Below are 56,960 nucleotides of genomic sequence, written 5' to 3'. Positions count from 1 at the left end.
GATGAAGCTCGGGGTGAGATAGCCGTATCCCAGCACCTTCGGCGCCGGCAGCCGCATCGAGGCGAATTGCAGCAGCAGGAATGTGATCGCGGTGGTGACGACGGCGAGATAGGCGACCGCCACATAGACGGACAGCGGCAATGCGGTGAAATCGGTCGCCGCAAGCTCGCGTGCGCCGATCGGGAGCAGGCAGAGTGCCGAAGCGACGGTAACCCAGAAGCCGAAGGCCACCGGGTTCTCGCCGCGGTCGAACTTGCGGATCAGCGGTACGTAGGCTGCGTGCGCGGTAACGCCGGTGAAGAAGATGATTTCGCCCCGTCCGATGTCGAAGGACAGGATCGCCTCGACATTGCCGCGGAAGATCACCCAGATGGCGCCGACGGCGGCAATCATCAGCGCAGTCAGCACGCCCGAGCGCGTGCGCTGGCCGACGAACAGGAGTGCGAAGCCGGCGCTCAGGAGCGGCATCAGCGTGAAGACGGCGCCGGTGGAGACCGGATCGGTGAATTCGAGCGCCGTGAACATCGTCAGCATGTAGAAGGCGATCAGCCCGCCAAGGATCAGGAATCGCCATGGCTGGACGGGGCGGACGAGCGGCGCCCGAAACATGCCGAGGGCAAGCACCGCCATCACCAGCACGGTCAGCAGGTAGCGCCACAGCGTCAGCGGGGCGGCATCCATATGCTGGGCCGCAAGCCCGCCGAACGAAAAGGAGCCGGCGATCAGGGCGGAAAACAGCAACATGGCCAGATGGCCGAGCAGCCGCTCCCTGCGCATGACGGTCGGGCTTGCGGTGGCGGCTGCGCCGATGCGATGCGTCTTCTGATTCACAAATATGCTTCCGGTTGATGCGGTCCATCCGCTTTAGCATGGCGCAGCACCGGCGTCAGGTGTGCGCCGGGATTGCCGAGGAGAGGATAGCTGGCCTGATGGCAAGCAGCCGAAGGGCCGGGTGCGACGCGAGGCGATCGCCGAGGTCGGTCTATCTCCGTGAATGGCGGCCCGGCGCCGTAGGCACCGATGCGTTTCGCGCCTGGAGACAGTTCATCGCAGTGTGGGCGGGAAGGCGGGCGCGCGTCGAGCGCAAATCCAGGCATTCCCAAAGCAGATCGCGTGAAAACGCATTCCGCGGCGTATTTTCACGCGATCTGCTTTAGCGTTTCTTCGGAAAGGAAGAGCACGGCGCCGACCGCTCCGAGGCGGACACGTCGTCACCGTGAAACCAGTCCAGCGCCAGTTGCACGCCGCGCACGAGATGTTCGACGTCCTCGTCCCGCTCGAACTCGAGTTGCGTCTTGACGACGTCCTCGATCGGCAGGCCGGGGCTGGCTTCGAAAACCTGCCGTATCTGCGCGGCCGCCTTCGTACGCATTCCCAACATCGCATAGCAGGCGGCAAGCCGTACGTCGTGCAAGACGCCGCAACCGGGGATGCAGGCCAGTTCTTCAGCCGCCCTGCGATATTCGCCGGCGGCGTAGAACAGGATCGAGCGATCGTAATGATACCATTGCGGGTGAATCGGGTTCAGGCGGACGGCACGATCCATCCACTCCAGCGCTTCCTCGCCCCGCCCGCGCATTGTCAGCAGGTAGCCCATCTGCATCAGCGTGTCGGCGTCGTAGGGGTTGAGGTCCAGCGATCGGCGCAGATGCTGCTCGGCTGCCGCATGCTCTCGATAGCAAAGAAGGACCATCCCCATGATGCGATGGCATCGGGCCTCCTCCGGAGCCAGCGTCAGCGCCGTTTGTGCCCGGTCCCGGCAGGCCGCCAAAGCCTCGCGTGGCGCCCCGCCGTAACCGGTGATGATGAGATCGGTCAGTGCGAGATAAGCATGAGCAAGCCCGTATCGTTCGTCGAGCGCGATGGCGCGCAGGAAATGCGCACGCGCCCGTTCGTTCACGCCGTCGCCATAGCTGCGCAGCAGCGCGATGCCGCGGGTCAGGTGCTCGAACGCGTCGATGCTCTCAGGTGCCGATGCGGCCGGGCGGTGCAGGACAGCGCCCTCGATATTCGCCACCAGCCGCGAAATGATACGGTAGGCGATGGTCTCGCTCAGCGCGAAAAGGTCGCTGCCGTCGCCGGAAAACGTCTCCCCCCAGAGGCGAAGGCCGTCGCGCGCGTCGCTCAAGGACGCTGCGATGCTCAGGCGCGGACCTAGCCTGCGAACCGATCCTTCCACCACGAATTCGACGCCAAGCGCCTTGCCGATCGTTGCGCCGGCCGTACCCGGCTCGCCGCGATAGGCGAAGGCGGAATTGCGGGCGATCACCGCAACGGTCTTGAAGCGCGCCAGGCCGTTGGTGATCTCTTCGACGATGCCGTCGATGAACAACCCGTCGTTCGAATTGTCGCCCGTATTCTTGAAGGGAAGCACGGCGACCGTCGGCTCCGGCGGGCGATGCAGGGCCGCATCTTGCGCGGTCGCCTGAAGCGAAGCGGCAGGCAACGGCGCCGACGCATCGGGTAAGGCCAGGACATAGCCGCGCCGCGGCACCGTCCGAAGCAGTTGCTGCGCCTCGTTGCCCAGCACCCTCCGGGCGTCGCGAACGCACTGCGTCAGCGAATCCTCTGTCACCGTCACGTCCGGCCAGACGGCGTCGAGCAGCGCATCCTTGGAAAGGACCGTACCGCGATGGCGCGCGAGATGGGAAAGCAGCAGAAAGGTCTTGGGACGGATGGCGACGGGCGTGCCCGAGCGGACCAGCGTGCCGCGGGCGAGGTCGAGCACGCAGTCGCCGAGGTGGAACAGCCGCTGATCGCCACTCTGGTGCGCCGATGGAGATCCTGCCGAATGCCGTCTCCATCGGAACGCCGCAGCGGCGTCAAGTCAAGCGCGCGACCGCGCCAAGGCTGAAGATCGCGCGCCACGACCAGACGCACCGTGCCTTGCTCGGCCTCGCCTCTGCGGCATCGTACGAAAGCATGTCGATGAGATAGCCCATCTCTGTGCCGGGATAGGCGGTGATGCCGGAGGCGATCAGCTCGATCAGTTCGTCGCGGCGCTCGCGATAGGCGGTCCTTTCGTGGCAGTGCGTCATCATGGCGATCACCTCCGATTGAATGAAGGAGAGTCTGCCGCCGTCGAACGCTGAAGTCCGGAACGGAATCTGAAATTTCGCTGAAATCAGCTGCCGGTTCCGCAGCGGGAAGAACGTGGCCTGCGAGGGTGCGCAAGGCGAGCGCCAGAGCCTTTCCGACAAGCCCGCTTCACCTCGCAATGCCTGTCACTTCTGCGGCCGGGGAGAGATGTCTGGGCAGGCGACAGCCCGGCGCCGCCGCGAAGGTGAAACCGGGACTATCGACTGGGGCAGGAACTTTGGAGATCGCATGAAAGGATTTCACGCGATCTCCTCGGGTTTGTGTCGTCTGCCGATACCGAGCACGGTTCGGGAGGCTTACTCCGCGGCCTGGCGGGACATCGGGTTGTTCGGGTGCGTCGTCCAGTTGGCGTAGTTCGGATCGACGGGCTGTCCGGTGCGCTGGTCGAGCACGCCGGCGGCGAGCGGCACCATGGTGATGCAGTTGTCGACCGGGCAGACGTTGACGCAGAGATTGCAGCCGACACATTCGTCTTCCATCACCTCGAAGTGGCGAACGCCGTTCACCATGGCGGTGATCGCCTGGTGCGAGGTGTCCTCGCAGGCGATGTGGCAGCGGCCGCACTTGATGCAGGCGTCCTGGTCGATACGCGCCTTGGCGACGTAGTTGAGGTTGAGGTACTGCCAGTCGGAAACGTTCGGCACGGCACGGCCGGTGATGTCGTCGAGGGTCTTGTGGCCCTTGGCGTCCATCCAGTCGGAAAGCCCGGTGATCATCTCCTCGACGATCTTGAAGCCATAGGTCATGGCGGCGGTGCAGACCTGCACGTTGCCGGCGCCGAGCGCCAAAAACTCGGCCGCGTCGCGCCAGGTGGTCACCCCGCCGATGCCGGAGATCGGCAGTCCATAGGTTTCCGGATCGCGGGCGATCTCGGCCACCATGTTCAGCGCGATCGGCTTGACCGCCGGGCCGCAATAGCCGCCGTGGCTGCCCTTGCCGTCGATCGACGGCTCGGGGGAGAAGGTGTCGAGGTTGACCGAGGTGATCGAGTTGATGGTATTGATCAGCGACACGGCGTCGGTGCCGCCGGCCTTGGCGGCGCGGGCGGGCTTGCGGATGTCGGTGATGTTCGGCGTCAACTTGGTGATGACAGGCATGCGGGTGTACTGCTTGCACCAGCGCACCACCATCTCGATGTATTCCGGCACCTGGCCGACGGCGGAGCCCATGCCGCGCTCGGACATGCCATGCGGACAGCCGAAGTTGAGCTCGATGCCGTCGGCGCCGGTCTCCTCGACGAGCGGCAGGATCGCCTTCCAGGCGTCCTCCTGGCAGGGCACCATGATCGAGGCGATCAGGGCCCGGTCCGGCCAGCTCATCTTCACCTGCTTCATCTCCTGCAGGTTGACCTGCAGCGGACGGTCGGTGATGAGCTCGATGTTGTTGAGGCCGAGGAGCCGGCGGTCAGCGCCCCAGATGGCCCCGTAGCGCGGACCGTTGACGTTGACGACCGGCGGGCCTTCCTCGCCGAGCGTCTTCCAGACCACGCCGCCCCAGCCCGCCTTGAAGGCGCGCTCGACATTGTAGGCCTTGTCGGTCGGCGGGGCGGACGCCAGCCAGAAGGGGTTTGGGGACTTGATGCCGACGAAGGTGTTGCGGAGATCAGCCATGTCTCATTCTCCCTTCAAGCGACGGCAATGGAAGGACGCGCGCTCGACGCGAGCATCCGATTGATGGAATCGGCGGCGTCGCGGCCCTGCGCGACCGAGGTGACCGTCAGGTCCTCGCCGGCCTTGACGCAGTCGCCGCCCGCCCAGACGCGCGGCATCGACGTCCTGCCCTCGGCGTCGATGGCAATGCGCCCGCCCTCGAGCAGCAGGTTGCCGACGGCATCCGGAACAAAGGTCTGGCCGATCGCCTTGAAGACCTGGTCGGCGGCGAGGATGCCGGTCTCGCCGGTGCCGACGAGCCGGCCGTCGCGCATCTCGGTATACTCGACCTCGATGCCGGCGACCCGGTCGTCCCGGTCGATCACGCGCCTCGGCTGCAGCCAGTGGCGGATCATCACGCCCTTGGAGGTGGCGAGGTCTTGCTCGAACTCCGAAGCGTTCATGTGCTCCTTGCCCCTGCGATAGCAGATCGTCACCTCCTCGGCGCCAAGCAGCTTCGCCTGCACGGCGGCGTCGATCGCCGTCATGCCGCCGCCGATCACGACGACGCGACGGCCGATGGCGATGTCGGCCTTGTCCTCGGCCTGGCGGAGGGCTGCGATGAAATCGACGGCGTCCTCGACGCCGGGCAGTTGCTCGCCCTCGACGTTCAGCGCATTGACGCCGGCAAGGCCCATGCCCAGGAATACCGCATCGAAATTGTCGGTAAGTTCGCCGAGCGTAAAGTCGCGGCCGAGCATCTGGCCGTTGCGAACCTCGATGCCGCCGATCGAAAGCACGTAGTCCACCTCGCGCTGGGCGAAGTCGTCGGTCGTCTTGTAGGTGGCGATGCCGTATTCGTTGAGGCCGCCCGGCTTGACGCGCGCGTCGAAGACGACGACGGCATGGCCGTTCATGGCAAGGCGGTGGGCGCAGGCAAGGCCGGCCGGGCCGGCGCCGACCACGGCAACGCGGGCGCCGCTGCGGGCGGCGCGTGCATAAAACTGGATGTTCCGGTCCATTGCGGTATCGGTGGCGTAGCGCTGCAGCCGGCCGATCTCGACCGGGCGCTCCTCGGCGGTGTTGCGCACGCAGGCCTGTTCGCACAGCGTCTCGGTCGGGCAGACGCGGGCGCACATGCCGCCGAGAATGTTCTGGTCGAAGATCGTCTTGGCCGAGCCGACCGGATTGCCCGTCGAGATCTGCCGGATGAACATCGGAATGTCGATGGAGGTCGGACAGGCCGTCATGCACGGCGCGTCGTAGCAGAAGTAGCAGCGGTCCGCGGCGACCAGCGCTTCATGGTGATCCAGCGGCGGATGCAGGTCGGCAAAATTCCTGTCATAGTCGGTCGGCGACAGCCTGCCGGCATGGATCCCGGATGCGTTTGTTCCCATTGTTATCTCCCATTCGCGTGGGCTTTGATTGGTGGAACGGTAACACGCTTTATTTTTTTATCAAACGGTAAAATTTGCACGGGAATGCCGGATTCTCAGGCGTTTGCGCGCGTGAAATCATGAGCGCTTTTGTCATGATTCCGGTGGCGGAGCTTGTTGCGACGCAACGTCATGGTTGCGGCGCAGCGTAGCCGGGCGCGTTTGACAGCGCCGGCGAAATGGTGTCAGCAAATCGATATTCGGGGTATGAGGCGGGCATGGCAAGGCGATCTGAAACAGGCGGCAGGCTGGACGATGCGGCAAGGGCCGGATGGCTCTACTATGTCGCCGGTCGCACCCAGGACGAGATCGCGACGGCCATGGGCATCTCCCGGCAGTCGGCGCAGCGCCTCGTCTCGCTCGCGGTGGCCGAGCGCCTGATCAAGGTGCGGCTCGACCACCCGATCGCCGAATGCCTCGAGCTTGGCCAGATGTTGAAACAGCGCTTCGACCTGCGCCATGTGGACGTGGTGCCGACCGACCCTGCCTCGACCTCGACCACTGTCGGGATCGCGGAAGCGGGGGCTGCGGAAATCGAGCGCTGGCTGAAGCGACCCGAGCCGATCGTGCTCGCGGTCGGCACCGGCCGCACCCTCAAGGCGGCGATCGACCAGCTCCCGAAGATGGAATGTCCGCAGCATCGCATCATGTCGCTGACCGGCAATATCGGGCCGGACGGCTCGGCGGCCTATTACAACGTCATCTTCAGCATGGCCGATGCCGTCAAGGCGCGGCACTTTCCGATGCCGCTGCCGGTTCTCGTCTCGTCGGCCGAGGAGCGCGACCTGCTGCACAGACAGAGCCTGGTGCAGACGACCCTGCAACTGGGGCGGCAAGCGGACGTGGCCTTCGTGGGCATTGGCGAGCTTGGCCCCGATGCGCCGCTCTGCGAGGACGGTTTTCTGGCGCGTGATGAAATGGAACGTCTGATGGGGGAGGGCGCTGCGGGCGAGATCTGCGGCTGGATGTTCGATCGCGCCGGCACCCTGCTTGCCGGCAGCATCAACGAGCGCGTCGCCTCGGCGCCGCTGCCCTCCCGCGACAAGGCGACCGTCATCGGCCTGGCCAAGGGACCGCGCAAGCATCTTGCGATACTCGCCGCGCTGAAGGGACGGCTGATCAACGGCCTGATCACCGACGAGGCGACGGCGCGTTACCTGCTGTCGGCGTAGGCGGCCACGCGGCGGCAGCCCTCGCCGATGCGCGGACTCATCTGTGCGATGCCGCGACTTCCGGGCTCATTCCCACGGGAAGATCGTCTTCCAGTCCGCCTTCATGTCGACGACTGTCCAGCCGTTGTCCGGGGCGATCTCGAGCGCCTGGTCCAGCCGGCCGAACTCGGTCTGGCGATCATAGGCGTATTCGCGCTCGGCGTCGGTATGGTGAACGAGCATGCCGAAGCGCGGCCCGGAGGCCCCCAGCGTGGTCCACTCCAGCATCTGGAGGTCGCCGTCGGAATTGCCGAAGGCTGCGATGGGGCGACGGCCGATCGCCTCGTTGATCCCGACGGGCTTGCCGGCCTTGTCGTCGACGAAGTTCACGTCCGGCAGGCGCAGCAGAATGGGTACGCCATCGCGCATCGAGAATTTGGTCTTGATGGAGGAACCGATCACCTGCTCTGGCGGCACGCCGTAGACCTGTTCCGTCCATGGCCGGAGGAACTCGACACCGCCGCCGGATACGATGAAGGTCTTGAAGCCGTTCGCCCTGAGATAGGCGAGCAGTTCCAGCATCGGCTGGTAGACAAGGTCCGTGTAGGGGCGCTTGAAGCGCGGGTCGCGTGCCGTGGCCAGCCAGTTGGTGACGATCTTCTGGAACTGCTCGACCGTCATTCCGGCGTGCGTCGTCATGATCAGCTCCGCCAGACCTTTCTGGCCGGCGGCCGCCAAGGCCTTCATGTCGCCGTCCAGAGCCGCCTTGAAAGGCTGCTGGTCCTTCCATTCGGGATGCTGCCGGGCCATGAGCTTCACCCGGTCGAGCGCGAAAGCGAGCTGTGTGTACATCGGCTGCTCGACCCACAGCGTGCCGTCATTGTCAAAAACGGCAATGCGTTCGGATTCCGGGACGAAGTCGGCGGTGTTCTGCGTCGTGACCCGTTCGACGAAGGCGACAATGGCCTTCTTTGGCGCGGTGTCGTTCCATGACGGCAGCGGGTCGGATTGGGCAAGCGCGGACGCAGCGAGAACCACCAGCCCCGCCACCGCCAGAGATACGCATCGAAAGACAGAAGCCGCAACGCTCATCCGAAGCCTCCCTTGAGAAGGCCCGCCGCCAGGGTGTTTAAGCGACGGGCCTGTTCAGTTCCCGATCGGCATAAGAATGTTCCCGGACAGACTGCCCGATTGTCTCGCTCGTTCTCCGCCGGTCTCCTGTGTTGACGGGAGGGGCGCGCATCTGCAGCACTCGACCCGCTTGGCTGATGCTGCAATGGATTTCGAGAAGGTGACTGTCGGTTCGGGTTGGTGGAACCGGGCGAATGCCGGCGCCGCGAAACCGGGACCGCTTGTTCCAGGCAAATATCTCACAAAACCCGATACGCTTCCAGATTGAGGCGCGGAGACTTGCACTTATTGCCCCAAGTCCGCCCGGCATGGCCGATGTCCGGCCGCGAGTGAGGCTACAGCCTTGCGCCTTGCGGCGGCGCAGCAACGAACAGCCATTGACATGTCGCTCCATTTCATGGGTAATTGCCCATGAGCGAAGCAAATGCTCATTTCGCTTCTGGGAGGAAGAGATGAATTTCAAGCCACTTCTGCTGGGCGCCTGCTCGGCCGTCGTCCTGTGCGGAATTGCCAGTGCGGAGACGCTGACGATCGCCACCGTGAACAATGGCGACATGATCCGCATGCAGAAACTCACCGACGACTTCACCTCCAAAAACCCCGACATCAAGCTCGACTGGGTCACGCTCGAGGAGAACGTGCTGCGCCAGCGGGTGACGACCGACATCGCCACCAAGGGCGGCCAGTACGACGTGCTGACGATCGGCACCTACGAAGTGCCGATCTGGGCCAAGCAGGGCTGGCTGTTGCCGCTCGACAATCTCGGGCCCGACTACGACGTCAACGACATATTGCCGGCGATCCGGGCCGGCCTGACCGGCGAGGACGGCAAGCTTTATGCCGCGCCCTTCTACGGCGAAAGCTCGATGGTGATGTATCGCAAGGACCTGTTCGAGAAGGCCGGCCTGACCATGCCGGACGCGCCGACCTGGGACTTCATCGCCGATGCCGCCCGCAAGATCACCGACAAGGACAAGGAGATCTACGGCATCTGCCTGCGCGGCAAGGCCGGCTGGGGTGAGAACATGGCCTTCCTGACGGCGACCGCGAACGCGTTCGGCGCGCGCTGGTTCGACGAGAACTGGAAGCCGCAGTTCGACCAGCCGGAATGGAAGAAGACGCTCGACTTCTACGTCAAGCTGATGAAGGACGCCGGACCTCCGGGCGCCTCCTCGAACGGCTTCAACGAGAACCTGGCGCTGTTCCAGACCGGGAAGTGCGGCATGTGGATCGACGCCACGGTCGCCGCGTCCTTCGTGACCAACCCGAAGGAATCGACGGTCGCCGACAAGGTCGGCTTCGCGCTCGCCCCCGACACCGGGCTCGGCAAGCGCGGCAACTGGCTGTGGGCCTGGAACCTCGCGATCCCGGCCGGCACGCAGAAGCAGCAGGCGGCCGAGAAGTTCATCGCCTGGGCGACCGGCAAGGACTATCTCAAGCTGGTGGCCGAGAAGGACGGCTGGGCGAACGTGCCTCCGGGCACCCGCACCTCGCTGTACGAGAACCCCGAGTATCTGAAGGCTGCCCCGTTCGCGAAGATGACGCTCGACAGCATCAACGCGGCCGATCCGAAGCACCCGGCGGTGAAGCCCGTGCCCTATGTGGGCGTGCAGTTCGTGGCGATCCCGGAATTCCAGGGTCTCGGCACGGCGGTCGGCCAGCAGTTCTCGGCAGCGCTTGCCGGGCAGACGAGCGTGGATCAGGCGCTGCAGAATGCCCAGCAGCTGACGACGCGCGAAATGACCAAGGCCGGCTACATCAAGTAGGGGCTCCCAAGACCCGGCGCTAAACGGGGACCGCGCCGGGACGGGGCTCCCGCTCCTCTTCTCCGGGAGAGGGAGCCTCCTTGCCGGCGCCGCAGGGCCGATTTCCGAGCCCAAGCGGAACGCGGCCCAGGCGCGGCGCCGGTCTTTTCGCCAACCGTGCACGCCTGCCTTCCTGCCAAGAGGCGCGGAAGGCGGCGGCCAACCAACCGGGAACTGCCATGGCCACCCTCCACACCCGATCGGCCGCCCGTGCCATGATGGCGCCCTCCGTCGTGCTGCTGCTGGCCTGGATGGTCGTGCCGCTGGCGATGACCATCTATTTCTCGTTCCTTCGCTACAACCTCTTGATGCCCGGCATGGAGGAGTGGGTCGGCTTCGACAACTACAGGTACTTCCTCACCGATCCGGCCTTTTTCCAGGCGATCTTCAACACGCTCGCGATCGTGCTCGGGGTGCTCCTCATCACGGTGCTGGGCGGCATCGGGCTTGCCCTGCTGCTCGATCAGCCGATGTTCGGCCAGGGGATCGTCCGCATCCTGGTGATCGCGCCGTTTTTGATCATGCCGACGGTGGCCGCGCTGGTCTGGAAGAACATGTTCATGAACCCGGTGAACGGGCTGTTTGCCTATCTTGCGCGGTCGGTCGGGCTGCCGCCCTTCGACTTCCTCAACAATGCGCCGCTGCTGTCGATCATCCTGATCGTCGCCTGGCAATGGCTGCCGTTCGCGACGCTGATCCTCTTGACCGCGCTGCAGTCGCTGGACGAGGAGCAGAAGGAGGCGGCGCAGATGGACGGCGCCGGCGCCTGGTCGCGCTTCACCTACCTGACGCTGCCGCACCTGTCGCGCGCGATCACCGTGGTCATCCTGATCCACACGATCTTCCTGCTGTCGGTCTTCGCCGAAATCCTCGTCACCACCAATGGCGGGCCGGGAACGCAGAGCACGAACCTGACCTTCCTCGTCTATGCGCAGGCGCTGTTGCAGTTCGACGTGGGCGGTGCATCCGCCGGCGGCATCATCGCCGTCATCCTCGCCAACATCGTCGCATTCTTCCTGATGCGGATGATCGGCAAGACCTTGGAGGCGTGAGACATGGCCCGCAACGTTTCCAGCCAACGCAAGATCGTCAACACGGTCGTCGCATGGACGATCGGCATCCTGATCTTCTTCCCGATCCTGTGGACCTTCCTGACGAGCTTCAAGACCGAGGCACAGGCGATCGCCTCTCCGCCGTCGCTCCTTTTCTTCGACTGGACCTTCGAGAACTATTTCGAGGTTCAGGCGCGATCGGACTACTTCAAGCACTTCATGAACTCGGTGGCGATTTCGTTCGGCTCGACGCTTCTGGGGCTGATCATCGCCATTCCCGCCGCCTGGGCCATGGCCTTTGCGCCGACGCCGAAGACCAAGGACGTGCTGATGTGGATGCTCTCCACCAAGATGATGCCGCCGGTCGGCGTGCTGGTGCCGATGTACCTGCTGTTCCGCAACACCGGCCTGCTCGACACCCGCATCGGCCTGGTGATGATCCTGACGCTGATCAACCTGCCGATCATCGTCTGGATGCTCTACACCTATTTCAAGGAGATCCCGGGCGAGATCCTCGAGGCGGCCCGCATGGACGGGGCCTCGCTTGCCAAGGAGATCATCTACGTGCTGACGCCGATGGCGGTGCCGGGGATCGCCTCGACGCTGCTGCTCAACATCATTCTCGCCTGGAACGAGGCCTTCTGGACGCTCAACCTGACGGCCTCCAAGGCGGCGCCGCTGACCGCTTTCATTGCCTCATACTCCAGTCCCGAGGGCCTCTTCTACGCCAAGCTGTCGGCCGCCTCGACGATGGCGATCGCGCCGATCCTCATTCTGGGCTGGTTCTCGCAGAAGCAACTGGTTCGTGGCCTGACCTTCGGCGCCGTCAAATAGGGAACAACAGCGATGGGAAGCATAGCGCTCAGAAACGTGTCGAAGGTGTTCGGGGCACACACGGTCATCCCGGCGATCGACCTCGACATCAGCGACGGCGAGTTCGTCGTCTTCGTCGGCCCGTCCGGATGCGGCAAGTCCACCCTGCTCAGGCTGATCGCCGGGCTGGAGGACGTTTCCGGCGGGAAGATCCTCATCGACGGCAAGGATGCCACCGAGCTGGCACCGGCGAAGCGGCGGCTGTCGATGGTGTTCCAGTCCTACGCGCTCTACCCGCACATGAGCGTGCGCTCCAACATCGCTTTTCCGCTGAAAATGGCCGGCGAGGACCAGGCGTCGATCGACCGGAAGGTCGCCGATGCAGCGCGCGTCCTCAACCTGACCGACTATCTCGACCGCAAGCCCCGCCAGCTGTCTGGTGGGCAGCGGCAGCGGGTGGCGATCGGCCGGGCTATTGTCCGCCAGCCGGTGGCGTTCCTGTTCGACGAGCCGCTGTCGAACCTCGACGCGGCGCTGCGCGTCAACATGCGCCTGGAGATCAGCCAGCTTCACCAGCAACTGAAGACGACGATGGTCTATGTCACGCACGACCAGGTCGAGGCGATGACCATGGCCGACAAGATCGTCGTGCTCAACAAGGGCAATGTCGAGCAGGTCGGCACCCCGCTTGAGCTCTATAGGCGGCCCGACAACCTCTTCGTCGCCGGCTTTATCGGCTCGCCCAAGATGAACTTCATCACCGGCGAGATCGCGAGGGGGCACGGCGCCCACACGATCGGCGTGCGGCCGGAGCACATCGATCTGTCCACCTCCGCGGGCGCGTGGCGGGGAACCGTCGGGGTTGCCGAGCATCTCGGCTCCGACACCTTCCTGCACGTGGCCGTCGACGGGGTCGGCACGCTGACGGCGCGCGTCGGTGGCGACTTTCCGGTGCGGCACGGCGACCAGGTCTATCTCAGCCCGCAGGAGGGCCGCGTCCACCGTTTCAACGATGAAGGATCGGCAATCCGATGAAGAGACTGGACGGAAAGCGGGCGCTCGTCACCGGCGCGGCGCGAGGGATCGGACGTGCGTTCGCCGAGGCCTATGTGCGCGAGGGGGCGCGCGTCGCGATCGCCGACATCGACATCGGGCGGGCCCGGCAAACGGCCGCCGACATCGGCCCGGCTGCCTTTGCCGTCGAGCTCGACGTGACGAAGCAGCAATCGATCGACGACGCGATCGGGGCCTGCGTCGCCGAACTCGGCGGCATCGACATCCTCGTCAACAACGCAGCTCTGTTCGACCTCGCCCCGATCGTCGAGATTACCCGGGAAAGCTACGACAAACTGTTCTCGATCAACGTCGCCGGCACGCTCTTCACCCTGCAGGCGGTCGCAAGGCAGATGATCGCCCAGGGGAGCGGCGGCAAGATCATCAACATGGCAAGCCAGGCAGGGCGACGCGGCGAACCGCTCGTGGCCGTCTACTGCGCCACCAAGGCGGCGGTGATCAGCCTCACCCAGTCGGCCGGCCTCGATCTCATCAAGCACCGCATCAACGTCAACGCGATCGCGCCGGGCGTGGTCGACGGCGAGCACTGGGACGGGGTCGACGCACTCTTTGCCAAATACGAGAACCGCCCGCTCGGCGAGAAGAAGCGGCTGGTCGGGCAGGAGGTGCCATACGGCCGGATGGGCACGGCCGAGGACCTCACCGGCATGGCGATCTTCCTTGCCTCGTCCGAGAGCGACTACGTCGTCGCCCAGACCTACAACGTCGACGGCGGCAACTGGATGAGCTGACGCGGCATCGCGGCGGCATGACCCGGCAGGCGCTGAACGCTTCCGAAGCTTCAGGGCCCGCTGCCGCAACGCAAACTGAATGACCGGAAGCGGCCCCGCCGCTCATGCCCGGAAGGAAAGAACGATGACCACCAAACTGTCGCTTATCAACCTGGAGCAGGTGAAGAACACGGCGGGTGTTCCCTCCTATCCCCGCTCCGCGCTCAAGGCGGGCATCGTCCATTTCGGCGTCGGCAATTTCCATCGCGCCCACCAGGCCGTCTACCTGGACGAGCTCTTCAATGCCGGACGGGACCATGACTGGGCGATCATCGGCGCGGGCGTGCTGCCCTCCGACGAGGCGATGCGCGCCAAGCTCGAAAGCCAGGATTTCCTGACGACCGTGGTCGAGCAGGACATCAACCGGACTGCTGCGCATGTGACCGGTTCGATGATCGGCTACCTGAGGCCGGGCGATGTCGCCGCAACCGTGGCGCAGCTTGCCGACCCCGCGATCCGCATCGTCTCGCTGACGATCACCGAGGGCGGCTACTTCATCGATCCGGCCTCCGGCGTGTTCGATCCGGCGCACCCGGCGATCGCGGCCGACGGCGCCGATCCGGACAATCCGAAGACGGTCTTCGGGCTGATCGCCGCCGGGCTGAAGGCCCGCAGGGGGAAGGGCATTGCGCCGTTCACCGTCATGTCCTGCGACAACATTCCAGGAAACGGCGAGGTGACGCACGCCGCCGTGTCCGGCGTGGCGCGCCTGTCCGATCCGGCCTTCGCGGATTGGATCGACGCGAACGTGGCCTTTCCGAACGGCATGGTGGACCGGATCACGCCGGCGACGGGCCCGCGCGAGATCTTCACCCTCGCCGAGGAATACGGCATCGACGACCAGTGGCCGGTGTTCTGCGAGGAGTTCAAGCAGTGGGTGCTCGAGGACCGGTTCCCGCAGGGGCGGCCGGCGCTGGAGACGGTTGGCGTACAGTTCGTTGAGGACGTGGCACCTTACGAACACATGAAAATCCGCATCCTCAACGGCGGCCACGCGGCGATCGCCTATCCGGCAGCACTCCTCGACATCCATTTCGTCCACGAGGCGATGGAGGATGCGGACATCCGCGCCTTCCTCGCCAAGCTCGAGCGCGAAGAGATCATCCCGGTGATACCGCCGGTGCCCGGCACCGACCTCGACGCCTATTTCCGGCTGATCGAGACCCGTTTCCTCAATCCGAAGATCGGCGACACCATTCCCCGCCTGGCGCAGGACGGCTCGAACCGGCAGCCGAAATTCATCCTGCCCTCGACCGCGGATCGGCTGCGCCGCGGCGAGGACGTCGTCGGGCTGGCGCTGGTCTCGGCACTGTGGTGCCGCTACTTCGCCGGCATTTCGGAGAGCGGCAGGCCGATCGCCTTCAACGATGCCAGCGCCGACCGGCTGCACGCCGCCGCCGCCAGGGCCAAGGACGACCCGGCCGCCTTCCTGGCGCTTGGCGACATCTTCGGGGCGGTTGCCGCCTCGGAGCTGTTCCGGCGGCGCTTCGAAAAGGCATTGAAGACATTATGGGAGCACGGGACACGCGCGACACTTCGGCTCTATCTGGACAACCGGCTGGCAGACTGACAGCAAGACTGCACCGACGTGATGTGGCCGTGCAGGCGGCCAAACGGCTTGGAACAGGGGACGATGGCCGAAAGCCCGATTGAACTGGTGATCTTCGACTGCGACGGCGTGCTCGTCGACAGCGAGCCGATTTCGCTTTCGGTGCTGGTCGAGGCCCTTGACCAAGCCGGCGTGCGCATGGATGCGGACGAGGCCACCGACCGCTTTCTGGGCAGGAGCCTGAAAAGCATGTCGGAGATCCTGCACGACGACTATGGCCTGGCGATCGACGACCATTTTCTCGCTACCCTGCGCAGCAGGCTCTACGCGCGCTTTCGCACCGAACTGAGGCCAATCGACGGAATCTCAGGCGTGATCGAGGCGCTGCCGGTGCCGTTCTGCGTCGCCTCCTCGAGCCAGCCGGAGCGCATCCGCCTGTCGCTTTCGGTGACAGGGCTGCTCGACCGGTTCGAGCCGAACGTGTTCAGCGCCTCGATGGTGGAGCGTGGCAAGCCGGCGCCCGACCTCTTTCTCCATGCCAGTACCGCAATGGGTATTCCGCCTGAGGCCTGCGCGGTGATCGAGGACAGTCCGGCTGGCGTGATGGCCGCCCGGGCGGCCGGGATGCGGGCGTTTGCCTTTGCCGGCGGTTCGCATGCCCGCACCGACCGTCATCGGCAGGCGCTGCTGCGGCTGCAGCCCGACGCGCTGTTTGACGACATGCGGGAATTGCTCCACCTTGTCGGAAAAGAATTTCCGGCGGGAACATGAATTCATGCGCGATCTGATGGTTGCGGTCGATGTCGGGACCGGAAGCGCCCGTGCGGGCGTGTTCGACCGGAGGGGCGCGATGCTCGCACGCGCCGAGCACCCGATCGCCATGAACCGGCCGGCGGAAAACCATGCCGAGCATGATTCCGAAGATATCTGGCGGGCGGTCTGCATCGCGGTGAGAGAGGCGCAGGGCGCGGCGAAGGTCGGCGCCGATCGGATTGGCGCGCTTGGCTTCGACGCCACCTGTTCGCTGGTCGTGCGCGACAAAGCCGGCGCGCAACTGGCGGTGTCCGGCGGGGCCGATCCGCGCTGGGACACGATCGTCTGGCTCGATCACCGCGCGCTTGCCGAGGCCGACTTCTGTACGGCGACTGGGCACGCCGTCGTCGACCACTCCGGCAAGGTAATGTCGCCGGAAATGCAGATGCCGAAGCTGATGTGGCTGAAGCGCAACCTGCCCGGGCAGTGGGCCAGGGCCGGGCATTTCTTCGACCTCGCCGATTTCCTCACCTGGCGGGCAACAGGCCAGCTGGCCCGGTCCCGCTGCACGACGACCGCCAAGTGGAACTACCTGGCGCACGAGGAGAACGGCTGGCGGGACGACTTTCTCGAGGCGATCGGGCTGCCCGACCTGAGGGAGCGCGGCGCGCTGCCGAAGGAGACAGCGGCGGTCGGCAGTGCCGTGGGGCATCTCACGGTGCAGGCCGCGGCCGATCTCGGCCTTCAGCCCGGTTGCGTGGTCGCGGCCGGCTTGATAGATGCCTATGCGGGAGCGCTCGGCGTGCTGGGCGGGTTTGCCGGCGACCCGCGGCGGCTTGGGCGACAGCTCGCCCTGATCGGCGGCACGTCGAGTTGCGTGGTGACGCTCTCCGGGCAAGCGCGGTTCGGACACGGCATGTGGGGGCCGTACTATGAGGCGCTGCTGCCGGGACAATGGCTGGCGGAAGGCGGCCAATCCGCAACCGGCGCGCTGCTCGACCACATAGCTCGCCTGCACAGCGCCGGCGGCACGCCGTGCCCGGCCATTCATCAGCGCATCGTCGACCGGGTCGGCGAATTGCGGGCGACGGACGGGCAGGACTTCGCCGCAAGGCTGTACGTCCTGCCCGACTTTCACGGCAACCGCTCGCCGTTTGCCGACCCGCACGGCCTCGGCGTCATCAGCGGCCTGTCGCTCGACGCCACGTTCGACGGTCTGTGCCGGCTCTACTGGAAGACCTGCGTGTCGATCGTGCTCGGCATGCGGCACATCGTCGAGAAGCTCGGGGAATCCGGCCGTTCCTTCGAGGCGCTGCACGTGACCGGCGGCCACCTGCACAATCCTCTCCTGATGGAGCTCTACCGAGACGTCATGGACTGCAAGGTGATCGTGCCGAATACGAGCGATGCGGTGCTGCTCGGAACGGCGATGGCGGCGGCGGTTGCCGGCGGCATTCATCCGGACCTGGCTTGCGCGGGAGCCTGCATGCAGCCGGACGCCACTGTCCACAAGCCCAATCCGACCAGGCGGGCAAACTACGACCTTGAATATCGCCGTTTCCTGGCGCTCTATCGCCACCGCTACGAGCTGGAACAGATTTCCTGAGTGCCTCAAATAAATATTCTGTGCCGCAGGAACCTTTCGGCGACTGGGGTGTTTACCGGCTGTCTCCGGCACACGCATTCCCCCAATGCGAGGCCCTCTAGCCGGTGACACGAACCGCAGGCCGTGTCCCCTCCGACCTGCGGAGAAACGCGCAGCCAGTGCTCCCCGCACTGGCTGCCTTTTTTTTAGGGGATCAAACGAGATCAATTCTGCCAATGACGAGGAGAATGCCGCCGCTCTCAGAATGCCGCCGCTCTCAGGCGGCGGCACGGTCGCCATGGTGCGTCAGCAGAGCCTGGTTGATGAGAACCTTCACCGTTTCGGCGTGGAACGGCTTGCTGACCAGAAAGGCCGGCTCGGGCCGTTCACCGGTGAGCAGTCTCTCGGGATAGGCGGTGATGAATATGACGGGAAGCTCGGTGCGCGACAAGATCGCGTTGACCGCGTCAATTCCGGAACTGCCGTCGGCCAGCCTGACATCGGCCAGGATCAGCCCGGGCCGGGTGTCCCTCCAGAGTTGCTCGGCCTCGGACTGCGTGCGGGCGATCCCGGTGACGTGATGGCCCATGTCGGTGATCATGTCTGCCAGATCGAGTGCGATCAGCGGTTCGTCCTCGATGATCATGATGCCGGTCTCCACCTGCGTCGCGATTTCGCGGAAGGCGGTGTCGAGGAGGCCGCAGACCTCGTCCTCGTCCGTGTCGAGGATCTCCGCCGCCCTGGCCGTCGGGAAGCTCTCCATGGTCACCAGCAGCAATGCCTGGCGGACGCGGGGCGGCACGGCACTCAGATCGAACGGGGTCTGCGAACCAGAGCCGATAGGCACCGAGTCGCTAACCGAAACCGGCAGCGAGGACATCATCCGCGTCAGCAGCCGGAACAGGCACAGACGGTCGTCGTCGTCAGTCTCGTCGAACAGCTTCTGATCCATAAGGATGGCTTCGAGGGTCGCGGCCACGTATGCGTCGCCGGAAGACTGCGCACCCGTCAGGGCACGGGCGTAGCGACGTAGGCCCGGCAAATAGGGCACAATGCGGTCTGAACTGGGCATTTCCAACTCCCCTTGCGCCGATTCTGATGGCGCCCCGGCAGTTGCTGAACGCCGTCGCCTTTTTTTGGTTCCGAAGGTCGGGAACCTTTTTGACTACGGCGCATTTGCAGTTCTGAATACAGCACGGACAAATAGTTAGGTGTTTACATAGCCATGGAACAGCAGAATCGACCAGAATTGCCGGCTGTCCCGGCCGCGGCCGACGCTCAGATTGCGCATAGATTGCGCTCGTTCTATCTTTCCGTTCAGGAGGAACCCATACCGCAGAGATTTCTTGAACTTCTGGAGAGGCTTGACGTCGCCGAGCAGCGTAGCGAGGCTCACCTGGGGGGTGGCCATCGATGACGCAACCGCAGCCCGCCAACACCTTTAAACGGGAACTGCTGTCGATCCTGCCGAGCCTGCGGGCGTTTGCCATCTCGCTGGTCGGCCGCCACCACGACGCGGACGATCTCGTACAGGACACCATCATGAAGGCATGGGCCAAGCAGGAACAGTTCGAAATGGGCACCAACATGAAGGCCTGGCTCTTCACGATCCTGCGCAACGAGTTGTACAGCAAGCTGCGCAAGCGCGGCCGCGAGGTGCAGGACAGCGAAGGCATCCTGACCGAGAACCTTGCCCAGCACCCGGCGCAATATGGCGCGTTGGACATGCAGGACTTCCAGCGCGCCCTCGCGCTGCTTCCAGACGAGCAGCGCGAGGCGATCGTTCTGGTCGGCGCATCGGGTTTCTCCTACGAGGAGGCCGCGGAAATCAGCGGGTGCGCGCTCGGGACGATCAAGAGCCGCGTCAACCGCGCCAGGCAGAAGCTGCAGGAAATCCTGCAGCTGTCGGATGAAGGGGAGTACGGACCCGATGCGGTCTCGGCGCCCCTGACGTCGCGCGCATTCATATCCTAGCGAAGCGCTGGCGGCGTGAGATTACAGGTGAGTGGGGACATGTGGTGGACAGCACAGATGCAGGGCAAACCGGCGCGCGACGGACGTTTCGTCCCGGTTCGTCTGTCAAGGACCCGGACGCGATGACGGTCCAGGCCGTGCCAGCGTCGGTCGCTGCCGCACTTGCCTCGTCTGAACGCCTGGAAGCGCTCGATGCGGCGCGGCCCGCTTATGTCGGCCCGGATGCCGACTTCACCGGGATCGCCGACCTTGCCGCGGGCCTCATGTCTGCCCCGATCGCCATCGTCAGCCTCATCGGTGACCGCACCCAGTGGTACCTGGCCCGCCGCGGGACAGCCGAGGTCAGTGCCAGCACGGACAACTGCTTCTGTGCCCATCTGCTGACGGGGACCGGGGGGCCGATCGTCGTCGGCGACGCCCTGCATGACAAGCGATTCTGCAGACTGCCGGATGTAACCGGCAAGCCCCATCTGCGCTTCTATGCGGGAGCGCCGATCACCCATGTCGGGCAGGTGATCGGAAGCGTCTGCGTGTTCGATACGGCGCCGCGGGCGACCCTTCCGGACGATGCGTCGCTGCTGCACCTGCAGCAACTTGCCAAGCTTGCCGGGGCGCTGCTTCTGGCGAAAGAGGAGTCGCGGCGGCGGGCCATTGCCAACGCCGCCATTACCCGCGAGGAGCAGCGGCAAGCCTCCGCGCTCGATGCGGCCAATGTCGGCAGCTGGTTGTGGAACATCAGGACGGGCGCCGTGGTCGCTAACGCGCCGCTTGTGCGAATGCTGGACCTGAAGCCCGGAGCCCCGCTGAAGGCCCGCCGGATCTTCTCGGCCATCCACCTGTCGGACAGACGGGCCACCGTTGCGAAGCTGCGCCAGGCGCTGGAGAGCGGCGGTGAATATGACGGGATGTTTCGCGCGGCCGCCACCGGCCGCTGGCTTCTCGGGCGGGGACGGGTTCACGAGTGGGACAGCGATGGCCGGCCGCTGATGTTCCTCGGCATCACGCTCGACGTGACCGAGGGACAGATCGCTTCCGAGCGGATGCGACTGCTCCTGCGTGAGCTGAACCACCGGGTGAAGAACACGCTGGCGATGCTCCAGTCGCTCGCTCGCCAGACCCTGCGTCAGACCAGCGACCCGGCCGCGTTCATGGAAGCCTTCGCCGGCCGGCTGCATTCGCTCTCGGAGGCGCATGCGCTCCTCAGCGATCACGAGTGGGGAAGCATTCGCCTGATGGCGATGATCCAGGCGCAGGTCCGGCCCTATGCCGACGATTTTGACGGACAGGTCGAGATACACAAGGACGAGGTGCAACTCGGCCCCGACCAGGCGATCGGGCTTGGCCTCGTGCTGCACGAACTTGCGACGAACGCGCACAAGTACGGCGCGCTGTCGGTTCCTGAGGGACGGCTGGTGATCACTGCGCGGGTGGTGGAAGAAGCCGGGCACAAGGTTCTGAACATGACATGGCACGAGACCGGCGGACCGCCGGTGACCCCGCCCAAGCGGCGGGGATTTGGGATCGTGCTGATCGAACGCAGCCTGGACAAGGTGCTCGGCAGCAGCGTTCACCTGGAATTCCTGCCGAGCGGCCTGACAGCCCTGGTGCGGGTCCCCCTCTGAAAGCGCGGCGGCGCCGCTTCGATCAATCGCGGTGCCGGCGGGATCGTGATCCGAGCAACAATGCGAGCGCAAGGCCGAGGGTGGCGGTTGCAAGCGGCCGACGCGCGGCGGTACCGGCGGCCAGTGCCGCGAGTTGCCGGCGCGCCTCCATCTGGCGGCGGCGCTTCCGGTACCGCCGGGCGTCGCGTCTGTTCAGTTCGATTAGAACGGCGATCAGGACGAGGCCGACGACAGCGGCACCCACGGCAACTCCGAACAGGGCAGCAGGGGCGCCATAGTGTCGGGCCAGCGACACGCACACGCCGATCACGGCGAGGATGTAAGCCGTCAGCAACAGCAGGCCGGCGATCCCGCCCAGAACCGCGCCGCGCTTCGAACGCGCCAGCGTCTCCCCGACCCTCTCCTCGACCCCGGAAAGCACGCTTTGGGCCAGGGCCGCTACGATCGAAACCATGGATTGCCGCTCCTCTACTCGCGCCGCCTCGGCGGATCGCCTTTGTCCCCGTCATCGATGAGGCCGGAAGCTTTCACCGCCGGCCTCGTCATCCTCGTGGTCCGCCGTTCAAGCGGAGGTCAGCGGCGGAAGAGCGCGGCAATCAGGAAGCCGGCAAGAGCGGCTGCCCCGAGCGTGGCTACGGGATGCTCGCGGACGGTCCTGCGCATCTCCCGGCCCGTCTTGCGATAGCGGTCGGTCAGCTCGGCCAGGATTTCCTCGCCGCTGGCGATGAGCTCCTCGAGATCGGCCGGCGCATTGGCGCGAGCCTCCCGCGCCCGGTCGCGCAATACCGAGAAACGGCTGCGCACATCGCCGGCACTATCGGCAACGTCGCGGGCGACAAGCCTGGCAAGGCCGGAAATCTGCTCCCGCAGCTCGGCGATCTGCTCTTCGATGCTCTCGGTCGTTTCGGTCACGCGGTCCTTGCCGCGCGAAAATACTCCGGATGCCATGGAATCCCTCCTTGCCCTTGAGATGCAGTTTCGGTTCGCGGCGACAACGCCGACAACCCTGGGAATGTTCCACTTACGCGGGAAGGCGAAGGGCCGAGCCCATCACCGCTATTCCAGATTGATCCCAGTTTCCCCGACAGGCAAGTCGCCTTCAACCGGCACGCTGGCGGCGCGGCGACCGAGCCACCATCATGCTCGCGCGAAAAGATGAGTATTGTACTCATATTATACTTTACTCCGATTGGGAGCTTTTATAGGGTTGCGTCGATCCGAATGAATTCAGGAAAGCGACGCATGCACTCAGGCAGGGATGGTCAGCGGGAGGCAATGCTGAAGGCGATGATCACCGCGCGCGACGCGCGCATCGATGTTCTCGAGAAGGAGGTCGCGGCGCTCAAGACGCGGTTGGCGTCCACGGGCATCGCCCCGTCCGAGGGCGGGCCGCTGGGGGAGAATCCCCGGAAGGTCGACCCGCGACCGCAGCGAACCGTAGAGATTGCCCGCGTGAAGCGGCGGACCGGGGAGGCGGACCGAAAACGGGTGCCGGCGCAGCCCGGTCGCCAGCCGGTGTCGAACGAGGCTGGCGAGCCGTCAAGGGCATCCAAGGCGATGCTTGCCGGGCGGAGCTTTCTTTATGTCGGCGGCCGCGATTGCCAGGTGGTGCATCTGCGGCGGATCGCAAGCGCGTTCGGCGCCAACCTGATCCATCATGACGGTGGCCTGCGCGAGGCCGTGTCGCGCATCGACAACGTGCTCCCATCGGTCGATTGTGTATTCTGCCCGATCGACTGCATCAGCCATGACGCCTGTCTGCGGGTGAAGTCGGGCTGCAAGAAGTGGGAGAAGGCGTTCGTGCCGCTGCGCAACGGCAGCAAATCGAGCTTCGAAAAGGCCCTGCAAACCCTTAGCGAAGAAAGCCCGGACCGATGATCGTCCGGCCCGCCTTTACTGGCGGCAGGCCGTATGGCGCTCGCGAGCTGACCGGCCTGCAGCGCCACCATGATACCGGTCAGGCTTGACGCCTGGGCATGAAGGCGCCGGCGGCGATCGTGAGCCAGCCGGCCATCATCAGCAACCCTCCGGCCGGAGCCGACATGGCAAACAGGCCGTGCCCCGCGAAATGGCGCAGGGCGAGGTCGCCGGCGAAGAGCAGGGTCCCGACGATCAAAAGCAGGGCGGCGACGGCGGCCGTGCGCAATGTCGGCCAGGCGGCATAGAGGCCGACCAGGGCCGGTGCGTGGGCGAGGCACATCGCCGAGGCGCCTCCCATCAGCCGCGGATCACCGCTTGCATGGGAGGCCAAGGCGGCACTCGCGACGCCGGCAACGCCGAGAATCCCTGCAAAGAAGAGTGTCGCCGCGCGGCCGAGCGAGTTGTTCATGTGATCATCCGTCCTGTTGCTGGTTGACCATGTGGTGGGCAAGCCGCGCCACCGGTTCGAGGATGATGGCGCGCAATTGCGCGCTCGCCACCGTCTCCTCCAGCGCCCGGGTGAAGCAAACAAGCCAGCCGTCGCGCTCCGCCGCACCGATCGGGGCGACGAAATGGCGGCGGCGCAGCATCGGGTGGCCATGCTTGTCGGTGTAAAGCGGCGGCCCGCCGAGCCAGCCGGTGAGGTATTCGTAGAGCTTTTCCTCGCTGCCGGAGAGATCGGCCGGGTGGATCGCCCGGCAGGCGGCCGCCTCCGGCAGGGTGTCCATCAGCGCGTAGAAGCGGCTGGTCAGCGTGCGCACGCCCGTATCGCCGCCGATCGCCTCGTAGAGCGTTATCGTCTTTCCCGTAACTTCGTTCTGCACCGGCAATTCCGCCTTCTGTCACCGCCCGACAGATAATCCACCGGTTGGGCCGGGGCAACGACAATGGCGGGGTTGTGACAGATGGTCGTGGGGGGGCGCACAATTCGGCTGGTGCGCCGCACGACACAGCCGTGACATCTCTTGCAATAAAACCGTCCAGACGGTATGTTTTCTCATGAGCATCGCCCACCAGCGCAAGAAGCAGCCGGAGGCCGTCCGCCAGCAATTGCTGGAGGCGGCGGCAAGCCTGTGCCTGGAGAAGGGCGCCGGCAGCCTGACCCTCGATGCCGTCGCTGCCGCTGCCGGCGTCAGCAAGGGCGGCCTGCTGCACCATTTCCCCAACAAGGCGGCATTGCTGGACGGGCTGCTGGACGACTTGATGGAAAGGCTGGATGCGGCAATCCGCGAGGCGATGCGGAGCGATCCGGAGCCGCACGGGCGCTACACCCGCGCCTATCTGCAGGCCTGCTTCGTGCCCGGCGGCATGGCGGAGGAGGGGCGCTGGAAGGCGATGACGATGGCACTGCTCGGCGAGCCCAATTTGCGCCGGCGCTGGCGCCGCTGGGTGGAGGAGCAATCCGTCCTGCACGCCGGCACGGATGCGTCGATCGACTGCGAGCTGGTGCGTTTCGCCGTCGACGGCCTCTGGCTCGGCTCCGTGTTGGAAAGCCATGCCATGCCGCCGGAGCGGGCGCGGATGCTTGCGCGGCGCCTGACCGAACTCTCGTATTCCTGAACTGGGCCTGCCCGAAACCTCGCGCTGCGTCGGAGACCGTGATGAACCTTACCCTTGTCTACTCCGTCCTCGTGGCCGCGATCGTGTTCGAGGTGCTCGGAACCTCCGCCATGCAGGCGGCGCAGCATTTCACCCGGACGGTGCCGACGCTGACGATGGTGGTCTGCTATGCCATCGCCTTCTACTTTCTCTCCTGGACCCTGCGCTACGTACCGGTCGGCATCGCCTATGCGATCTGGAGCGGGCTCGGCATCGTCCTCATCTCACTGGTGGGCTACTTCGTGTTCGGCCAGGCGCTCGACGCAGCGGCGGTCCTCGGCCTGGGGCTGATCATCGCCGGCGTGCTCGTGCTGAACATCTTCTCCGAATCGACGTTTCACTGACGTCGAACCTTGCCAATCGCCGCCACCGCGTTAAAAAGATGGGCACAAACCGCTTTGGATCGCTGACGCGGCTGCCGGCGCAGCGGGATTTCACCGAGGAATTGCGATGGCGATACGGGTGGTCGTCTGGGGCGAGAACATTCACGAGCAGACGAACGCCGTCGTGCGCTCGATCTATCCGATCGGCATGCACCGCACGATCGCCGATGCCCTGAACGCCGACCCCGGGATCGAGGCAACCACCGCCACGCTGCAGGAGCCGGAACACGGCCTACCGGCCGACCGGCTCGAGGAGACCGACGTGTTGCTGTGGTGGGGCCACAAGGATCACGCCGCCGTCTCCGACGACGTCGTCGAGCGGATCGCCAACAGGGTCTGGGAAGGGATGGGGCTGGTCGTGCTCCATTCAGGGCATTTCTCCAAGATCTTCAAACGCCTGATGGGAACGACCTGCGGCCTGAAGTGGCGCGAGGCCGGCGAGCGGGAGCGCGTCTGGGTCGTCAATCCGCGCCATCCGATCGCCGCCGGGCTGCCGGAGCAGTTCGTGATCGAGTACGAGGAGATGTACGGCGAGCCGTTCTCCGTGCCGGAGCCGCTGGAAACGGTCTTCGTCTCCTGGTTCGCGGGCGGAGAGGTGTTCCGCTCCGGGCTCACCTGGCGGCGCGGCGCCGGCAACATCTTCTATTTCCGCGCCGGCCACGAAACCTATCCCACCTACCACGACACCACCGTGCACCAGGTGCTGCGCAACGGCGTCAGGTGGGCCTTCAATCCGCAGCCCCGTTACACCGCCGTGCACGACGCGCCAAACGTTCCGGTTGAAAGCGCCCTCGAGCCTATCGTCGAGCGTGGTCCGCGCCTGCACAAGCCCGGCGACGCAGGCTACCGGTGAGGCAAGCCATGCGACTTCTCGTCCTCGGAACCGGCGGCATGGCGAACAGTCACGCCGAGCATTTCGCGGCGATCGACGGGGTCGAACTCGTCGGCGCGGTCGACGTCGACCCGGCCCGCGTTGCGGCATTCGCCGCCCATCATGGCATTGCCCATACCTTTCCGACGCTCGATGCGGCGATCGCCTGGGGTGCGTTCGACGCGGCCACCAACGTCACCCCGGACAGGATCCATCATCCGACGACGCTGGCGCTGCTTGCGGCGGGCAAGCACGTGCTCTGTGAAAAACCGCTGGCCGAGACCTATGCCAAGGCCGATGAAATGGCGCGGGCGGCCGAGGCGTCGGGACTCGTGACGATGGTGAACCTCACCTATCGCAACGTCGCGCCGCTGCAGAAGGCGCGCGAACTCGTCCTCACCGGTGCGATCGGAAGGGTCCGCCATATCGAGGCCTCCTACCTGCAGAGCTGGCTCGTCTCGAAGGCCTGGGGCGACTGGACGACCCAGAGCCAATGGCTGTGGCGGCTGTCGACCCGGCACGGCTCGAACGGGGTTCTGGGCGACGTCGGCATCCACATTCTCGATTTCGCGAGCTACGGCAGCGGCAGCGACGTCGAAACGATCTTCGCCCGTACCAAGGCCTTCGACAAGGCGCCGGATAATCGCATCGGCGAGTACAATCTCGACGCCAATGACAGCTTCACCATGACCGCAGAATTCTCGAACGGCGCGCTTGGCGTCATCCATGCCAGCCGCTGGGCCACCGGTCACCTTAACGAATTGCGGCTGCGCATGCACGGCGACAAGGGCGCCCTGGAAGTGATCCACACCACCGAGGGCTCGACGCTGCGCGGCTGTCTCGGCGACGACGTGGAGAACGCCGTCTGGAGGGCGATCGACGCCGGCGTGGTGCCGACCAACTACCAGCGCTTCGTCGAGGCGGTGCGCGCCGGCCGGCCGGTCGAACCGGGCTTCCGTCATGCTGCCGAACTGCAGAAGGTTCTGGATCTGGCGCTTGCGGCCGAAAAGGAGCGCTGCGAGCTGGCGGTTCAGGCCGCTGCCGAGCCGAAGACTTCGCACGGCTGAGCGCCGCGAAATGTGCGCCCGGACGGAGCCGGACAGGAATTTGACAGTGAGCGGCTCGGCCGCCTCCTGGCTGTCGAAATCACGCGACAGCGCCGGCCGTCCTTGCTCAGGGCGCTTCGCGCTCCAGCCATTCCTTCAGGGCAACGGCGTTGTTGCGCTCCTCGTCGCGCGCGGCATAGAGCAGGGTCACCGGACCATGCTTCAGGAGGCCGCGAAGCTCGACGAGGGCCGTCTGGGCGGGTTCGCGCTCCAGTTCGGTCGCATAGGCGGCGCGAAATTCGTCCCATAGCTCCGGTCGCGCGTGGAACCGCTTGCGCAGGTCATCGCTTGGGGCAATGTCCTTGAGCCAAAGATCGATGCCGGCTTTCTCCTTGGCGAGGCCACGCGGCCACAACCGGTCGACGAGGACCCGCGTCCCGTCGCCGTCCCTGTCAGTCTCGTAGACACGTTTCAAGCGTATGGTCACGGCGTCTCTCCCGTTCGTCAGCCGAGCAATGAGGTGCTGAGATTGCATCCCGCTTTCGCATTCATCCTACAGGTTAGACGACGAAACGGACAGGGCTGTTGCACAGGCCATGGATGTGGCGTCCCTGGCGTCTGCCCGCGACGCGTGTCGGGCCGATGCACCGAGGCTCAGCAAGGAAACATGGGCAGCCGCCACTGCCGCGGCTGCCGACGGGCTTGCCGGCCGGCGCCCCATCGGCCGTTGACTTCGCCGCGGATGGGAGGAAAATATCGGCTCACGCGTCACCGCCATCCATAGCGCAGAAGGGACGCCCCCATGACCATCGCAAGGAAGCTTCAGGACTATATCGACCGCGAGGGCATCGCCTACGATACCGTCCCGCACCACCGCACGGCAACCACCAGCCAGTCGGCGCAGGCGGCCCATGTTCCTGGCAGCCGGCTCGCAAAGACCGTCGTCGTTCATCATGAGGCCGGCTACGTGCTGGCCGTCGTCCCCAGCACCCACCGGATCGAACTCACCACCCTGCAGGAGGTCATGAACCGGCGCCTCGGCCTGGCTTCGGAGGATGAGGTCAGCACGCTGTTTTCCGACTGCGACGAGGGTGCGGCCCCGCCGGTGGGCATGGCCTATAACGTCCCGGTGATCATGGACGAAAGCCTCGGTAACGCCAACGACGTCTATTTCGAGGGGGGAGATCACCGCACGCTCGTGCACGTCTCCGGGTCGAACTTTCGCACGCTGATGAAGGACGCCCAGATCGCCCGCTTCAGCCACGCTTCATAGCGGACTTTTCGCGCAGTAAACGCCGGCAACTCGGTTCGGCCAGCTTGCCGTGTTTTGCGGACGGCGGCTTGCTCGCCGATCGACCAATCTGCTTCCTCCACGGGTTCGCACCGCTTGCCTAGCCATTGCCGCCACCTGCAGCGCGCCGCCTGAGAGTTCATGGTCTTGCAATGAGCGAGGCGAGACGGCGCTTGGACGATCCGTGTCGAACCGCTACTAGTGCGGCATGGATCGGCTCGAATGCGCGCGCATGTTCGTTGCGGTGATGGAAGCGGGCAGCTTTGCCAAAGCCGCCGCGCGACTGCGCACGAGCCCCGGCCAGGCTTCGAAACTGGTGTCGCGGCTCGAGGCGGACCTCGGCGTGCGCCTGCTCAACCGCACCACCCGGGCGCTGGCCGCAACCGAGGCCGGACTGGCCTATTTCGAGCGCATCCGGGGTCTGCTTGCCGAATTCGACGCGGTCGAGGATGCGGTGCGCAACGTCTCCGGCGCGCCCACAGGGCGCTTGCGGGTGACGGCCCCGGTATCATTCGGCGCTGCCCAGCTGGCCCCGGCGCTGGTCGATTTCGCCCGGCAGTTTCCGAAGATCGGGCTCGAGCTGAGCTTTTCAGACCGGGTGGTCAACCTGGTCGACGAAGGCTTCGACGTGGCCATCCGCATCGGCAGCCCTTCCGACTCGAGCCTGGTCGCCCGCCGCCTATGCGAGGCCAGGATCGTCGTCTGTGCGTCGCAGGACTATCTGCGCGCCCACCCGGCGCCCCAGGTGCCGGCGGATCTCGCCCTCCATAGCTGCATCATAGACACGAATTTTCGCGAACCGGACGCCTGGGCGTTTCGAAATCCTGACGGCGGCGACACGCTGATCAGGGTCGGCGGCCGGCTGCGCTTTTCCAATGCCGAGGTGGCGCTCATCGCCGCCGAGGCCGGGCTCGGCATCGCCCGCGCGCCGAGCTTCATCGCAGGGCCGCGGTTCCGCGCCGATCGCCTCATGCCGCTGCTTCGCGACTTCGAGGCAAGCCCGCTTGCCGTCTATGCGCTCTACCCGCCCGGCCGCTACCTGGCCCAGAAGGTCAGGGTATTCGTGGACTTCCTGGCGGCCCGTTTCCGCGACGGGCCGGAATGGGACAAGGGCTGGTGAACGCAAGCGCCCGCCCCGCGCTCGATCGCGATGTCGCGCAGGGTGCCGCCGAGCGGCAATTCATTCCATTGTGGAAATAATGGCTTGCCATCTTCCGGATAGTATCTGCGGTGGAAAGCCTTATCTTTCATTCAATCGCGGTGGGCCGAGCGCATGATTGCTCCCGCCGCCACCCCGAAAACTCTCTTATGAACGGAAATGCATTATGCTCGTGAACGGGAAGTGGACAGAAGAATGGCAACCGGTCCAGGCGAAGGATGAAAAGGGCGGTTTTGTCCGCCAGGTCTCAAGCTTCCGCAACTGGGTCACGCCGGACGGCCGCGCCGGGCCGAGCGGCGAAGCCGGCTTCGCTGCGGAAGCGGGACGCTACCACCTCTACGTCGCGCTGATCTGCCCGTGGGCCTCGCGTACCCTGATTGCCCGCAGGCTGAAGAAGCTGGAGGACGTCGTGTCGGTTTCGGTGGTCGAGCCGGCACTGACCGACCAGGGCTGGCGATTCGGCGACTATCCGGGCGCCAACCGCGACGAGCTGAACGGCGCGACCTACCTGCATGAACTCTACAGCCTGGCCGACGACGACTTCACAGGCCGTGCCACGGTACCGGTGCTGTGGGACAAGCAGCGCAGGACCATCGTCAGCAATGAGTCGGCCGAAATCGTCCGCATGTTCAACTCCGGCTTCGGTGCGCTCGCCGACCAGAGCATCGACCTCTATCCACAGGCACTGCGTGCCGAGATCGACGCGCTCAACGACCGCATCTACCCCGCACTCAACAACGGCGTCTACCGGGCGGGCTTCGCCACCACCCAGATCGCCTATGCCGAGGCCTATCGCGGCGTCTTTGCGATGCTCGACGAGCTCGAGGCCCGGCTCTCCGAAGGGCCGTTTTTGTTCGGCACGCCGTTCACCGAGGCCGACATCCGCCTGTTCGTCACCCTCGTCCGCTTCGATGCGGCCTATCACGGCCTGTTCAAGTGCAACAAGCGCCGCATCTCCGAGTACCCGAACCTCACCGCCTACCTGAAGCGCGTCCTCGCCATCGAAGGCGTGCGCGACACCGTCAACATCGACCACATCAAGCAGGGCTATTATTCGATCCGGTCGCTCAACCCGAACGGCATCGTCCCCGACGGCCCCGACCTTGGCGAACTGGGGCTTTGATGGCTTATGCGGACTGCGCCGCGATCCAGCGGTGGCAGAGATCGACGAAGGCGAGATCCTGGGCAAACCAGAGCCGCAGGTTCTGGCGCGCCAGATCGCTCAATGGTGGGACGGCGGAATAATCGTTGCTGTGGGCTGCCTCCGCCCTGATCGGCAGGACACCCTCATAGCCGAGAATTAAAAACAGGCGGCGAAGGTCGGCTTCCAGGGCGTCCTGGCGCACAATCCACACAGGGGGCCGTGTCTTCAGAAAAAATCCCTGCCGGTAGAACCAGTCGGCCTGCATCGCCGCGGTGTGAGATATTGCACGCATAGCCTGGAATGCCAGGTCACCGCGCGCCCCCGGAGACCAGAGCGCTTCGGCCAGTTCCACCGCGTGCTCGAACTCGGTGAAGGCGATTCGCTCGCCAGACGACCATTCCACGTTCAACCGCGGTCGCCCCTTGCGCTTGCGGCTGTAGAAGCCCGATACAAAACGGGAGATCGGGTCGCGAATCGAGAAGAAGTACTCCGCTGTCTTGGGGAGCTCAACCAATCGGATCTGATGTGAATGCTTGACGATCTCAAGGTCCGGCTTTTGCTCCATGACATGAGCCGAGACCGCGGAAATCTGGGTCCCGGCATTCTTTCCGATGTGGAGGAAATGGACCGTTCTGGGCGCCGTTTTCAGCGTCATTCTTTAAACCTGTTCCCATTTTTTTATCGCAAAAGTTGCTTCTGGGCGATCTTCGCCAAAAAGGCAAGTCCGGCTCACGTAGCGGTAGCCTGGAGGAAGAAGACATGCTAGTGCCCGCTGCGATAACAGCAAGGAACCCGACAGAAACCGTGACGCAGCCTCAGAAACTCAGTAATCGCGCCCAGTGGCTCAAGGCGCGCGCAGCCCGCGATTTCGCCACATCCGAAACCCTCGCGCGGGGCTTCCTCAAGAAGCGGCCCGATGATCTTGCCGCCGCCCGCGGTCTGGCGCGGGATCTGGTAGAGACCGGCCGCGCCGAAAAGGCGTTAGAGGTCTGGCGGTCGATTTTTGAGCAGGTGCCGGAAGACATCGAGGCCAGCTACCATCTGTGGTGCGCCAATCCCAGGGACCCGAGGCTGGCGTCCCTTGGAGCCGGGCAGATCGCAATCCTTGAACGCGCTAGGCGCTTCCGGCTCTCCGAGGGGGAGAGCCGGCCCATCCACCATGTCGCGATCTGCGGCATTTCCTATTGCGGCAGCACCTTGTTCGACCGGATGCTTGGGGGCCTTCCGGGGGTGGCCAGCATCGGCGAGAGTCATTGGCTGATCAAGCGTCGGCATGAGCGAAGCTTTACGACCCTGTCGTTCGAGCACTATGTGGACGAGGAAAAGCTTGTGCCGTGTTCTGTCTGTGGTGACGGATGCGAGGTGTTGAGCCGCGATTTCCGACTCGGGCTCGCTGCCGATCATACCGACTGGTATCAGCGCATCGGAGCGCGGTTAGGCGCCCTGCACCTGATCTCGGCCGACAAGAACCTCGTCAAGCTGGTCGAAAACGATCCGAAGCTGCGTTTCGACGCCCTCGTGATGTTCAAGTCGCCTGACCAGGCATGGCGGTCAAAGCTGAACAAGTTGCCTGAAGGCGAAAGCGCCGATTTCTATCGTGCCGAACTGGATAAGTTCATCCAGACATGGCTTGGCTCTTACCGGCACTTCCTCTTTGACCTCAAGCCCACGGGCAAGACGATCTTCCTGAACTTCGATGCGTTTGCCGAGAACCCCGCACCCTACGCCGAAGCGGTCTGCCGCAAGCTCGGGCTTCCATACTCGCCCGAGATACTGACGCGCACCATTCCCGGCCATGCGGTCGGCGGAAATCGCGGTTCCATGGCAAATCTGCGTGAGCTCGACTACAGCGTAAAGATCCGTCCGCTGGCCCCTGCCGATCTTCCGCAAAGGCAACATGCCTTTATCGAAGGGAACGAACTTGTGCAGGACACGTATCGCGAGCTCATGGCACGCCACGATATGCTTCTCGCCGGCGATTGACGCTGGCGCAGGTCGTGTGCTGGCTATCCAACGCGTGGATGCCACAGCTGATTATCAATCCTTAGTCGAGCGAAAGCTGCGACAGCCGGTCGAACCTGACCAGCTTGCTCTTGGGGTCGGCCCCGGTCGCGCGTGTGGCCAGGTATTGCCAAACAGCGTCGGTGATCATGCCGTTATTGAGCTTGAGGATGAGGTCGCCGCCCGGCTTAAGCACGTTGTCGCGTACGTCGCGCAAGAAAAAGCCCCATTCGTCCAGGCCCCATAGCGTTCCGTCCGCATGGGCCGAAAACTTGACGAGAAGCGCCGTGACCGCGTCGTAGGGCTCACCAAGATCCGGCAGGGGCGAAAAGGCTAGCACCTCGAGCGGAACGCATTTTATGCCGAATAGGGAACATAGCCTCCCGAACAGATCACCCTGATCCAGCCGCCGCGGATCACCGGCGGGTAGGTCGGCGCCGGTGACAACATGGCCGTAGAATTCGGCGGCCACCGGGAAGTGGCCGGGCCCGGCGCCGATATCCAGAAGCCGCAGTGGTTGTCGCTCGGGCAGTCCGACGGAATGCGCCAGCGCCAGCTTGCTCTCAAACCAGCGTATCGGATCTAAGTATTTCAGCGTCCTGTTGTCGGCACTGAAGACCGGCGCAGAAAGCTGTTCCTCCTGCAGGCGGCCATAAGCCTCCGGATCGACCCGGTCGAGCAGAAAACGAAAGAACCGCGCCCGCTCGAGATCCGGTTTCGAACCGTTCGCCGTGAGTTCCTTGATGCGAGCTACGACCAGATCTTCAAAACGGCTGAAAACCCCGAGGCGATGCTCCGGCTTCACTTTCGGCAGGTCGAATGGCGCAACGCGGTTCCGGATCATGGCATTACCTTTCAGCAACCAAAGGATGCAAGTTGGCCCACCGGTAACCCAAGGGAGCTGAATTTACAACACTCTGTGCTCACGGCGATCAGGACTGTGCGCCAGGCCTGATCACTCGAGTTGCTTACTTGCCGTAGTAATCGCGGAACCAGTCTACGAATCTCCGGATGCCATCCTTGAAATTCGTCTGCGGGCGGTAGCCGGTCAGGGTCTGCAGCAGCGACGCATCGGCCCATGTGGCCGGGACATCACCGGTCTGCATGCCCATGTAATTGCGGATCGCCTTCTTGCCCAGACACTCCTCGATCGCATCCACGAAGTCCAGCAGGCACACCTTGTCCGAGTTGCCGATGTTGACGATGCGGAATGGGGCGACCGGGCTGAGGCTGTCGCCCTCGGGGATTTCCTCGGGGCGTTCGGGACGCTGCGGCACGGCGTCGATGAGCATCGCGATCGCCCGCACCAGATCATCGACATAGGTGAAGTCGCGATACATGTTGCCGTTGTTGTAGATGTCGATCGGCCGGTCATCGAGGATCGCGTCGACGAATTTATAGAGCGCGAGATCGGGGCGCCCCCAGGTTCCATAGACCGTGAAGAACCGGAACATGGTCGTCGGCAGGTCCCAAAGATGCGCGTAGGAATGCGCCATGTTCTCGTTGGCCTTCTTGGTGGCGGCGTAGATGGTCAACTGGGTGTCGGCCTTCTCCGTCTCGGTGAAGGGCATTTCGAGATTGGCCCCATAGACCGACGAGGTAGAGGCCATCAGCAGATGCTGCACCTTCAGGCGGCGCGCGGCCTCCATCACGTTGAAGGTGCCGACGATATTGCTGTCGATATAGGCGCGCGGGTTCTCCAGGCTGTAGCGCACGCCGGCCTGGGCGGCGAGGTGGACGATCACATCGGGCGCAAACTCGTCCGCGATCCTGTCAAAAAGCGCTGCGTCCTCCAGCATGCCTTCGGTCGCCGAGAACTCCTTGTTCTGCAGCAGCATGGCGTGCCGACGCTGCTTGAGGCGGACGTCGTAGTAGTCGGTCATCCCGTCATACCCGTGCACGCGGTTGCCCTGCTCCAGCAGCAGGCGGGCCAGGTGAAAGCCGATGAAGCCGGCGGTTCCGGTGATCAGGATCTTTTTCAATGGACTGTCCTATTCTGTTGTTGCGCACCAGGTCGCGTTGCCCCGGCACCGGTCGTGCCGACAAATGCGTATGCGCTCGAGAATCAATGCAGGTACCCCATGAGGCGTTTCCCCATCAGCTGGGCGCCGGCCTGGGTGAGGTGATTGCCGTCGTAAGAGATCAGGACGTTGTCCTCGGTCAGGTTGCGACAGGTCGGGCCTGAACCACACATCATTTTGGAGATGTCGATGAAGACATCGGCCGGCAAACTTTGACGCATGGCGGTGTTTATTAGCTGGTGATCTGGCTCAAACATAACGACCATTGACTGGTTACCTGTCTCGAACTCGTGCATGTAGCGATTGAGCGACATCGTTATGCCGAAATCCTTAGGGCCCATCACGCGGAGGCGTGCCTTGCTTGCCGCCCTGATGCTCTCAATGCTCTCGGCAAGCTTTTCCACCTGCCAGTCCTTCCATCTCGAAACCAGCCAGATCTCATCCGCCTCGGCCATCCGGCTTTGCAGCCCTTCGTCCTCGTAGCCGGGACGGCCGGCGCAGAGGGCGCGGTCGGAAGGCTCGCGCAAATCGGTGAAATCGCGTTTCAGAAAGAGATTTCCGCAGCGTGCAGAGATGTGGAACGTCGATATCTGGAAGCGCTGCGCCAGTTCCGTCTCGGCTACGGCATTGACGATGTCCTGTCCATAGCTGTCGCCGATGACCAGCAGCTTTGTGCGCGGGTCGGCTGGATCGAACTCGGCATTGCGCAATGCGTCGAAACGGGCCTTCACATATTCGCCCGGCTCCTCGAACTGCCTGAACACCGCCAGGTGGCGCGGCGCGTAACGCTGCGGCGCGCCCTCGCTCAAGAAACCGGCGGCCCCGATCGAAAGTGCCACGGTCAGTGCCGCGCCCGCGCCGGCAAAGATCTGGTTTCGGCTGAACCGGCGGCGATCCCGGAAGGGCGTCTCCACGAAGCGGTAGCTGAGATAGGCCAGACCAAGCGTCAGCACGCTCAGCAGGCCCATCTGCATCGGCGAGGGAGCTTCAATGTGAAGATAGCGGGTGAAGGCGAACAGCGGCTGGTGCCACAGATACGCAGAGTAGCTGACCAGGCCGATCCCGCGGAAGAGCGGATTGGCCAGCAACATATAGGACCATGTGCCCTTGCGTTCGAACAATATGATGAGCGCTACTCCGAGCGTGGCGGCCAGTGCATACATGCTCGGGAATGTCGCGTCTTCGTCCTGGGAGACGATGGCGAAGGCAATCAGCGCCATGCCGCCTGCTGAAAGCGCGCCCGACAGCGCAGCACCGGGAAGCGCCGGCTGTGCCCGCGTCAGGTAGAAAGCCGCAAAGACCCCGACCAGAAGCTCCCATGCTCGATGAGGAAGCAGGTAGAATGCTGCTTCGGGCGCGCTCCAGGCGCCGAAATTCCCAAACCCCAATACCAGACTTGCGGCGAAGATCACGCCAACCAAAACGAGAACGGCTGTCCTGCCAAAACGCCACAGGGACGCCAGCAGGAGCGGAAACACGATGTAGTATTGCTCTTCAACCCCGAGGCTCCAGGTGTGCAGCAGGGGTTTGAGTTCGTTGGCGCTGTCGAAATAGCCGCTCTCGGTCCAGAAGAAGATATTCGACCAGAAGGTCATGCTGGCAAGCGCGCTGATCGAAAAGCGTTCCAGGTCTGCTGGCAGGAGGATGAACCACGCCGCAGTGAAACTCGCAAGGATCACCACAAATAGCGCCGGCATGATCCGCCGCACGCGGCGGTCATAGAAGTCCAGGATAGAAAAACGCCCGGCACACAGGTCGCGAATAAGGAGTGTCGTGATCAGATAGCCGGAAATAACGAAGAAGACGTCTACACCGATGAAGCCTCCGCTCAAGAACGGAACGCCGGCATGAAATAGGATCACACTTACGACGGCCACGGCGCGCAGCCCATCGATCTCGGGGCGGTATTTCATTGCTCGTATATTCCCGCTTACGAGATCCAGCCGTAAGCCGACTTGGTCGATTGGAGCAGCGTCTCTCGAGAGAACCGCCTGGTGATCAGCCCTGGTGCACGCGCGCGGACATCCGCAAGCCACCGCTCATCCTGCAGGCCCTTTACCACCGCGCGCGCAAGTGCGTCGGCATCGCGCTCGATCAGCATTGCGGTGCTGTCATCCGCAACCGCTTCGCGGATGCCGCCCACATCGGGGGCGATGACCGGCAACCCGGCGAGCTGTGCCTCGATAACAGCATTGGGCAGGCTTTCTGTCCGCGTTGTCAGAAGGAATATGTCCATTTGCGTCAGGTAATCGATGAGATTCTTCGTGATGAAACCGGGCATTTCGAAGCGGTTCTCGAGCCCGGCAGCTGCGATCGCCTGCTGGACGGCCGGACGCATCGGTCCATCTCCGACGAGCAGGAAGCGTGTGCCGGGGATGGCCGCATCAACGCGCGCCGCCACCTTCACCCAGAGCAGGGGATCCTTGACCGGTGCCAGGCGAAATACGCCACCAACGACGCGAGGCGCCTCGGGTTTGATGACCTTCAGCGTCACGGGGGCGGAAAAGCCGATATCCTCGGGATCTATGGCGTTGTAGATGACCCCTATCCTTTCCTTCGGGAGCCCGCATTCGAGCGCCCAGTCATCGGCCGCCGCACGGCTGTTGGCAACCAGAGCAAGTTGCGGGAACGCGGCGCATTGAGCGATGACGTTCTCGACCATCTTCTCGCGCAGAACTGCAGCGTCCGTGCCATGCGACTGCTGACCGCGCGACATCGAGCCAAAATGGACAACGATGCGCGGTACGTTGGTCAGAATGGCTGCAAGCACCACCTCGGCATGAAGTCCAGCTCGCGCATGTACGACTTCCGGGCGCACTTCATGAATTGCCGCAACGATGTTCGGCAACGACGAAAGACCCAATGCATCGGAGAGGGACCAGACATCCTCCATGAGCGCCTGGCCGCGCCAGGGCGACGGGATTCCACCGGGCATGCTTCCGAAGTCGTGCCGCACGAACTTTCCGGCCGGCGCCTTCACATCGTACTGATGCTCGGTGTCCGGTTTTTTCATGAGCAGGTGGACGGCGCTTACGGTATCGTCCGCGCACAGGCTTTCGATGAGGTTCTTGGCCTGACGTTCCGCTCCGCCGATCGCCAGAGAATGGACGTAAATCATCACCCGTCCTGCTACGGGCGAATACGTCAGGCGTTGGCGGTCGTCTTTGCGCGCAAGCCAGTGCGCAACAACAGCAGGTGTTACGTCGGCGTCGCCGGGCGCTTCGATCTTCGCCCTGTCCATGTACCGCACGACTTTGCGAACCCTGTCGGCCACAGCGCCCTTGAGCGGCTTCTTCCATTTCAGATCGAGTATCCGGGAGGCATCCGGGTAGCGTCGAAGCGCGGTCAGACAGGCGAATGCCAATTGTGCCGACTGCTTGTTCCTTTGCCAGCCTTTGGGCGATCCGAGCAGTTTCAGCGCAGCGGTATAGTTGCCACATGCCCAAAGCCGATGCGCAACATTGTAGGGCCTTGCATGACCGGACGCCCCGAGATGCGCCACGAACCGCGAGTACCGGGCCACAAGGTCCGACTGGCCCAAGTGGTGGAGCGCTGTCAAACGCCGCTGATGGTCGGAACGACTGGCAAAGGGACTCTTGCAAAGCGAGCGAAGCAGAATATCGGCCGTCTTGAAGTCCCGGGCCCTGTAGGCGATTCGCGACCGCAGGCGCCGCGCGGGAGTAGTGACGAGGACATAGGGGATTGTCAAAATCGCTCCGATTTCGCGCGTTCTCTTCCTCCGTTTTGCAATGCCGTGATTATCATGCCCGGGCTTTCCGGCAAGCGAGCCGCCAGTTCTGGAAGGGCCATAGCTTCGGATTATCAGTCGTTTTAGGCGTTTAGCGGTGTGAAGCATGTTGCAGGGTTCTGTCCGGAAGCATTCACGCGGGGAAATGGAGCTAGTCCACCGTTCGGGGTATCGAAACTTGAATTGGAAACGGCATGCGATACGTCCTCGATACGTACGACTGCTTCGGCCGGAGCCTTGAAACGTCGCTCATATTGCGGAAAATCCATCTTGAGGGAAGATGAAGAGCTTTGCGCATGCCAGGCTTTATATTCTGCCGAGTATAATTTTCTTGCTTTAGATAGTCCGTGCCGTTCAGAGAGTCCGGTCTCCGGATGGTTGGTTAAGCTATTTTCGTGGTCAAGGCATATCATCGAGAAGGTGACTTGCCTTTGCATTCCGTGCCTGAACGCCAGCTCCGCCCGATCGATCAGCTCCGAATCGGCGCCGAATCGAACCGAATCCCAATATTGCAGGTGCACGTCGAATGCCTTGCGCTCGAACAGGGCTGATGCGGCGGCAAACTGCAGGATGCCGTCATTTCTTTCTTTGCGCCGCCCGGTGGTCAATCGCGCGAATTGACCGTTCACTCGCATGCGTAGCATTCCGGAAAGGGTGCCGGCCAACTGCTTCCGGTGCAGGAATTCGATCTGGTGCTCGAGCCGTTCCGGATGTGCCCAGTCATCGGCATCATGGCAGGTGACGTAGGCGCCCCTGGCGTGGCGCAGGGCAAGGTTGCGGCCCACATAGGGCCCGACATTGGCGGCGTTCAGATGTACCCTGACCCGGGCGTCTTCCCTTGCAAGTTGGAAAGCGATCGCGGCGGTTCCGTCGGTGCTGCCGTCGTCGACAATCAGAAGCTCGAAGGGCCTCCAGCTCTGACTTAGGATGGACCTCGCCGCCATTTCGATCGTGTCCTGCGCGTTGTAGGCGCACATGATCACCGAAACGAGCGGTCCGTCGGTTATGATCTTCTTTGGAGTGGACCGCAGGCGGTGGATCAGACTTCCCTGTGCATCGGCCAGAACCAGCGGACTGGTGCCGTATTGCGCCAGATAGGCGTTCAGATGCGTGATCCATGCGGCCGCATCAGCCTTGTCGCGGTTGGCTCTCAGGACATGAATCCCGTGCGACACGTCGACAGAACTGTGCCGCTCCGCCCAGGCCACGGCTTTCTGGTACCCGTTTCGCTCACCGATTTCGTAGGCCGTGGGAATCAGCCGGCGTGACGACGGCCACTGCTGCTGCTGCCAAAAGGAGATCTTCCTTCCGATCGTCCGCAGGGCGCGACGCCATGTCGGCTTCGGCCGATTCGCTGGTTTGGATCCCACTAGCATCTGTCCCCGCAGAGGCCGGACACGATTACGCGCGCCTGGCGACTGCTCTCTCAATTACACATTTCGCCCGCGGCTTTGGATGTATCCGGAGGGTCGGAGCATCCAGGCAGGCCGCAGAACTGTGGAGGTCTCTTTTTTCAGCAACGCAAATTGTTGTCAATCAAAGCGCCCGCTTATAAGGGAGTCTGAACTCGTGCACGGTATTTAAATGCATTCGTCGTATGCGAGCGCCGCTAATGGAGCCACTAGGATGAAGTCAGAGGCTGCTATTGCTTGCCAAGGGTTGTAATTTGAGAGTGGTTGTTTGCGCAGCAACCCGTCGACGGCCGCAGATGCTTAAGTATCTCCTGGCGTCGCTCGCAACCATGCGTCGGCCTCAGGACGTCGAGCCGGTGTTTCTGATCGTCGAAAACGATGGCGCTCCGAATTCCCAGGCAACGGTCGAAGAGATGCGCCCGCGGTTCGATGGTGCCGAACTGCATTATCTGCTTGAAGATCGCGTTGGCATACCGATGGCGCGGAACCGGGCCATCGAGTTCGCGGTCGAGACCGGGGCCGACCTCCTGGCCTTTGTCGATGACGACGAGATTGCCGACCAAGCCTGGACGGACGAACTTGTCAGCGCCTACAGGACCTCTGGCGCGCTGCTTTTGGGTGGGCCGGTCTTGGCGGCGTTGCCGCCCGAAGGCAGCAGTTTCGGCAAGCGGTTCGTGCATTCGGCCATCGCAAGGCGCTATGACGAAAAAGCCCGGAAAGCGCGAAATCTCGCCGCGGGCGGCCGGGATACCAAAGTGACGATCACGACCGGCAACTGGCTTGCGAGCACCGAGCTGTTCACCCGTCATGGCCTGCGTTTCGACGAAGGGATGCGTTTTTCCGGCGGGTCGGATGCGGCATTCTTCGCGCAGGTAAGGCGCCGCCGGCTGGCGGTCAAATGGGTTCCGGATGCCGTGGTTCGCGAAACAGTGCCGTCCGAGAGACTGACTCCCGGCTACCAGTTCTGGCGCGCCCTCAACCAGTCCAATACCTCGTTTCGCAGAAAGCTCGACAAGAGCGCATTGTATGCCGTCTCGCTGATCTTGACCGTTCCGCTGCGGACGCTGATGGTCGCAGTCCTTTTCCTCGCAATCCTGCCGACCGCAGGACGGACATTTCTTTCGACCGTGCGGGGCGCGGGCTGGATCGCCGGGCGACTGGCTGCGGTGTTCGGGCGCCGATCCGATCTTTATGTTGAAACAACCGGCCACTAGGTCCCCATCCACCGCAGAACGACAGCAAAACGAGGCGATCAAGGAAGAATGAAAGATCTATTTCTGCAGAAGCTCACCCGCGGTGAGCTGTCCATCGGCATCATCGGACTGGGTTATGTCGGCCTGCCGCTCGCACTCCGTTTTGCTGAGAAGCATCGCTCGGTCGTCGGATTTGATATCGACGAAGACAAGATCACGATGTTGCGCGACGGGCAGAGCTACATCAGCCATATCGAACCGGCACGCATCAAGGCGGCGCTGGACGCGGGCATGACCGTCACCAGCGACTTCGCACGCATTGCCGAAGTCGACGCGATCATCATTTGCGTGCCGACGCCGCTCGGCCGACACCGCGAGCCGGATCTTTCGTTCATCACCACTACGCTGGAAACGCTCAAGCCCTTCCTGCGGAAGGGCCAGTTGCTTTCGCTGGAATCCACCACCTACCCGGGAACGACCGAGGAAATCGTGTTGCCGCCGGTGCGCGACCGCGGCTTTTCCGTCGGCGAGGACTTTTTCGTCGTTTACTCACCCGAGCGCGAGGATCCGGGCAACCACGCCTATCCGACACACAAGATTCCCAAGGTCTGTGGCGGCGTGACCGAGGCCTGTCTGGCCCTCGGCGTCGCGCTGTACGAGACGGCAATCGAGCGTGTCGTCCCGGTGTCCAGCCCGGCGGCCGCCGAGATGACCAAGCTGCTCGAGAACATCCACCGGGCCGTGAACATCGGGCTCGTCAACGAGATGAAGATCGTCGCCGACCGCATGGGCATCAACATCCACGAGGTCATTCGCGCCGCTGCCTCGAAGCCCTTCGGCTTCACGCCGTACCATCCGGGGCCGGGGCTGGGTGGCCACTGCATTCCCATCGACCCGTTCTACCTGACCTGGAAGGCGAAGGAATACGGCGTCAACACGCGGTTCATCGAACTCGCCGGCGAGGTGAATTCGCACATGCCGCACTTCGTCGTCGACAAGGTCGTGGACGCTCTCAACGGCGCCGTCAAATCGGTGCGCGGCAGCAAGATTCTGGTGCTCGGGCTCGCATACAAGAAGAATGTCAACGATGTCCGGGAGTCGCCATCCGTTCACCTGCTGGAACTCCTGCAGGCGAGGGGGGGCAGAGGTCGCCTACAGCGATCCGTTCGTGCCGGTGTTCCCGCGGATGCGTGAGCATTACTTCGATCTGACCAGTGTGGACCTGACCCCGGAGACCCTGGCCGAGTTTGATTGCGTCTTGCTGGCGACCGATCACGACAGCTTCGATTACGACTTCATCCAGCGCCACGCCCGCCTCGTCGTCGACACGCGGGGCAGATACGCGGCAAGCCGGCACCACAACGTCCATTTCGCCTGACGCCTGGCCTGATTGCCGGCGACATCGAGGATGCCGCAGTCAGGGCTGGAAGGGTGCTTAATGCCTTTGGCCCCTAAGGAAGAGGCATGAGACACAGTTCCCGCTGGCGGCAGCGGGATCCCCCGTGCTTCGTTCAAAGCGGCAAGGGTTGCGGTCGTCATACGAGCCTATGCGTCCGCACATTCCCTGACGGATTATGCCCGGGCCATGCTTGCCTTACCTGACAGTCTGGCAATGCCGCCCCGATGTCACGCCGAGCGCGGGTACACGCTGAGCACGCGCGCGATAAAGGCGCTGAATTCGCTCATGTAGTTGCGCAAGAATGCCTCGGTCGATTCTGAATTGACGACCCCGTCGTCGGAGATCAGGTCGGGCGTGAACTGGATATAGGCCTCGATCAAGTTCATCATCGGAGAATTGCAGAAGCCCAGAATGCTCTTCAGGTGCTGTTGACCGACGGCAGTGCCGATCGCGCCCGGCGAGGTGCCGATGATCCCGGACGGCTTCCTGGTGAAGGAGTTCTGGCCATAGGGCCGGCTCGCCCAGTCGATGGCGTTCTTCAAGGCGCCGGGAATCGAGCGGTTGTACTCCGGCGTCACGAAGAGCACGGCGTCGACAGCGGCAATGGCGGCCTTGAAATCCTTGGCGACCTGCGGGAAATCGGCATCGTAGTCGTAGCTGTAGAGCGGCAGGTTTCCAAAGCCGATCTCCTGCATCTGCAGTTCCGGCGGCGCCAGCCGCACCAGCGCCTTCGCCAACTTCCGGTTGAGCGACCCCTTTGCGAGGCTGCCGACAAAATACCCGACCTTATAGTTTGTCATCCTATTCTCCCTTGATCGCCAGGCAGAGGTTGGTGCGGGGCTCTATTGATAGCACGGGGAGGGGGGTGTGTCATGAACCGCCCGGTTGCGCCCCGGCCCCGATCGCGCGACTGGATTTCAATCGTTTCGCGGCTCAAGGGTGTTTAAGCCGCGTTGGTCAGGCCGTCCGGCGTTGGCTTGCGGTGAACCGAAGTGGTGTTTTCCAGAATGTCGGTCACGGATAGTTCGGCGGGGGTTCTCTCAGTGCTCATCAGAGCTTGCCCGGTTCGAAACCGCCTCCGCGACGACCGGATCGTGCCAGCCTCCGGGCGGCGCGAGGGCCTGGATCTCCGGAGGCCCCCAGGTGCCGGCGTCGTATTCGTAGACCGGCGTTTCTGCCGCCAGCGCCGGGTCCACGATTCGCCAGGCTTCCTCGACGTAGTCCTCGCGCGCAAAGAGCGTCGCGTCGCCAAGCATCGCTTCCCCGAGCACGCGCTCGTAGGCATCGATGTCACCGGCGCGGGGATGGCGGCTGGCAATCAGTTCGATCGGCACGCCGAGGAGATCGTGCTCCGGTGACAAGACCGTCATGCCGATCGCAATCGTAAATTCAGGGCCGATCCGAAATCTCACATGGTTCGGCATCTGGTTGGCTGCGCCATATACGCTCGGCGGGTGTCGCAGCCGGACGAACACTTCGGTGCAGGTCACCGGCAGGCATTTTCCAGCCCGGATGTAGAACGGCACGCCCTGCCAGCGCCAGGAGACGACGCTGAGCCGCAGCGCGGCAAACGTCTCGACCGTCGAGTTCGTCGCGACACCGGGCTCGTTCCGGTACCCACGAAACTGTCCCCGCAAGATGCTCGCCTCGTCGAGCGCAGGGATCGCCTTGAGCACCTTCACCCTTTCGTCGCGAACCGACTCGCTGTCGGTCCTCACCGGCGGCTCCATGGTCAGATTGGCCAGCACCTGAAACAGGTGGTTCTCGACCACGTCGCGGGTGGTGCCGATTCCGTCGTAGAACGCTCCACGTCCCTGGACGCCGAAATCCTCCGCCATCGTGATCTGCACGCTTTCGATGTGGTTGCGGTTCCAGAAAGGCTCAAGAAAGGCGTTTGCAAAGCGGAAGTGAAGCATGCTGTGCACCGGTGCCTTGCCGAGGTAATGGTCGATGCGAAATATCTGCGTCTCGTCGAAGGTCTTCAGCAGGATGGCATTCAGCGCGCGAGCCGACCGGAGGTCGCGCCCGAAGGGCTTTTCGAGGATCACGCGCGCGCCCCTGGTGCAGTCCGCCTTCACCAACTGCTCGACGACCATCCCGAACAAGGCAGGCGGGATTGCCAAGTAATGGGCGGGGCGCTCCGCGCTCGCGAGTTCCCGTCTGACCGCCTGGAACGTTGCCGGATCTGCGTAATCCCCGTCGACGTAACGGAGCAGTGCGACCAGCTTCCGGAAGGCCGCAGGATCCAGCCCGCCGTGTTTCTCCAGGCTGTCCCGCGCCCGCTCGCGAAACTGGTCGAGGTTCCAGCCGGACTTGGCAACGCCGATCACCGGCACGTCGAGGTGGCCGCGTTTCACCATCGCCTGCAGCGCAGGGAATATCTTCTTGTATGCCAGGTCGCCGGTGGCACCGAAGAAAACCAAAGCATCGGATCGGGCCTCGCTCACTGTGACCTCCGCCTGCGATCATTGCTTGCCGGCCGGCTTTTCCAGATGCCCGCCGAATTCGTAGCGCATCGCCGACATCAGCTTGTTTTCGAATTCGGCCTCTCCGCGCGAACTGAAGCGTGCGTAGAGAGCGGCTGAAAGGACGGGCGCGGGGACCGCTTCGTCGATCGCGGCCCTGATTGTCCACCTGCCTTCGCCGGAATCCGAAACCCGGCCGGCAAACCTGGCGAGCGACGGGTCTTCGACGAGTGCTGCCGCCGTCAGGTCCAGGAGCCAGGAGGAGATCACGCTGCCGCGCCGCCATAGCTCGGTGATGTCGGCCAGGTTGAGGCTGTATCGATAAAGATCGGGGTCCCGGAGCGGCGTCGTCTCTGCGTCCGCCTCGCTCTCCTTCGTGCCGATGTCCGCGGCCCGCAGGATGCTCAATCCCTCTGCATAGGCGGCCATCAGTCCGTATTCGATGCCGTTGTGGACCATCTTGACGAAGTGGCCGGCGCCGCTCGGACCGCAATGCAGGTAGCCCATCTCGGCAGTCCCGGCGAGCGTCTCGCGCCCGGCGGTGCGGGCGATGTCGCCGGGGCCGGGCGCCAGTGTTCTGAAGACGGGGTCGAGGCGTTCCACTGCCGCTTGCGGTCCGCCGATCATCATGCAGTAGCCGCGCTCGAGGCCCCAAACGCCGCCGCTGGTGCCCACGTCGACATAATCGATCTGCGTCGCGGCGAGCGCCTTCGCCCGTCGTATATCGTCCACGTAGTAGGAATTGCCTCCATCGATCAATATGTCGCCGGCCTCCAGATGCGGCACGAGATCGGCGATCGCCTCGTCGACCACGGCGGCTGGCACCATCAGCCAAACTGCCCGCGGTCTGGCCAGTTTCTTCACCAGCTCCGCGGGCGAACCGGCAGCGTCGGCCTTGTCCTGCGCCAGCGCCTGAACAGCCTGCGGCGACCGGTCGGAAACGATGCAGTGATGGCCATCCCTGAGCAACCGGCGCGCCATGTTCGCACCCATGCGGCCAAGTCCGATCATTCCGATTTGCATGGCACGTCCTCGCGGTGTGGAATCGAGGCTGGTCAGCGGTGGCGAGCGAACGGGCGCTCGTCGAACAGTCGTGCTGAAGCGTGGGCTCCTTTTGAGCTCCGAGGCGGATCGTACCACGAAATTGCAGCCGTTATGATCGCCGAATGCCGTCGCATCGAGGAAAGACGGTCACTTGCGCCCCAACGCCGTCTCGTTCCACAGCCGGATCACCGGATCGTACCGATCATGCTCGAAGCCGAGGATACTGAGCGATGCCGTGCTCAGCTGAAAATACCTGCCCGCCGCAGGGGCGAGCCCGAGCCAGCGGGCGGCCAGCGTGCGCAGGAAGTGGCCGCTGGAAAAAAGCAGCACATCTCCCTTGATGGCGCGCAGGCGCGCGAGCACGCGATCCGCCCTCGCGCCAACGTCCGCCGGTGTTTCACCGCCGGGACAGCCATCGCGAAAAAGCTGCCAATCGGGCGCCTCCTTCTGGATGTCGACGGTGCGGCGCCCCTCATAGGCGCCGTAATCCCACTCCACAAGATCGCGGTCGACTTCGGCCACTGACCCGAAACCGGCGATGTCGCAGGTCTGGACGGCTCGCTGCAGCGGACTGGTGAAGACTTTCGCAAACGCAATCCCGCTCAACCTTTGCCGCAGCGCGGCGGCATCTTCGGCGCCCCGCTCCGTGAGCGGCAGATCGGTAAGTCCGGTGTGTCGGCCGGAAAGGCTCCAGGCCGTTTCGCCATGTCTGGCCAGGTAGATCGATGAGAGCTGTTGTGACATCGCTTCATCGCAGCGCTATGCCGACTAGCAATGATGGCGCACCCGACAGGATTCGAACCTGTGACCTTTGGAATCGGAATCCAACACTCTATCCAGCTGAGCTACGGGTGCCTGCCTCAAGGGCGATGACTCGCCCGATCCGATGAGGGGTTCTTAACCCAGGAATGGCCGGGCATCAATCGTGAAAATTCGCAAATCCCTCGCCAATCAACCATCCGCCCGATGAAATCCGGCGCGCGCCGGCGCCGGCGATCGTGGCGAGCGCAAGGCGTCGACGCACGTAGCGGCTGTGCCAAGCCGGGAGTCCGGCGCGGGGCTTGGAGAGATCGACGGAAACGTCCGTCTGGCGTTGCGGCTTGAGGCGCCAGAGCGGGTCCGAAGAGGGCCACGCCGTTCGAATGGACGGCGCCCGGCAACCGTTGGAATGGACGCGCCCGGGCCCGATGGGCGATCGGCCTCAGGCGACCGTGATCTGCCGCTTCTCCCGGACCGACCGCAACGCGGCGTCGGCGATGACCAGGGCCGCCAGGCCGTCGGCGCCGGACGGCGACAGCGGGGTGCCCGCTTCGACGGCGGCGATGAAGCTTTCGATCTCGCGGGCATAGGCCTCGGTGTAGCGGGTCATGAAGAAGTCGTGCAGCGGCGGGCGGGTGTAGCCGTCGGCATTGGCTACTTCGATCGACACCGGCCGCTGGTTCTCGGCGCAGACCATGCCCTTCGAGCCATGCACCTCGATGCGCTGGTCGTAGCCGTAAGTTGCGCGGCGGGAATTCGAGATGATCGCTTGGCGGCCGGAGGCCGTCTGCAGGATCACCGAGACGCTGTCGTAGTCGCCGGCCGCGCCGATCGCGTCGTCGACGAGCACCGCCGCCGTCGCTGACACCGACACCGGCTCCTCGCCGAGCAGGAAGCGGGCCATGTCGAAGTCGTGGATCGTCATGTCGCGGAAGATGCCGCCGGAGCGCCGGATGTAGTCGAGCGGCGGGGCGCCGGGATCGCGCGAGGTGATCGTCACCATCTCGACCGCGCCGATCCGGCCGTCGTCGATCGCCTTGCGCACCGCCATGAAATGCGGATCGAAGCGGCGGTTGAAGCCGACCATCAGCTTGCCGCCGGTCTCCTCGACCACCTGCAGGCAGGCGCGCACGCGCGCAACGTCGAGGTCGATCGGCTTTTCGCAGAACACCGCCTTGCCGGCGCGGCAGAAGCGCTCGATCAGGTCGGCGTGGGTATCGGTCGGGGTGCAGATGACGACGGCGTCGATGTCGGCGGCCGCCTCGATCGCCTCGACCGAGCGGACCGCGCAGCCATATTGCACGGCGATCGCCTCGGCGGCGGCGGGAATGGCGTCGGCAACGGCGACGAGGGCCGCGTCGGCATTGCCGCTCACCGCCCGGGCATGGACCTTGCCGATGCGACCGGCACCGAGGAGACCGAATCTGACCGCCATGCTTTCCCTCTCGTCTGGCCGGCTTCGTCACCGGGGGAGGGGCGATGCACGATGGCGCAACAGTCCGCGGCCGGCACATAAAGCGAAATCTTCCTTCCGGGAAACATGCATTCCATCGGCGTGGCGGACCGTCAAGCGAAAACCCGTCCGCCGCCATCGAGTGCAGCATCCACGGCGGCGCCCGTGTCAGGGGCGCTTTGCTGATCGCCAGCAATGCTCCGCAAGATCTGTTGGCCCCCGGGCACGTTCGTGTCCAGCCTCTCCCAGCAGCCAGCAGCCAGCAGCCAGCAGACGGCGGACGGCAGCCGGCGGCCGGTGGCCGGCGGTGCCGGGCCGAGGTTTCCTTCCGCCACAAAAATTGCTTAGATACGGACGACCGTCGCCGGGGGGCTCCATGAAACTCATCGACACCGACCATCCGATCTATCGGCCGCTCTGGGTCCGGCTGCTGCTGGTTGGCTTCTGCGCCGCCTGGACGGCGTTCGAATATCATAACGGCCAGACGACCTGGGGGCTGATCTTCCTCGTCATCACGGCCTACGCCTTCGCCCAGTTGCTGGTGTTCTACAAGCCCGCGAACACCGCGGGCAAGCAGCCGGACGAGACCGGCGAGAGCTAGGCCAAAGGAGGCCGGCCGGAACGGGCGACCGGTTGCGGGACGAGCACGGGCGCGACGGCCAGCGGCCAGGGCGAGGACAGGGGAACCGGCGCGAACAAAACGGCTGCTTCAGCGCCGCAGTCCCAGTGCGGCTTCCGTCCTGATCCGGCGTAGCGTCTCGTCGATCAGCATGTTGGCAATCGTCATCCGGCGGGTCGCGTTGGGCCTGAGGTCCGCCGGCACCCCGTCCGGATGATTGTCGCGCGCAAACGTTCGGCGGCGTTCGGTGAGTTCCGCTAGCGTCTCCTTGCCGGTCAGCCCGAGATCGGCCGCCACCTCCTCCGGCGTGGTTCGCAACAGGTGCGGCGGGTGAGGAGGAGGAGCGGTAGGAGAAGGAGAAGGAGGCGGAGCGGGCGCGGCTTCACGCCGCGCCGGCATCTGGTCTTCTGCCATGTCCCGGTAGGCCGCGGCGACCCGGCTGCTGGAGACTGACGAATTGCCGTCGCCGAAAACGGCAAAGGGAGGCGGCGGCGTGCCGGCCGTCCCGGCCGCGGCGTTCGCTGTCGCCATCGGTTCGGCCTCCTCCGCCTCCGCCCTCAGGCGTTCCAGCACGGTTTCAAAGACGCTTCTGCCGAACACGGTTCCCCCTCAGCGCTCCGCACGATCCGGAAAAAGCATCCGGGCGCGCTGCAGAATCAGATCATAGAACAGCTTTGCGCTCGGCGGCAGCGCCCGGCCCTTCACGGAGATGAGGCTGTAGGGCTTGATGTCGATGTCGAAATTGGTGTTCAGGATGCGGACCTCGCTCGGACCCCCGCCCTTGCCGGTCACGAACTCGGCCATGTCCCGGGCGATCGGCGCGACCGCATTGGAGGAGCAGACGAGCGCCACCGTCAGAAGCAGCGAGGCGGTGTTGACGACGGTCGCCGGCAGCGGCACGCCGGCGGCGATGAACAGCTCCTCGACGCGCCGGCGCAAAAGCGTGCCCGGCGGCTGGAACACCCAGTCGTAGGACGGCAGATCGGCCAGCGACACCACCGGCTTTTCGGCCAGCGGATGGCCGCGGCGGACGATCAGGCAGGCCTTTTCGATGCCGATCTCCTGGACATTGAAAAGGCGCGGATCGAGATCGTCGGGCACGCGGGCGATGATGAAGTCGTGCCGGGCCGACAGCAGTTCGCGCGCCAGCACGTTGCTCGTCTCGATGCGGACGTTGACCTCGATGCCGGGATAGGCGGCGCTGACCTGCTGGATCGCGGGCACTGCGAGGCTGATGGCGGGCGCCGTCACGGTGCCGAGGAACACGGTGCCGCCGGCGCCGGACTTCAGCGCCGAAATCTCCCGGTCCACCTCGTGCAGTTCGAGCAGGATGGTGCGGGCGCGGCGCGCGAAGGCGCGGCCGAACTGCGTCAGTTGCACGCCCCGCGAGGCGCGTTCGCACAGCTGTGCGTCGAGGATGCCCTCCATTTCGGCCAGCATCCGGGAGGCCGCAGGCTGTGAAATGCTCAACGCCTCGGCGGCGGCGCTGATCTGCCGGTGATCGTCGATCGCCACGATCATCCGCAAATGGCTGAGCTTCAGGCCGGCGCGCAGCAGACCGGTGTCCAGTTGCTCCTGGTTCGTTGTTTCCGGCAGGTCGAAGGAAGTGTGCTTGATGTTCTGCATGGCCAGGTTGTTTATAAATCATATCATTCGTCGCCGATATAACATTTCTGATATGGATTTAGAAGCTTATGGAATTTGACAGTTATGGCAATTCAGGAGAGGTTCCCGTCAGGTGCGCCGTGCCCAAGGGAGTGTGAGGCCGGGAGGGGTTGTCATCCTTTTCCTCCGTTGGAGACCGTCGTCTGCGACAGCGGGCAACGAAGCACCGATACGGTCCGAACCATGGGCGGGCCTGGCAAAACAAGGGAGAGATTTGCCAATGAAATTGATCACCTCGCTTCTCGCAGCGGCTGCCATCAGCGCGGCGTCCTTCGCCATGCCCGCATTTGCCCAGGACAAGGGCACCGTCGGCATTTCCATGCCGACCAAGACCTCGACCCGCTGGATTTCCGACGGCGAGACGATGGAGAAGCTTTTCGCCGAGGCCGGCTACGCGCCGGACCTGCAGTTCGCCGACGACGACATTCCCAACCAGCTCGCCCAGATCGAGAACATGGTCACCAAGGGCGCCAAGGTGCTGGTGATCGCCGCCATCGACGGCACCACGCTCTCCGACATCCTGGCCAAGGCGCACGATGCCGGCGTCAAGGTCATCGCCTACGACCGGCTGATCCGCGATTCCGGCAATGTCGACTACTACGCCACCTTCGACAACTTCCAGGTCGGCGTCCTGCAGGCCACCGCACTGGTTGACGGCCTCAAGGCGAACTTCGGCGACGTCAAGCCGTGGAACGTCGAGCTGTTCGGCGGCTCGCCGGACGACAACAACGCCTTCTTCTTCTATGACGGCGCGATGTCCGTTCTGCAGCCGCTCATCGACAGCGGCGACATCGTCATCAAGTCCGGCCAGCAGGGCATGGACCAGGTCGGCACGCTGCGCTGGGACGGCGCGGTCGCCCAGGCCCGCATGGAGAACCTGCTGTCCTCGACCTACACCGATGCGCAGGTCCACGGCGTCCTGTCGCCCTATGACGGTCTCTCCATCGGTATCCTCTCCGCCCTGAAGGGCGTCGGCTACGGCTCGGGCGACCAGAAGATGCCGATCGTCACCGGCCAGGATGCCGAATTGCCGTCGGTCAAGTCGATCCTCGCCGACGAGCAGAACTCGACCGTCTTCAAGGACACGCGCGAGCTCGCAAAGGTCACCGTCGGCATGGTCAATGCGGTGATGGATGGCGGAGAGCCGGAAGTGAACGATACCAAGACCTATGACAATGGCGTCAAGGTCGTGCCGTCGTACCTGCTGAAGCCGGTGGCCGTCGACAAGTCCAACGCCAAGGAAATCCTCGTCGGCTCGGGCTATTACACGGAAGACCAGATCGACAACTGATCGAAGCGACTTATGGGCCCGCGCTCCGTCGCGGGCCTTCGATCCCGACGGGCCGGCTGCAGTTCTCGTCGCCTCAGCCGCCGTCGTTCGCAGATGCCGCTGGAATGCCGATCATGGACAACATCATTCTCGAGATGCGGAGCATCACCAAGACGTTTCCGGGCGTCAAGGCGCTCGACGATGTCAGCTTCAAGGTGCGCGAAGGGGAAATCCACGCGCTGGTCGGCGAGAACGGCGCCGGCAAGTCGACGCTGATGAAGGTGTTGAGCGGCGTCTATCCGGCCGGAACCTACGAGGGCGAGATCCACTACGACGGCGAGTTGCGCCGCTTCTCGACGATTTCCGACAGCGAGCGCCTCGGGATCATCATCATCCACCAGGAGTTGGCACTCGTGCCGCTGCTGTCGATCGCGGAGAACATCTTCCTCGGCAACGAGATCGCCACGAACGGCGTGATCCAGTGGCCGCAGACCTTCGCCCGCACCCGCGAGCTTCTTAAGAAGGTCGGCCTGACCGAATCCCCCGCAACGCTGATCACCGACATCGGCGTCGGCAAGCAGCAGCTCGTCGAAATCGCCAAGGCCCTGTCGAAGAAGGTGCGGCTGCTGATCCTCGACGAGCCGACCGCCTCGCTCAACGAGACCGATTCGGACGCGTTGCTGAGGCTTCTGATGGAATTCCGCAAGCAGGGCATGACCTCGATCATCATCTCGCACAAGCTGAACGAGATCAGGAAGGTCGCGGACAAGATCACCATCCTGCGCGACGGCGGCACGGTCGAGACGCTCGATTGTCACGAGGAGGACATCAGCGAGGACCGGATCATCAAGGGCATGGTCGGCCGCGACATGGAGGACCGCTATCCGCCCCGCGAGCCGAAGATCGGCGAGACGTTGCTGGAGGTGAAGAACTGGAACGTCTTCCACCAGCAGCATCGCGACCGGCAGTTCCTCTACGACGTCAATCTCAACGTCCGCGCCGGCGAGGTCGTCGGCATCGCCGGACTGATGGGAGCAGGCCGCACCGAAACGGCGATGAGCATTTTCGGGAAATCCTGGGGCCACAGGATCAGCGGCGAAGTCAGGATGCGCGGCAAGCCTGTCGACGTCAGCACGATCCCCAAAGCAATCGATGCGGGCCTGGCCTACGTCACCGAGGACCGCAAGCAGCTCGGTCTGGTGCTCATCAACACCATCAAGGAGAACACCACGCTTTCAAACCTCGAGGGGGTCTCGAACAGCGGCATCATCGACGACCACAAGGAAGCGAAGGTCGCCACCGGCTATCGGTCGAAGCTGCGCATCCGCTCGCACTCGATCTACCAGGAAGCGGTCAATCTGTCCGGCGGCAACCAGCAGAAGGTCGTGCTGTCGAAGTGGCTGTTCACCAATCCCGAGGTGCTGATCCTGGACGAGCCGACGCGCGGCATCGACGTCGGCGCCAAGTTCGAGATCTATACCATCATCAACCAGCTTGCAGCCGAGGGCAAAGGCATCCTGATGATCTCGTCGGAGATGCCGGAGCTGCTCGGAACCTGCGACCGCATCTATGTCATGAATGAAGGGCGCATCGTCGCGGAGCTTTCCAGGGAGGAAGCAAGCCAGGAATCGATCATGCGCGCCATCATGCGCTCCGGGGGGAAACACTAATGGTCGCCGATACCAGCGCTCAAACCATCAAACCGTCGATCGGGGACTACCTTCGGAAGAACATCCGCGAATACGGGCTTCTCGTGGCGCTCGTCGTCATCATGGTGTTCTTCCAGATCGTCACCAATGGGGTGCTGTTCCGCCCCGTCAACCTCACCAACCTGGTGCTGCAGAACTCCTTCATCGTCATCATGGCGCTGGGGATGCTGCTGATCATCGTCGCCGGCCACATCGACCTGTCGGTGGGTTCGATCGTCGCGTTCATCGGCGCGATATCGGCGATCATGCTGGTGAAATGGGGGATTCCCGCCATCCTCGTCATCCCCGCCTGTCTCATCGTCGGGGGGATCATGGGCGCGGCCCAGGGCTACTGGATCGCCTACCAGAAGATCCCGGCCTTCATCGTCACGCTGGCCGGCATGCTGGTCTTCCGCGGCATGACCTATGTGGTGCTCGGCGGCCGGCCGATCGGGCCGTTCCCGAAGGAATTCCAGCTGCTTTCGACCGGCTTCGTTCCGGATTTCCTCTCCTTCCTCAATCCGGCGCCCGATACGATCAAGAACATGGTCGCCCTCGTCGCCGTGCTGGGGCTGGTGGCTTTTGCGATCCATGCCGGGCTGCGCAACCGCCGGATCAACGAGGAGCACGGCACCGAGAACGAGCCCTACGTGTTCTTCGTCATCCAGATGGCGATCATCGGCATCGTCGCGCTCTTCATCGGCTACCAGCTCGCCACCTATCGCGGCCTGCCGAACGTGCTGATCGTCATGGGCGTGCTGATCGCCGCCTATTCGTTCCTCACGACCCGCTCGACCATCGGCCGGCGGATCTACGCGATGGGCGGCAACGAGAAGGCGGCGAAGCTGTCGGGCATCAACACCGAGCGGCTGACCTTCTACTGCTTTGCCAACATGGGCGTGCTTGCAGCACTCGCCGGCATGATCATCGCCGCCCGCCTCAATTCGGCGACCCCGAAGGCGGGCGTCGGCTTCGAACTCGACGTGATCGCCGCCTGCTTCATCGGCGGGGCTTCGGCGTCTGGCGGCGTCGGCAAGATCACCGGCGCTGTGATCGGCGCCTTCATCATGGGCGTGATGAACAACGGCATGTCGATCATGGGCATCGGCATCGACTACCAGCAGCTGATCAAGGGCCTGGTGCTGCTCGCCGCCGTATTCTTCGACGTCTACAACAAGAACAAGGGCTGACATCTCGGAGCCCTTGGTCGAGGCAGCAACCATGCTGGCGCGGTGACAACCACGACCGGGGCGGCGTTGCAGCAAGAGCGCAGCCGCCGTAGTGCAAGGAAATGGACAATGCTGGTATCACAGTTGAAGAACGCCGACGGCTCGATCACCGTGGTCGTGCGCGAGGAAGGGCAGGGCGGTCGCGCCGTCGAGGGGGCTGCAAGCCTGCATGCACTGGCGATGGAAGCCGCCGACAGCGGCCGCAGCCTGAAGGCGGTGATCGAGGCGCATGGCCTGGGCGAGGCGGTCAACCTCGAGACGGCCTATGCCGAGGGACGTCTGCTCTCGCCGATCACCCATCCCGATTCGGCCCACATGCACCTGACGGGCACCGGCCTGACCCATCTCGGCTCCGCCGCCACCCGCGACGCCATGCACAAGAAGGCGGGCGAGGCGGCCGAGGAGACCCTGACCGACTCGATGAAGATGTTCCGCATGGGGCTGGAGGGCGGCAAGCCCAAGGCCGGCGAAACGGGCGTGCAGCCCGAGTGGTTCTACAAGGGCAACGGCACGCAGGCGGTCGCACCCGGCGCAGCGCTGACCTCCCCGTCCTTCGCCGCCGACGGTGGCGAGGAGCCGGAGATCGCCGGCATCTACGTCATCTCGTCGAAGGGCGTGCCGTTCCGCCTCGGCTTTGCCGTCGCCAACGAGTTCTCCGACCATGTCACCGAGCGGGTGAACTACCTCTGGCTCGCCCACTCCAAACTGCGGCAGGCGAGCTTCGGCCCGGAGATCCGCATCGGTGCAGCGCCCGACGACATCCGCGGCTTCTCGCGCATTCTGCGCGACGGCCAGGTGCTGTGGGAAAAGCCGTTCGTGTCCGGCGAGGCAAACATGTCCCACAGCCTGGCCAACCTGGAATACCATCACTTCAAGTACGCTCTCTTCCGCCAGCCGGGCGAGGTGCATGTGCACATGTTCGGAACGGCGACGCTGTCCTTCGGTGACGGCATTCGCACCCAGGCAGGCGACGTGTTCGAGATCGGCGCCGAAGGTTTCGGTCTGCCGCTGCGCAATCCGCTCGCGATTGCTGACGAAGAAACGATCGAGGTCAGGCAGTTGTAATTGGGCGTTTCCCGCATCCGCGGTCGCCGGCAAGTGGCAGGAGGGCATTGCCCATGACCATCCATCAGACCTTGATCGCCGACCAAATCGATCGGCACGACAACGCCAGGGACGTGCCGAGGCGCTGACGAATTCTGTACCAGGTCAGGACCGCCTGCACGCCGGCCTGACCAAGTGCCCCGGCATTGGCCGGAGCGTCTTTCGCAAGGACCAGACGAGATGAAGAAAAAAGCTGAATGGCCGCGCAAGCTGCGCTCACAGGATTGGTTCGGCGGAACCGGCAAGAACGCTATCATGCATCGCTCCTGGATGAAGAACCAGGGGCTGCCGGCGGATACGTTCGACGGGCGGCCGATCATCGGCATCTGCAACACCTGGTCCGAGCTGACGCCATGCAACGCGCATCTGCGTGATCTTGCCGAACGGGTGAAGCGCGGCGTCTACGAGGCCGGCGGCTTTCCCGTCGAATTTCCGGTCTTCTCCTGCGGCGAGAGCACGTTGCGGCCGACGGCGATGATGTTCCGCAATCTCGCGGCGATGGACGTGGAAGAGGCGATCCGCGGCAACCCGGTCGACGGCGTGGTGCTGCTCGGCGGCTGCGACAAGACCACGCCGAGCCTTCTGATGGGGGCGGCCTCCGTCGACATTCCGGTGATCCTCGTCTCCGGCGGGCCGATGCTGAACGGCAAGTGGCGCGGCAAGGATGTCGGCTCGGGCACCGCCGTCTGGCAGTTCTCGGAAATGGTGAAGTCCGGCGAGATGACGCTGGAAGAATTCATGGATGCCGAGCAGGGCATGGCCCGCTCGGCCGGCAGCTGCATGACGATGGGCACCGCCTCGACCATGGCGTCGATGGCAGAGGCGCTCGGCATGACGCTTCCCGGCAATGCGGCGATCCCCGCCGTCGACGCCCGCCGCCGGGTGATCTCGCAATTGTCCGGCCGGCGCATCGTCGATATGGTCAAGGAGGACCTCAAGCCGTCCGACATCCTGACTAGGCAAGCCTTTGAGAACGCCATCCGCGTCAACGGCGCCGTCGGCGGCTCGACCAATGCCGTTCTGCACCTGCTGGCGCTCGCCGGCCGCGTCGGCGTCGACCTGACGCTCGACGAT

54 protein-coding genes, 1 tRNA gene and 1 pseudogene (2 of these 56 only partly in view) are annotated in these 56,960 nt (G+C 64.1%); 30 read left to right on the top strand and 26 right to left on the bottom strand.

The features are described 5' to 3' along the window. From C7449_RS17390 to C7449_RS17370, 5 genes are all read right to left on the bottom strand, one after another. Positions 1-831, bottom strand: the 5' portion of a protein-coding gene (locus C7449_RS17390) for a DMT family transporter (protein ID WP_245414431.1). The gene continues 108 nt to the left of window position 1, outside the view; only the first 831 of its 939 coding nucleotides appear in the window; its start codon is at positions 829-831; the stop codon falls past the left edge of the window. Between the two features lie 322 nt (positions 832-1,153). Continuing rightward, entirely contained in the window at positions 1,154-2,728 is a 1,575-nt protein-coding gene (locus C7449_RS17385) for a winged helix-turn-helix domain-containing tetratricopeptide repeat protein (protein WP_170115923.1), read from the bottom strand. 94 nt (positions 2,729-2,822) lie between these two features. After that, on the bottom strand, positions 2,823-3,041 hold the full coding sequence (locus C7449_RS21605; RefSeq protein WP_146165098.1) for a hypothetical protein: 219 nt from the start codon (positions 3,039-3,041) through the stop codon (positions 2,823-2,825). 354 nt (positions 3,042-3,395) lie between these two features. Further along, positions 3,396-4,709 (bottom strand): NAD-dependent dihydropyrimidine dehydrogenase subunit PreA, encoded by a 1,314-nt coding sequence (gene preA / locus C7449_RS17375; protein WP_108004164.1) that lies wholly within the window; start codon positions 4,707-4,709, stop codon positions 3,396-3,398. Positions 4,710-4,723: 14 nt separating this feature from the next. Next, positions 4,724-6,085: an NAD(P)-dependent oxidoreductase gene (locus C7449_RS17370; RefSeq protein WP_108004163.1), complete on the bottom strand. Its 1,362-nt coding sequence runs from the start codon at positions 6,083-6,085 to the stop codon at positions 4,724-4,726. A 257-nt stretch (positions 6,086-6,342) separates the two neighbouring features. Between C7449_RS17370 and C7449_RS17365 the strand changes: the two genes are divergently transcribed. Next, positions 6,343-7,296: a sugar-binding transcriptional regulator gene (locus C7449_RS17365; protein ID WP_108004162.1), complete on the top strand. Its 954-nt coding sequence runs from the start codon at positions 6,343-6,345 to the stop codon at positions 7,294-7,296. Positions 7,297-7,362: 66 nt separating this feature from the next. On the opposite strand, the gene C7449_RS17360 is transcribed toward C7449_RS17365, so the two are convergent. Then, a complete protein-coding gene (locus tag C7449_RS17360) occupies positions 7,363-8,367 on the bottom strand; it encodes an HAD family hydrolase (protein WP_108004161.1) in 1,005 nt (334 codons plus the stop codon). Between the two features lie 491 nt (positions 8,368-8,858). On the opposite strand from C7449_RS17360, the gene C7449_RS17355 reads away from it, so the two are divergent. The 8 genes from C7449_RS17355 (at position 8,859) to C7449_RS17320 (ending at position 17,828) form a co-directional block, all read left to right on the top strand. Continuing rightward, complete coding sequence (locus C7449_RS17355; RefSeq protein ID WP_108004160.1) at positions 8,859-10,172, top strand: ABC transporter substrate-binding protein; 1,314 nt, start codon at positions 8,859-8,861, stop codon at positions 10,170-10,172. A gap of 218 nt (positions 10,173-10,390) precedes the next feature. Next, positions 10,391-11,263: a carbohydrate ABC transporter permease gene (locus C7449_RS17350; RefSeq protein ID WP_108004159.1), complete on the top strand. Its 873-nt coding sequence runs from the start codon at positions 10,391-10,393 to the stop codon at positions 11,261-11,263. Between the two features lie 3 nt (positions 11,264-11,266). Continuing rightward, positions 11,267-12,097: a carbohydrate ABC transporter permease gene (locus C7449_RS17345; protein ID WP_108004158.1), complete on the top strand. Its 831-nt coding sequence runs from the start codon at positions 11,267-11,269 to the stop codon at positions 12,095-12,097. A 12-nt stretch (positions 12,098-12,109) separates the two neighbouring features. Beyond that, positions 12,110-13,111, top strand: a complete 1,002-nt coding sequence (locus C7449_RS17340) for an ABC transporter ATP-binding protein (RefSeq protein ID WP_108004157.1) — start codon at positions 12,110-12,112, stop codon at positions 13,109-13,111. Next, positions 13,108-13,881 carry an L-iditol 2-dehydrogenase gene (locus tag C7449_RS17335; protein ID WP_108004156.1) on the top strand — a complete coding sequence of 258 codons (774 nt, stop codon included), beginning with the start codon at positions 13,108-13,110 and terminating at the stop codon, positions 13,879-13,881. The genes C7449_RS17340 and C7449_RS17335 overlap by 4 nt, the downstream gene beginning before the upstream one ends. A 124-nt stretch (positions 13,882-14,005) precedes the next feature. Further along, complete coding sequence (locus tag C7449_RS17330; protein ID WP_108004155.1) at positions 14,006-15,490, top strand: mannitol dehydrogenase family protein; 1,485 nt, start codon at positions 14,006-14,008, stop codon at positions 15,488-15,490. Between the two features lie 63 nt (positions 15,491-15,553). Further along, positions 15,554-16,240 (top strand): HAD family hydrolase, encoded by a 687-nt coding sequence (locus C7449_RS17325; protein WP_108004154.1) that lies wholly within the window; start codon positions 15,554-15,556, stop codon positions 16,238-16,240. Between the two features lie 4 nt (positions 16,241-16,244). Continuing rightward, a complete protein-coding gene (locus tag C7449_RS17320; RefSeq protein ID WP_108004153.1) occupies positions 16,245-17,828 on the top strand; it encodes an FGGY-family carbohydrate kinase in 1,584 nt (527 codons plus the stop codon). Between the two features lie 256 nt (positions 17,829-18,084). On the opposite strand, the gene C7449_RS17315 is transcribed toward C7449_RS17320, so the two are convergent. Beyond that, a complete protein-coding gene (locus C7449_RS17315) occupies positions 18,085-18,879 on the bottom strand; it encodes a response regulator (protein WP_108004152.1) in 795 nt (264 codons plus the stop codon). A gap of 153 nt (positions 18,880-19,032) precedes the next feature. Between C7449_RS17315 and C7449_RS17310 the strand changes: the two genes are divergently transcribed. The 3 genes from C7449_RS17310 (at position 19,033) to C7449_RS17300 (ending at position 21,403) form a co-directional block, all read left to right on the top strand. Further along, the gene (locus tag C7449_RS17310) at positions 19,033-19,224 is read left to right on the top strand and encodes a NepR family anti-sigma factor (RefSeq protein WP_108004151.1); all 192 of its coding nucleotides are present in this window, start codon (positions 19,033-19,035) and stop codon (positions 19,222-19,224) included. Beyond that, the gene (locus tag C7449_RS17305; RefSeq protein ID WP_108004150.1) at positions 19,221-19,781 is read left to right on the top strand and encodes an RNA polymerase sigma factor; all 561 of its coding nucleotides are present in this window, start codon (positions 19,221-19,223) and stop codon (positions 19,779-19,781) included. The genes C7449_RS17310 and C7449_RS17305 overlap by 4 nt, the downstream gene beginning before the upstream one ends. Before the next feature lie 122 nt (positions 19,782-19,903). After that, complete coding sequence (locus C7449_RS17300; RefSeq protein ID WP_108004149.1) at positions 19,904-21,403, top strand: sensor histidine kinase; 1,500 nt, start codon at positions 19,904-19,906, stop codon at positions 21,401-21,403. A gap of 22 nt (positions 21,404-21,425) precedes the next feature. Here C7449_RS17300 and C7449_RS17295 read toward each other — a convergent pair whose 3' ends face one another. Together C7449_RS17295 and C7449_RS17290 are read right to left on the bottom strand one after the other, a co-directional pair. Then, positions 21,426-21,857: a hypothetical protein gene (locus C7449_RS17295; protein WP_108004148.1), complete on the bottom strand. Its 432-nt coding sequence runs from the start codon at positions 21,855-21,857 to the stop codon at positions 21,426-21,428. A 119-nt stretch (positions 21,858-21,976) separates the two neighbouring features. Next, positions 21,977-22,351: a hypothetical protein gene (locus C7449_RS17290; RefSeq protein ID WP_108004147.1), complete on the bottom strand. Its 375-nt coding sequence runs from the start codon at positions 22,349-22,351 to the stop codon at positions 21,977-21,979. 612 nt (positions 22,352-22,963) lie between these two features. On the opposite strand from C7449_RS17290, the pseudogene C7449_RS17285 reads away from it, so the two are divergent. Further along, a pseudogene (locus C7449_RS17285) lies at positions 22,964-23,281 on the top strand (DUF2325 domain-containing protein); the annotation flags it as partial. A 79-nt stretch (positions 23,282-23,360) separates the two neighbouring features. Here C7449_RS17285 and C7449_RS17280 read toward each other — a convergent pair. Next, positions 23,361-23,732 (bottom strand): DUF423 domain-containing protein, encoded by a 372-nt coding sequence (locus C7449_RS17280; protein ID WP_108004146.1) that lies wholly within the window; start codon positions 23,730-23,732, stop codon positions 23,361-23,363. A gap of 4 nt (positions 23,733-23,736) precedes the next feature. After that, positions 23,737-24,147, bottom strand: coding sequence for a group II truncated hemoglobin (locus C7449_RS17275; RefSeq protein WP_108004145.1), 411 nt, complete (start codon positions 24,145-24,147; stop codon positions 23,737-23,739). Positions 24,148-24,322: 175 nt separating this feature from the next. Between C7449_RS17275 and C7449_RS17270 the strand changes: the two genes are divergently transcribed. The 4 genes from C7449_RS17270 to C7449_RS17255 all read left to right on the top strand — a co-directional run bounded on the left by C7449_RS17270 (position 24,323) and on the right by C7449_RS17255 (position 27,243). Next, positions 24,323-24,883, top strand: a complete 561-nt coding sequence (locus tag C7449_RS17270) for a TetR/AcrR family transcriptional regulator (protein ID WP_108004144.1) — start codon at positions 24,323-24,325, stop codon at positions 24,881-24,883. A gap of 41 nt (positions 24,884-24,924) precedes the next feature. Then, a complete protein-coding gene (locus C7449_RS17265; RefSeq protein ID WP_108004143.1) occupies positions 24,925-25,266 on the top strand; it encodes an SMR family transporter in 342 nt (113 codons plus the stop codon). A gap of 106 nt (positions 25,267-25,372) precedes the next feature. Beyond that, complete coding sequence (locus C7449_RS17260; protein WP_108004142.1) at positions 25,373-26,158, top strand: ThuA domain-containing protein; 786 nt, start codon at positions 25,373-25,375, stop codon at positions 26,156-26,158. An 8-nt stretch (positions 26,159-26,166) separates the two neighbouring features. Next, positions 26,167-27,243 carry a Gfo/Idh/MocA family protein gene (locus C7449_RS17255; protein WP_108004141.1) on the top strand — a complete coding sequence of 359 codons (1,077 nt, stop codon included), beginning with the start codon at positions 26,167-26,169 and terminating at the stop codon, positions 27,241-27,243. Positions 27,244-27,349: 106 nt separating this feature from the next. Here C7449_RS17255 and C7449_RS17250 read toward each other — a convergent pair whose 3' ends face one another. After that, complete coding sequence (locus C7449_RS17250; protein WP_108004140.1) at positions 27,350-27,757, bottom strand: DUF488 domain-containing protein; 408 nt, start codon at positions 27,755-27,757, stop codon at positions 27,350-27,352. Between the two features lie 267 nt (positions 27,758-28,024). Between C7449_RS17250 and C7449_RS17245 the strand changes: the two genes are divergently transcribed. The 3 genes from C7449_RS17245 (at position 28,025) to C7449_RS17235 (ending at position 30,795) form a co-directional block, all read left to right on the top strand. Further along, a complete protein-coding gene (locus tag C7449_RS17245; protein WP_108004139.1) occupies positions 28,025-28,495 on the top strand; it encodes an aminoacyl-tRNA deacylase in 471 nt (156 codons plus the stop codon). A gap of 250 nt (positions 28,496-28,745) precedes the next feature. Next, positions 28,746-29,633 (top strand): LysR family transcriptional regulator, encoded by an 888-nt coding sequence (locus tag C7449_RS17240; RefSeq protein ID WP_245414429.1) that lies wholly within the window; start codon positions 28,746-28,748, stop codon positions 29,631-29,633. A 205-nt stretch (positions 29,634-29,838) separates the two neighbouring features. Continuing rightward, positions 29,839-30,795, top strand: a complete 957-nt coding sequence (locus C7449_RS17235) for a glutathione S-transferase family protein (RefSeq protein WP_108004137.1) — start codon at positions 29,839-29,841, stop codon at positions 30,793-30,795. 4 nt (positions 30,796-30,799) lie between these two features. Here C7449_RS17235 and C7449_RS17230 read toward each other — a convergent pair whose 3' ends face one another. Then, the gene (locus C7449_RS17230) at positions 30,800-31,471 is read right to left on the bottom strand and encodes a sulfotransferase family protein (protein WP_108004136.1); all 672 of its coding nucleotides are present in this window, start codon (positions 31,469-31,471) and stop codon (positions 30,800-30,802) included. Positions 31,472-31,506: 35 nt separating this feature from the next. Here C7449_RS17230 and C7449_RS17225 point away from each other — a divergent pair, with 35 nt between their 5' ends. Beyond that, positions 31,507-32,799 (top strand): tetratricopeptide repeat protein, encoded by a 1,293-nt coding sequence (locus tag C7449_RS17225; RefSeq protein ID WP_210204751.1) that lies wholly within the window; start codon positions 31,507-31,509, stop codon positions 32,797-32,799. 61 nt (positions 32,800-32,860) lie between these two features. Here the strand turns inward: C7449_RS17225 and C7449_RS17220 are convergent, their stop codons facing one another. The 5 genes from C7449_RS17220 to C7449_RS17200 form a co-directional block, all read right to left on the bottom strand. Continuing rightward, positions 32,861-33,661: a class I SAM-dependent methyltransferase gene (locus C7449_RS17220; RefSeq protein WP_108004134.1), complete on the bottom strand. Its 801-nt coding sequence runs from the start codon at positions 33,659-33,661 to the stop codon at positions 32,861-32,863. 124 nt (positions 33,662-33,785) lie between these two features. Beyond that, positions 33,786-34,799 (bottom strand): NAD-dependent epimerase/dehydratase family protein, encoded by a 1,014-nt coding sequence (locus tag C7449_RS17215; protein ID WP_108004133.1) that lies wholly within the window; start codon positions 34,797-34,799, stop codon positions 33,786-33,788. A gap of 83 nt (positions 34,800-34,882) precedes the next feature. Next, on the bottom strand, positions 34,883-36,751 hold the full coding sequence (locus tag C7449_RS17210; protein ID WP_108004132.1) for an acyltransferase family protein: 1,869 nt from the start codon (positions 36,749-36,751) through the stop codon (positions 34,883-34,885). A gap of 17 nt (positions 36,752-36,768) precedes the next feature. Continuing rightward, positions 36,769-38,547 carry a glycosyltransferase gene (locus C7449_RS17205; RefSeq protein ID WP_170115922.1) on the bottom strand — a complete coding sequence of 593 codons (1,779 nt, stop codon included), beginning with the start codon at positions 38,545-38,547 and terminating at the stop codon, positions 36,769-36,771. Between the two features lie 122 nt (positions 38,548-38,669). Next, a complete protein-coding gene (locus tag C7449_RS17200; RefSeq protein ID WP_170115921.1) occupies positions 38,670-39,956 on the bottom strand; it encodes a glycosyltransferase family 2 protein in 1,287 nt (428 codons plus the stop codon). A 275-nt stretch (positions 39,957-40,231) separates the two neighbouring features. Between C7449_RS17200 and C7449_RS17195 the strand changes: the two genes are divergently transcribed. The 3 genes from C7449_RS17195 to C7449_RS22470 are packed head-to-tail and all read left to right on the top strand — an operon-like array spanning position 40,232 to position 42,569. Beyond that, positions 40,232-41,212, top strand: a complete 981-nt coding sequence (locus C7449_RS17195) for a glycosyltransferase family 2 protein (protein WP_146165096.1) — start codon at positions 40,232-40,234, stop codon at positions 41,210-41,212. Positions 41,213-41,260: 48 nt separating this feature from the next. Next, entirely contained in the window at positions 41,261-42,385 is a 1,125-nt protein-coding gene (locus C7449_RS17190; RefSeq protein WP_342588270.1) for a nucleotide sugar dehydrogenase, read from the top strand. After that, the gene (locus C7449_RS22470; RefSeq protein WP_407070388.1) at positions 42,378-42,569 is read left to right on the top strand and encodes a hypothetical protein; all 192 of its coding nucleotides are present in this window, start codon (positions 42,378-42,380) and stop codon (positions 42,567-42,569) included. Before C7449_RS17190 ends, C7449_RS22470 begins: the two co-directional genes overlap by 8 nt. 248 nt (positions 42,570-42,817) lie before the next feature. Here C7449_RS22470 and C7449_RS17185 read toward each other — a convergent pair whose 3' ends face one another. The 6 genes from C7449_RS17185 to iolG all read right to left on the bottom strand — a co-directional run bounded on the left by C7449_RS17185 (position 42,818) and on the right by iolG (position 48,293). Beyond that, the gene (locus C7449_RS17185; RefSeq protein WP_108004128.1) at positions 42,818-43,390 is read right to left on the bottom strand and encodes an NADPH-dependent FMN reductase; all 573 of its coding nucleotides are present in this window, start codon (positions 43,388-43,390) and stop codon (positions 42,818-42,820) included. Between the two features lie 240 nt (positions 43,391-43,630). Continuing rightward, the gene (gene zwf, locus C7449_RS17180; RefSeq protein WP_108004127.1) at positions 43,631-45,037 is read right to left on the bottom strand and encodes a glucose-6-phosphate dehydrogenase; all 1,407 of its coding nucleotides are present in this window, start codon (positions 45,035-45,037) and stop codon (positions 43,631-43,633) included. Positions 45,038-45,055: 18 nt separating this feature from the next. After that, on the bottom strand, positions 45,056-46,078 hold the full coding sequence (gene gnd / locus C7449_RS17175) for a phosphogluconate dehydrogenase (NAD(+)-dependent, decarboxylating) (RefSeq protein WP_108004126.1): 1,023 nt from the start codon (positions 46,076-46,078) through the stop codon (positions 45,056-45,058). Positions 46,079-46,246: 168 nt separating this feature from the next. Then, the gene (locus C7449_RS17170; protein ID WP_108004125.1) at positions 46,247-46,843 is read right to left on the bottom strand and encodes a histidine phosphatase family protein; all 597 of its coding nucleotides are present in this window, start codon (positions 46,841-46,843) and stop codon (positions 46,247-46,249) included. 34 nt (positions 46,844-46,877) lie between these two features. Continuing rightward, positions 46,878-46,954, bottom strand: a tRNA-Arg gene (locus C7449_RS17165). A 346-nt stretch (positions 46,955-47,300) separates the two neighbouring features. After that, the gene (iolG, locus tag C7449_RS17160; protein WP_108004124.1) at positions 47,301-48,293 is read right to left on the bottom strand and encodes an inositol 2-dehydrogenase; all 993 of its coding nucleotides are present in this window, start codon (positions 48,291-48,293) and stop codon (positions 47,301-47,303) included. 394 nt (positions 48,294-48,687) lie between these two features. Between iolG and C7449_RS17155 the strand changes: the two genes are divergently transcribed. Continuing rightward, positions 48,688-48,912: a hypothetical protein gene (locus tag C7449_RS17155; RefSeq protein WP_108004123.1), complete on the top strand. Its 225-nt coding sequence runs from the start codon at positions 48,688-48,690 to the stop codon at positions 48,910-48,912. Positions 48,913-49,020: 108 nt separating this feature from the next. Here the strand turns inward: C7449_RS17155 and C7449_RS17150 are convergent, their stop codons facing one another. Next, positions 49,021-49,530: a hypothetical protein gene (locus C7449_RS17150; protein WP_108004122.1), complete on the bottom strand. Its 510-nt coding sequence runs from the start codon at positions 49,528-49,530 to the stop codon at positions 49,021-49,023. Positions 49,531-49,539: 9 nt separating this feature from the next. After that, positions 49,540-50,556, bottom strand: coding sequence for a LysR family transcriptional regulator (locus C7449_RS17145; RefSeq protein WP_108004121.1), 1,017 nt, complete (start codon positions 50,554-50,556; stop codon positions 49,540-49,542). A gap of 259 nt (positions 50,557-50,815) precedes the next feature. Between C7449_RS17145 and chvE the strand changes: the two genes are divergently transcribed. The 5 genes from chvE to araD all read left to right on the top strand — a co-directional run. Continuing rightward, complete coding sequence (gene chvE, locus C7449_RS17140; protein WP_108004120.1) at positions 50,816-51,886, top strand: multiple monosaccharide ABC transporter substrate-binding protein; 1,071 nt, start codon at positions 50,816-50,818, stop codon at positions 51,884-51,886. A gap of 113 nt (positions 51,887-51,999) precedes the next feature. Beyond that, entirely contained in the window at positions 52,000-53,535 is a 1,536-nt protein-coding gene (mmsA, locus tag C7449_RS17135; RefSeq protein ID WP_108004119.1) for a multiple monosaccharide ABC transporter ATP-binding protein, read from the top strand. Beyond that, positions 53,535-54,743: a multiple monosaccharide ABC transporter permease gene (mmsB, locus tag C7449_RS17130; RefSeq protein ID WP_108004118.1), complete on the top strand. Its 1,209-nt coding sequence runs from the start codon at positions 53,535-53,537 to the stop codon at positions 54,741-54,743. The genes mmsA and mmsB overlap by 1 nt, the downstream gene beginning before the upstream one ends. Before the next feature lie 108 nt (positions 54,744-54,851). Further along, entirely contained in the window at positions 54,852-55,847 is a 996-nt protein-coding gene (gene araD1 / locus C7449_RS17125; protein WP_108004117.1) for an AraD1 family protein, read from the top strand. A 219-nt stretch (positions 55,848-56,066) separates the two neighbouring features. Continuing rightward, positions 56,067-56,960, top strand: partial view of an L-arabinonate dehydratase gene (gene araD / locus C7449_RS17120; RefSeq protein WP_108004116.1) — the 5' portion only. 852 nt of this gene lie beyond the right edge of the window; only the first 894 of its 1,746 coding nucleotides appear in the window; its start codon is at positions 56,067-56,069; the stop codon falls past the right edge of the window.

Source organism: Mycoplana dimorpha, from assembly GCF_003046475.1.
GTDB classification, from domain to species: Bacteria; Pseudomonadota; Alphaproteobacteria; order Rhizobiales; family Rhizobiaceae; genus Mycoplana; species Mycoplana dimorpha.
This window is presented reverse-complemented; position numbering and strand designations above follow the sequence as displayed.

Coding starts and splice junctions, on each gene's coding strand:
- C7449_RS21605 (WP_146165098.1), bottom strand. CDS start 3,041: ATGATGACGCACTGCCACGAAAGGACCGCCTATCGCGAGCGCCGCGAC.
- preA (WP_108004164.1), bottom strand. CDS start 4,709: ATGGCTGATCTCCGCAACACCTTCGTCGGCATCAAGTCCCCAAACCCC.
- C7449_RS17370 (WP_108004163.1), bottom strand. CDS start 6,085: ATGGGAACAAACGCATCCGGGATCCATGCCGGCAGGCTGTCGCCGACC.
- C7449_RS17365 (WP_108004162.1), top strand. CDS start 6,343: ATGGCAAGGCGATCTGAAACAGGCGGCAGGCTGGACGATGCGGCAAGG.
- C7449_RS17360 (WP_108004161.1), bottom strand. CDS start 8,367: ATGAGCGTTGCGGCTTCTGTCTTTCGATGCGTATCTCTGGCGGTGGCG.
- C7449_RS17355 (WP_108004160.1), top strand. CDS start 8,859: ATGAATTTCAAGCCACTTCTGCTGGGCGCCTGCTCGGCCGTCGTCCTG.
- C7449_RS17350 (WP_108004159.1), top strand. CDS start 10,391: ATGGCCACCCTCCACACCCGATCGGCCGCCCGTGCCATGATGGCGCCC.
- C7449_RS17345 (WP_108004158.1), top strand. CDS start 11,267: ATGGCCCGCAACGTTTCCAGCCAACGCAAGATCGTCAACACGGTCGTC.
- C7449_RS17340 (WP_108004157.1), top strand. CDS start 12,110: ATGGGAAGCATAGCGCTCAGAAACGTGTCGAAGGTGTTCGGGGCACAC.
- C7449_RS17335 (WP_108004156.1), top strand. CDS start 13,108: ATGAAGAGACTGGACGGAAAGCGGGCGCTCGTCACCGGCGCGGCGCGA.
- C7449_RS17330 (WP_108004155.1), top strand. CDS start 14,006: ATGACCACCAAACTGTCGCTTATCAACCTGGAGCAGGTGAAGAACACG.
- C7449_RS17325 (WP_108004154.1), top strand. CDS start 15,554: ATGGCCGAAAGCCCGATTGAACTGGTGATCTTCGACTGCGACGGCGTG.
- C7449_RS17320 (WP_108004153.1), top strand. CDS start 16,245: ATGCGCGATCTGATGGTTGCGGTCGATGTCGGGACCGGAAGCGCCCGT.
- C7449_RS17315 (WP_108004152.1), bottom strand. CDS start 18,879: ATGCCCAGTTCAGACCGCATTGTGCCCTATTTGCCGGGCCTACGTCGC.
- C7449_RS17310 (WP_108004151.1), top strand. CDS start 19,033: ATGGAACAGCAGAATCGACCAGAATTGCCGGCTGTCCCGGCCGCGGCC.
- C7449_RS17305 (WP_108004150.1), top strand. CDS start 19,221: ATGACGCAACCGCAGCCCGCCAACACCTTTAAACGGGAACTGCTGTCG.
- C7449_RS17300 (WP_108004149.1), top strand. CDS start 19,904: ATGACGGTCCAGGCCGTGCCAGCGTCGGTCGCTGCCGCACTTGCCTCG.
- C7449_RS17295 (WP_108004148.1), bottom strand. CDS start 21,857: ATGGTTTCGATCGTAGCGGCCCTGGCCCAAAGCGTGCTTTCCGGGGTC.
- C7449_RS17290 (WP_108004147.1), bottom strand. CDS start 22,351: ATGGCATCCGGAGTATTTTCGCGCGGCAAGGACCGCGTGACCGAAACG.
- C7449_RS17280 (WP_108004146.1), bottom strand. CDS start 23,732: ATGAACAACTCGCTCGGCCGCGCGGCGACACTCTTCTTTGCAGGGATT.
- C7449_RS17270 (WP_108004144.1), top strand. CDS start 24,323: ATGAGCATCGCCCACCAGCGCAAGAAGCAGCCGGAGGCCGTCCGCCAG.
- C7449_RS17265 (WP_108004143.1), top strand. CDS start 24,925: ATGAACCTTACCCTTGTCTACTCCGTCCTCGTGGCCGCGATCGTGTTC.
- C7449_RS17260 (WP_108004142.1), top strand. CDS start 25,373: ATGGCGATACGGGTGGTCGTCTGGGGCGAGAACATTCACGAGCAGACG.
- C7449_RS17255 (WP_108004141.1), top strand. CDS start 26,167: ATGCGACTTCTCGTCCTCGGAACCGGCGGCATGGCGAACAGTCACGCC.
- C7449_RS17250 (WP_108004140.1), bottom strand. CDS start 27,757: ATGCAATCTCAGCACCTCATTGCTCGGCTGACGAACGGGAGAGACGCC.
- C7449_RS17245 (WP_108004139.1), top strand. CDS start 28,025: ATGACCATCGCAAGGAAGCTTCAGGACTATATCGACCGCGAGGGCATC.
- C7449_RS17240 (WP_245414429.1), top strand. CDS start 28,746: ATGTTCGTTGCGGTGATGGAAGCGGGCAGCTTTGCCAAAGCCGCCGCG.
- C7449_RS17235 (WP_108004137.1), top strand. CDS start 29,839: ATGCTCGTGAACGGGAAGTGGACAGAAGAATGGCAACCGGTCCAGGCG.
- C7449_RS17230 (WP_108004136.1), bottom strand. CDS start 31,471: ATGACGCTGAAAACGGCGCCCAGAACGGTCCATTTCCTCCACATCGGA.
- C7449_RS17220 (WP_108004134.1), bottom strand. CDS start 33,661: ATGATCCGGAACCGCGTTGCGCCATTCGACCTGCCGAAAGTGAAGCCG.
- C7449_RS17210 (WP_108004132.1), bottom strand. CDS start 36,751: ATGAAATACCGCCCCGAGATCGATGGGCTGCGCGCCGTGGCCGTCGTA.
- C7449_RS17190 (WP_342588270.1), top strand. CDS start 41,261: ATGAAAGATCTATTTCTGCAGAAGCTCACCCGCGGTGAGCTGTCCATC.
- C7449_RS22470 (WP_407070388.1), top strand. CDS start 42,378: ATGCGTGAGCATTACTTCGATCTGACCAGTGTGGACCTGACCCCGGAG.
- C7449_RS17185 (WP_108004128.1), bottom strand. CDS start 43,390: ATGACAAACTATAAGGTCGGGTATTTTGTCGGCAGCCTCGCAAAGGGG.
- gnd (WP_108004126.1), bottom strand. CDS start 46,078: ATGCAAATCGGAATGATCGGACTTGGCCGCATGGGTGCGAACATGGCG.
- C7449_RS17170 (WP_108004125.1), bottom strand. CDS start 46,843: ATGTCACAACAGCTCTCATCGATCTACCTGGCCAGACATGGCGAAACG.
- iolG (WP_108004124.1), bottom strand. CDS start 48,293: ATGGCGGTCAGATTCGGTCTCCTCGGTGCCGGTCGCATCGGCAAGGTC.
- C7449_RS17155 (WP_108004123.1), top strand. CDS start 48,688: ATGAAACTCATCGACACCGACCATCCGATCTATCGGCCGCTCTGGGTC.
- C7449_RS17145 (WP_108004121.1), bottom strand. CDS start 50,556: ATGCAGAACATCAAGCACACTTCCTTCGACCTGCCGGAAACAACGAAC.
- chvE (WP_108004120.1), top strand. CDS start 50,816: ATGAAATTGATCACCTCGCTTCTCGCAGCGGCTGCCATCAGCGCGGCG.
- mmsA (WP_108004119.1), top strand. CDS start 52,000: ATGGACAACATCATTCTCGAGATGCGGAGCATCACCAAGACGTTTCCG.
- mmsB (WP_108004118.1), top strand. CDS start 53,535: ATGGTCGCCGATACCAGCGCTCAAACCATCAAACCGTCGATCGGGGAC.
- araD1 (WP_108004117.1), top strand. CDS start 54,852: ATGCTGGTATCACAGTTGAAGAACGCCGACGGCTCGATCACCGTGGTC.